Origin of the sequence: Pollutibacter soli (assembly GCA_029269725.1) — a bacterium.
GTDB classification, from domain to species: domain Bacteria; phylum Bacteroidota; class Bacteroidia; order Chitinophagales; family Chitinophagaceae; genus Pollutibacter; species Pollutibacter soli.
The window spans coordinates 115,343-173,013 of the sequence record JARJHS010000006.1 but is presented as its reverse complement, the minus strand read 5'-3'; the positions used below and the strand labels follow the sequence as shown (position 1 = coordinate 173,013).

The following is a 57,671-nucleotide window of genomic DNA, read 5'->3' as shown; positions in this document are numbered from 1 at the left end:
GTACCTACCCAAACTACTTTTTTTGTTGATGCGTCTACGATATCGATGATTAGCGAGCCATCCTGGTAAGTATCGTATTGATAGGTAGTACCTGATGATAGGCCCAATGTTCCGCTCCATGCATAAGGTCGGTACACTCCACCGTATCCGTAATAATCTGTCGCAAATGATACACCCACTTCATTTTTTCTAACAGCAACGGCATTAACCAGCAGATCCGGTTTGGTGGTATTTTCAATGAAACCCTTTTTAACCATTTCTGATTGTATCGCAGATAAAATTCTCTTCTTGTTCAGTTCACTGAGTGCAGGTTTTGAACTGTCTGATGCAAATAGAGCATAGGTCTTAAACTTCGTGAAAGTCTGAGATCTGTCGTAATCGGAATACACCTTTAATGAGGGGCTGCATGAGAGTGCATAAAGTATTATGACAATTACCGGAAATATCCTGATAGCAGACTTCATACAAAATCTTTTCAAAAGATAATGTGGCTTTAACTGCCTGGTAGTGCAGTATAGATGATTTAGTCAGTGTCAGCTGACTTCAACATTTTATTAATAAGGGGTACGTTGATGGTGTACTGCTAATCAGTGTCAAAAGGGAGATGACAATGGATTTTAATAGTAGAATGCCGGTTGAGCATTTGTAAGCGAATTAAGGTGACTTAAATTAGCTCATCTTTTCTTAATTAAGACACTCCTCAGAAACTTATTCGCCAAAATCGTGCAACTTTTTTTAAATATACCCATTAACTTGTAGATACTTGTTTTAAGACTGTATCTCTATACAAATAGTAGCAGAAAAATTGATTTCAACTGCGTCCACGGAATCAATTGTTTCCTTCGCCCGTCATATTGTACGCCTGCATAAGTTTGCTCAGCGAGAGCAGGCTCTGAACATTTAGTTTTTCAAAAATTCTTCTCTTGTAAGTATTGCCCGTCGAATACTGGATGCTGAGTATGGTACATATCTCCGGAAGGGATTTGCCTGCATTCAATAAATTAGCAATTTCCAGTTCGCGGTCAGAGAGACCTGTGAATGGATTTAATGGTGTTTTCCCGACTTTATTCTCCAGCAGGAACTCAGAGAGTTTGGTGCTGATGTATTTTTTGTTTTCTAGCACACGTTTTACAGCATAAATGATTTCTGCATTGTGTGCCGTTTTTTCCAGATAACCCATGGCTCCCATGTTTATACATCGAAGTCCGTACACTTCTTCTTTATGCATGGTGAGCACTAATACTTTTTCATGAGGGTTCCATCGCAGGATCCATTGCATAAACCCACTGAAATCAAAATTGGGAAGATTAATATCGAGCAATACCAGGTCATACCTGTTTTTCTTGAGCAACCTGATGGCTTCGGCTTCATTGTCAGCTTCATCAAATGCACTTACCTCCATGTTTTCACGTAACAGGGATTTAATTCCGGCGCGGACTATGCTGTGGTCATCTATGTGCAGAATCGAAATCAAAACAACCTAATAAGCAACAATTAGGGCACAATTTAAGGCATTAAATTTTAGTAGCTGCACCCCTCTCGTGCCGTTCATCCAACAGGAAGGGACCAAGTACTACATTGCTTCCGTTTTCCGCTGAAGAATCAATATGCACCTGCAACCCCAATAAACTACAGAAAAATAAAATGAACTTATATCCATGTCCTTTTTCCTCCCAGTCAAAATGATATGGGTTTACATCAGAAGCTTGTCTGTCGTTGATGCGTTTAATTACTGAATGCGGCATTCCCTTCCCCTCGTCAGATACAGAAATACTGCACGAATTATTCCTGTAAATAAGTTTGACCCTGATGATGCTATTGGAAGAGTATTTATTTGCATTGTCGATCAGGTTTCTAAGAATGATTTTTAAGAGGTGGCGATCTGTAATTATTTTTTTACCGGGTGCTATTTCTATCTCGAGCCTGTTGGATTTTGACTGCATCAATGAAGCAAAAAAATCGTTAAGCTCCAGTGCAAGCATATTCAGATCTGTAGGACGGACATTTGGTTTAAAGTTCTTACCTATCGCGCCGAGCCATGAACCGAAATCTTCAACAAAACTATACACGTTTTTAGACGTTTTTTTCAGCTCCTGGCTGATCTGATTAATCTGGATATCCTGGCTCTTCCTCGAATATCTCTCCAGTCTTTCAATTTCATCGCCAAAAAATCGCAAAGGGGATTCAAGATCGTGTGCAAGGATCATCGCGAGATTTTCCATGAAACTACTTTGCTGAATTACCTCTTCTTTTGAATCTTCCAGTTCTTTTACCGTTTGTTCAAGACTTTCGATCAGTACTTCCTGTTCTTTTGTTCGTTCTTTTACTTCCTGCTCAAGTTTGTTTTTCTGCCTGACCAGTACATTCAATCTCCACCTGATCACAACGAATGAAGCAAGCAGCAGTAACACTATAGCAATGGAGAAAAACAATCTTGTTTTATACCATGCAGGTTTTACTTCAAATTTGATTGAACTTTCAGAATAAATGTCAGTGTCAAGCCCTGTCTTCTTTCGCAGGTTAAGTTTGTATTTGCCCTGGGGTAATTTTCCCAGCAGGATCATTCCATTCTGACTTAAAGAATGCCATTCTTTATCTAATCCTTCCACCTGGTATTCAATATTGTTGTTGTATCGATCCCCGAAATAAGGTGAGCTGACCTGAAATTGGAGGCTGGTTACATTTTGCGGAATGATGACGTCGTTTTCGGACTGCGGAAGCCGCGCCTCATCAATTAGAATTTCATCAACATAAATTTTCTGATCAGGCTGTAATACCGTGATTTTATCAGGATTGAAAATGCAAACACCCATCATTGTAGGAAATGCAAAATTGCCATTACGTAAACGTACACCTGAGGGATTGCAACCCCCGTTAAATTCATTTGTTTTAAAGCCGGAAGTTTTGTCAAAATAATGATAGTAAACTACCTCCGATTTGCCATCGATATAATCGTTCAGATTTTTTGCATTACATACAAACAAACCACGATTTGAAGTGATCCATATCCGACCTTTGTCGTCTTCAAGCATGCAATGCACCATTGACAAATAACCTTGCTTATCAAGCGGAAGTGGAATGGCTCGTCCCTCCCTGATTGCATAAAACCCAGATCCATAAGTCCCTGCCCAGACAACACCATTTTCATCTTCCCGCAAAAAACGGATATTTTTTAAACCGGGAATTTCTTTTGCCTTACCTGTGCTATCCAACACGATAATTCCGTTGGTACCACCGATCCATATTTCTTTTGTACATGTTTCTATAAAAGTGGCAATATGAAAGTTTTTCGAAATCGATTCGGGTTTGAATTTCCATTCAATTCCCCTGGGAGTTATTTTTCCAAGGCTGGCAAAATCGGAAACCCAGATCGAGCCGTCGAGAAACTCACGCATGCACGAAGTTTTGAAGCGGCGTACAGGTAGAAATGATAATTCCCGGAGATTGCTATCTAGTCTCACAATTCCTGACTCGCCGGAAGTTCTGATCTTGTTCATGTAATAATCCCCATTGGAAGTTCTGAGTAAACTCTCTGAAGTATATCCATAAAGCAACAATGTTTTTTGATCTGTAAATGCTCCTTTTTTTGTCAGCACGCCGTTGTTTCCGTAAGGAGCCAGCGCGTACATCACATTGGACTCAGCATCGTCAAAACTTTTTACAGAGAATTCTTTTTTGCGAATGATGTATAAGCCATTACTCATCGTTCCAACAAAACTGATTCCTGCTGCCGGGATATGCTTCAGGAAACTGATATTCGAAAGCTCGCCGACAGGGATGACAGGTTTTAGCTTTAACTTTTTAATGCCAGGTTGAAAATCGATCGAATAAATAATGCTGTCTATACGTAGGTAATAATGATTGTCGTCTTTAATAAAAGAAAATGCTGATGTCAAACTAATCGGGTTCCGTTTGACTGCATTTACAAATTCGACTTTTAGTTTGGCGAAACTTGTCAATCCGGAATCGGCCATGATCAAATCCCTGGCCGAATTGAAATATATATAACGGTCCCCGATAACCGACATGCAGTTGAATACGGATTTGGCTATGTCCTTGGCTTCCGGAAGGGTCCAGGAGGGTTGAAATCCCCCTGAAATTTTTGCCCGACAGCCATCAAAAATCTGATGAGGAAGCTGGAGTTGTATATCGGCTTTTTTTTCTTCAGCAGCGGAAGAAAAGTGAATAAGCCGGTTGGAGTCCGTCATTTTATAAAAATTCTTGTCCTCCATCCGCACATAGACATTGCCATCCTCCAGGATGCCCATCAAGGTGGATCGTACCGAACTTATTCCCTGTGTGTTGCTGTGATTGTACAATTTGAATTGAGCACCATCAAACCTGGCAATGCCCACCTCCGTGCCGATCCACAAATAACCTTTTCTGTCGAGTTCAAGTCCTTTGATACTATTCTGTGGAAGTCCGTTTTCCGTCGTGATATGTTCAATATAATATTGCTGAGCAATTAAATTAATACAGGAGAGGTTCAAAAAAGCGATAAGTGCGACTCGCAAACATTTAATGCTGATCGGGTTCATTTCAATGTTACCACATATATTTTTTGTAACAGAATCTGCTATAAATATAGTATTAAAACTATGATCAGTCTTTTAGATTGACGCAGATAGTTTTGCTTCATATCATCATCAGGCTCCCTGGATATTAGCATTGCAGTTTCAAGCCCGGAATCCCGGAAAAGATCGACAACATTTAGTAAAGGAAATTGATTCAGAAATGGTACAAAATGACAGTGCAATAAACCCGGTAGAATTCGGTGCAATCGCTGAAAAGAGTTTCGTAGGATACTATAACGATTATCGGGAGCAACTATTATTTATAGCATCCGCCATACTCGGGGATAAAAACTCCGCGGAAGATATTGTGCAGGAATTATTCTTTGATCTGTACAATAGTGATCTCCGGTTGGATGGGATCAGCAATGTAGGTGCGTATCTTCATCGGGCTGTTTCCAACAGGAGTAAAAATTTTATCCGCAACAAGCAGTTGTATCAATCGCATATCGCGAAGAGTGCCCACCTGAAAAGGAGAATATATATCCCTGAAGATGGGGCATCCGAATTGGCTGGCTTTGTAAAAAAATGCCTGGTCCAGATGCCTCCGAAATACAGTACGGTATTCATATTGAAGCGGCTATATCAACTAAGCCTAACCGAAATCGCTGAAAAAGTAAAACGCCCTTACGACACGGTCGACAAACAACTTCGCAAAGCAACAAAAATTCTAAAAGAGAAACTCGAATCAGGAACTAAAGCTGCCGGATAAAGGCAGAAATTGACCGTTGTCTTCTTCTCGATTTTGGCTTTTCATTTGTAAATAATTTTATCCGGCCACGTCAAAATGGAACGTCGGTTAATATACTTGCCCGGCATGTCCGGCCGTTGTATTACGGTGTAAGACCGGCATGGCCCGGCGCACTTCAGTTAAGTAAAAAGGACGACTATCCTTTTATTTCGAATTAAAAAAAGATGGAATAGGTTGATGTGAACATTCAGGCTTTTTGCAAGCTGCAAAGGATTCATTAATAATGAGTTCTGCAAAAATTAATTTTCAATAAAAGGCTATTGCCGGCTTGTAACTGCTTTTTTTATTAGTTATTTTTGAGATCGACCCTATACCCTGAAACCCATCGTAATGAGGAAGTTTGCGATATTGTTCCTGCATATTTTTTTATTGCAAATAATTTGTCACGCTCAGTCGAATGAGAGACTGAAGTCCTGGATGGATAAAACCAAGTCCCAGCATACGATCAAGCTAAACAAATCACCATTCAGGAAACTCAATCCTACAGGAAATATTTCGGGGAAGGTTTTTGGAAGTAGTTCTTTCTTCAGTCTTGATCAGCAGGTGATGATGCAAATGCGTGATGCGAATGGAAAAATTTCCCTGACAGTACCATCAAAAAACGGAAAGCAAGTACAGCTGAGCCTCGTGAAACAGGATATTGCTATGCCCGGCTTTGTAGTTAATACCAGCAGCAAACGACACATCGATGTTGAACCATTTCTTAGAAGTCAATATGCCGGAGTTATCGAAAACGATCCCAATTCATTTACCGCGTTTTCTATCACACCAAAAGGCGTCTATGGTGTTGTACATGGTGGCGGACAATCGGAATTTTACCAAAGTGTCGGATCAAGTCCGGCAGATAGTATTGTACGTTTTGAAGATACTAATCAACCGGATGAAATCGCTCCTGAATGTATCGCTGATGATGAAGCGCTTGCAAAGAATATCGCTTTGCTTAAAAAAAATCCGGCAAACAGAACCGCTGAAGTGTGCAGGATCATCAGGATGCGCATTGAAGTCACTTATAGCATGTTTCAGTACAATGGGCGTGATATAGAAAGAACGATAGCTTACTCGATAGGACTTTTCAACCTGAACGCCGCAGTGCTTCACAACGAAGGTGTCGAGATGCGCTTAAGTGAAATTTTCATCTGGGATCAACCAGATATATTCCAGGGTGCTGCTGATATTTATGCGTATTTCGAAAAATATGACAAGTATGTTCATGCGAATAATTTTGATGTACCAACAGATATTATTCATATCATTTCAAACCTTCATGTCGGTAATTCGGCTGCCCGCGGTTCGATTATGGACACGAGCCTTGTAAGAAAACCTGTTGCAATTTCAACAGCAGCTGAGAGTTATTCGATGTATCCGAAATATTCACAGGCTACGCATAATTTCATGCATGAAACTGGTCACCTCCTGGGTTCACCTCACACGCATAGGTGCGATTGGCCAGGAGGTCCGATTGACAACTGTGCGCCGGTTGAAGGTTTATGTCCACCAGGCCCGGCTCCTGTGAATGGCGGAACTATTATGAGTTATTGTACACAAAAAGCCTATGTTTCGCTGTTCCGGTACATCTATGGACCGTATCCAGGTGCTTTAATACGGCAATGTGTAGCCGCAACCACAAAAGGCGTTCCCTGCGATTCACTTGCCTGTACAGAAAATTATGTAACACAGGTGAGGCACCAGGAGACGGATTCAACAATTACGATGCGTTGGTTGAATACCGGAATTAGATATCGCATCGGTGTAAAGAAAAGTACTACCTACGAATGGACTTACACGGATGTAGAAAATATTGACTCTTTCGTTTACAGGAAGGACAGGTGCGAAACGACATATGAATTTAATATTGCACCGTATTGCGAATTGGTGAACGGCTTTGGCCTCAAACAGGCCTACCAGGTTGGAAGTATTAACGTACCAAGGATGAGATTCTATAGCAGACTCGCTACTGTTTGTCCTGCCGATTCAACGAATATTTTTATTTATCAACCTGTTGCCGGATATTCCTTCACCTGGTATGTTAACGGTGTGGCACAACCGCCGACTTCGCTGGCCAGTTTCCGTGCAAGAGATACTGGTTATTATTACACCATTGCTGAGAAAGAGGGCTGCCTTATTAAAAGCGATACTGCGAGGGTCAGGTATACTAATCTGAATGCGCTCTATTCAGCTACGATTAATAATCTGACAGTAGATTTCAAAGCACTGGCACCATGCCTCACAAGTTATCTCTGGGATTTTGGGGATGGCGGGTCCGATACAGCAAAAAATGCAAAACATGTGTACACTAAAAAAGGCGTATACGTTACGAAACTTACGCGTGTGGACAGTATTGGCAGGGTCGATACTAAAACAGTCGTAATTGACTTGAATGACGTACTGATCGATAGTCTTGATTTTTCTTCTACCGGTTATGTAAGCCGTGTAAAATTTATTGATTCTGCATGCAGGCGTGTGGCACAATTTAGCATAGATAGCACCACTTATCCTTCCTACAATACGGCTCTGAGGTATTCTTCTCAGGATCCGACGGGGCGTGTTTCACGTGTATTTAAGTCTGGTACACTTGAATTGAAAATCTATCCAGGGTTACCTTATAAAATGCAGGGAGGTCCTGCTCAGTTTGCGGATACTGGCTGCATTCTTAATTTTGCAGGTACAGGTGGACGTTATATCCGGATGCTTTACACAAGATGGGGGGGAGTTACCTGGGATGTTAACGGTGTTGTGATTGGAAATATAGCTCCTGGCATCGAAGGTCCGCTGAAGCTGAATCAATGGAACTCGGTTGGAGTCAGCTTTGGCGCTTCAGGAATGAAGATGATGGTAAATGGCGAGGTAGTCGGATTCAACAGTATATTGGTTGCGGATGAATATTTCCAATCAATGTATCTCAGCATCGGAGGTTTCGAAAAAACGGCTACGCAAAACTCTATAACCTATCTTGGTTACACCGGCCTGGTTGATCTTGTTCGCAGATCGATGATAGAAAATGATTTCAGCTTTTCTGCACAGGCCGCATGGCAGGGGAAAGACACTGCGTATTTTTCGACTACCATTTGCAGCGGTGGAAATTATCGCGGATCTACAGTGTCCGGGATCTATAATTTCAATGACAGGTCTGTCAACGGCTGCGATAGTGTAACCCGTGTATCACTCACGATAGCGGAGCCGTTACAGATATCTGCAAATACTAAGCACCCTGTTGATCATGGCAATGGAAAGATCAGCATAAGTGTGTCCGGAGGTGTGGGGCCTTATAAAATTGTATGGACCGATGGAGTTGAAAATATTACGGAACGTTTATTGAAAGAAGGTAAATACAAAGTGACCGTTACCGATAGTTTGGGCTGTACACGCGAACAACAGTTTGCCCTGGTGAACATCGATTCAAAACAGCTGACTGCCAAATTATTTCCAAACCCGGTGAAAACAGGAAGGATATATGGTCTTCGGTTAGGCGTTCCGGAAAGCTCAGAGATTTCCATCCGGATTACTGACACGCAAGGCAAAGTACATTACACTGATAAAAGATCTGTAACTGCAGGCATATACTATTACGACATCAGCCACGCGCTTTTACCAGGTGTTTATTTTATAAGAGTATCGAATAATAAACAAAAACCAGCTACTGTAAGAATGGTTGTGTACTAGAGAGACCTGTTAGGTCTGTATTACCAGGTTTTAAAGAGGGTCTGCCGTTTGCTACGTGAATCCCAATCAAAATCGGGACATAAGGGAATTTCGGAGTCGGAGTCTGCTCAGATTTCACAGTCAAGGCCGGAATTATCCTTGCACTTTTTCGATCTCCATTTTCAGTATACAATTAATAACCTACTATTCTATATATCTGCAAAAATGCAGTCCAACGAACAACGAACAACGAACAACGAACAACGAATAACGAACAACGAACAACATCGCCTGCAACTCACTTAATAGCGGGCCCTTATTAATAATTTCTCCTGCGGAAATCCTGTCGGCGGGAAAGACCTTCGTCAACATATCTTTGACCTCGATCGAAGAGCTTAATCAACAGCATTCCCGCAAGAAATCCTCCGATATGAGCTGCGTAAGCAACACCGCCACCGTCCATTCCAAATGCACCGATACCGCTTATGATCTGAAATAAAATCCAGATGCCTAATGCTGCTATTGCCGGCACTGCTACGATAAATCGCAACAGGAGCACATTGACTTTACGCCTGGGAAACAAGATTAGATATGCGCCCATCACGCCTGAAATCGCTCCGGAGGCTCCGAGGCTTGGCGTCATTCCTGATTGGTTGGCAACAACTGTAAATAAAACATGGCTCAGTGATGCAAGAATTCCGGAGAGCAGATAGAAAGTAAGATAACGGCCATGACCCAGTCGGTTCTCAATATTATCGCCGAATATCCAGAGGAATAACATGTTTCCCAGCAAGTGTCCCCAACCACCATGCATGAACATCGAGGAGATGAGAGTGAAATATACAGATATCGGTGTTGGCTGAAGCCCTGGCACCTGGAATGTTTGTCCGGTGTTCGGATCTCTTACGACTTCTCCCTGGGTAACTATATCTGTTCCTGAAAGTATTTCCGCCGGAACGGTAGAAAATGCATAGGTAAAACTGAGATTGTTTCCCATTCCCTGTAAAAAAATAAAAACGAAAATGTTGATGGCAATAAGGACATAGTTTACGAGGGGAGTTAAATGCCTGTCGGAGTTGTCATCGCTGATAGGAAACATGTATCGGTTATGTATTGGTTAAAGGCAATTGAAAGTTAAGACTTATGACTGAATTGATAACCGAAGTAAATTCTATTCATGATGGCAATAAAAAAAGCTGATCGATGATGATCAGCTTTAAGAAGTTTATCGGAGAATTTCAATCAATATTCGTTGTATCGATCACGGCCTCCGCCGTTGCGACCGCCTTTATTGTAGCCGCCACCGCCGCCACCTTTATTGTAGCCGCCGCCACCGCCGCCGCCAAAGCTTCTCTTTTTAAAACCACCGCCGCCACCGCCGCCGGATTTTTCCTGGGGACGAGCTTCGTTAACGATAAGTTTACGTCCCATAACTTCACTTTCGTTAAGGCTGGCAATAGCCTTTAAAGCATCTTCAGAGTTTTCCATTTCGACAAAGCCGAAACCTTTGCTCCTTCCGGATTCTTTGTCATTGATGATTTTTGCAGAGGTAACCTCGCCGAATTGGGAAAAGAGGTTGAACAGATCCTCGTTTCCGAGATTAAAATTCATGTTGCCAACATAGATGTTCATTGTGAAAATAATTTACTGATAAAACACGTGAAACGATTAGCCGCATGAATGCTCGAAGAGAACTGAAAATTGCGAGGTCACTTCAGGACACCTGAGAACTAACTACGAATTCACCAAATTAAAGATAACAGTTATTTTTTAATGTTATTGCCCGCATATATTACTTTTTTGGGAAAATAGATTCCAGTAAACGGGCATCGCGTTTGTACACATCATCCCTGAAATTCAACTTTCCGTGTTCGTCTACCCAGGCTGTAAAATAAACAATGTTTACGGGAACAGTTTCTTTTAAGGTGACATACTTCTCCTTTGTGCTGTTCATTGCAGCATCAATTTTTGTTTCATTCCAGCTGCTGTCGTTTCGCAAGAGATACACCGCAAGTTTTTTGGGTTCAGAAACCCGGATACAGCCATGACTGAAAGCCCGCTTTTCCTCTTTAAATAAAGGTTTAGATGGAGAATCGTGCAGGTAGATATTATAGGTATTGGGGAACAAAAATTTGACCTTTCCTAAAGCGTTACCAGGTCCGGGCTTCTGACGTACACCGCCATTATTCCATTCCATGTTGTTCCTGGCAAGATAATCGGGGTTTCTTTTGATGGCCGGTAATATTTCATTCTTCAGGATACCTGGTGGAACGTTCCAGTACGGACTAAAGACTACATATTTAAGATCGCCGCGAAAGATAACTGTTTTGTGCATTTCCTTACCAACAACCACATTACACTCCCAGGCGGTTTTGTTGTTTTCAATAACTGTAAGCTTAAACTGAGGAATATTGATGAGCAAAAAGTTGGGTGCCGGTTTAGATGATACCCAACGAGCCCTTTCCATATTGACAATGATCTGGCGAATCCGGGTTTCCAGAGGTGCATTCATTTCTCTCAAAATTGCAGGTCCAACAACTCCATCTTCGTTCAGGCCATACCGTTGTTGAAAGCTTTTTACGCCTGCTTCGAGGCTATCATCAAAGACCGGGGACTGACTGTCAAATGTGAGATCTTTGCTAAGGAAAAGTTGCTTCCTTAGCAATCGTACATCTTCACCCGAATCACCTTTCACGATTTTTTTCCTGCCGGTTTTGATTGCCATCCAATTGCCGTTTTTTTCCGCCTCCCTGAATCTTTTCAGGTACTCACGGAGCATGCTGTATTGCGGATGAACAGGCTCTTCAATCTTCTTACCTTGCTGAATCGAGTTTATAATGGAATCCAGGAACTCTTTATAGTTTAATGTCTTTCTTGGCAGGAACCATTCCAGTTTTTTAGAGGTATTTTCATCGACGCCGGTCCATACGTTGCGCGCATAATTAAAATATTCAGCGGTTATCATAAGTTCAGTGTACGGGTCGGGTTTGGGGTTATCAATCACATCGGTTTCGGCGCTGTCAATCATCGCCCGGAACTCTGTCATATAAATCACTTTCTCAGGAAGACCTTCGTCGTGCACATTGGTCAGGCGATTGAAAATGTCTTCCGTCTGTTCGATCAATCCTTTCTGATCATACCATGCATAAGCGTAATTACGCATCTGGTAGAACTTGCGGAGATCGCTTTCGTACACTTTAAACATAGGGAATTTAGTCAGGAAACTATCGACTCTTGTACTGTCAAATACCAGCTTTGTCTGCGTACTGAAATTACCGGGGATGGAAGGATCGGCTACGACCACACTGTCCTTTGCAGTCGGCTGTACTGCTGCTCGTTTCTTTTCACTTTTACAACTAAATGCCGCCACGACCAGGATCATCAAGTGCAGAATTCGTCTCATGAAAAACTATGTTATTTATGACTAAAATAAAAAAACCTCCCGAGGGGGAGGCTTTTATTTCGTTTATCAACTGCCGGCTTATTCAGCAACGACTTCAATTTCCATTTCGGCTTCGTTACCATTACCGAAATCTACTTTTGCTTTATAAGTACCCAGTTCCTTGATTTCGTCAAGAAGATGGATACGACGGCGGTCGATGGTATATCCTTTTTGTTCGCGGATTTCTCTTGCTACCTGAACATTGGTAATGCTACCAAAGATTTTTCCGGAAGTACCGGTTTTTGCACCGATTTTTACTGGTCCTTCTTTCAACACCTGGATCACGTTGTTGATCTCGGCCAGCATCTTGTCTTCCTTCTTTTTAATCTGTTTTAGTCTTTCTTCCAGTTGTTTGATGTTGGAAGGAGAAGCTTCAACAGCGAATTTTTGCGGAATCAGGTAGTTTCTTGCATAACCATTCTTAACGGAAACTACTTCGTTCGCACCGCCGAGGTTATTTACATCCTGAATTAAAATTACTTGCATGATTTTCCTTTTTTAAGTTTTCCCGGTCCTCCAACCCCGGCTTCATTGCCGGGACTGTCATCATACACAAAAGCGTGTACGAATTAGGTGGGAGGTTCTACTTTAACAGGTCTGTTACATAAGGCAGAATTGCCATCTGGCGGCCACGTTTGATGGCTTCAGATACTTTACGCTGGTATTTCAGGGAGTTCCCTGTAATACGGCGTGGCAACATTTTACCTTGTTCGTTCAAAAATTTCTTAAGAAACTCGGCGTCTTTGTAATCGATATAGCGGATGCCATATTTTTTGAAGCGGCAGAATTTCTTCCTGGGCTTTTCAGTTTTGATAGCCGTCAGGTATTTAATTTCATTTGCTTTTGCCATGATATTAAGCCTCCACTGCTTTATCGACTGCTGTTTTTACACCACTTCTCTTTCTGGCATTGTACTCGACGGCGTATTTATCGAGTTTGATTACCATGTGACGTAGTACCTGTTCGTCACGCAGGAGCTGAATTTTCAGCTTTTCGTTAATGTCGGATGGCGCTAAATACTCCAACACCCAGTAGATACCAGTGGTTTTCTTCTGGATGGGATAGGCCAGTGATTTCAACCCCCAGGGATTTTCGTTAACGATATCTCCGCCATTGGCTTTGATAAAGTCAACATACTTTTTCTGAGCTGCTTTAAAATCCTCTTCGCTCAGAACAGGGGTAAAAATCACCATCATTTCGTAATTCTGCATTTCCCTGAATTTGGTGATTTAATAAATGGGCTGCAAAGTTAAGGGAATGGCCGGAAAAGGGGGCAAAAACCGCCTACTTTATTTGTGTTCTCAAAATTATAGGTAAGCTTTTGAGTCTCAGGGTCTAACGTTCAACGTTTAACGTTCAACGTTCGGCTTCAATTGTCATGATGGCAGCATAGTATGCAGTGGCACTGCTTTTGACTCCTGAAATGACCATATTTAAAACAACGATTTTATGCAAAAAGGTCAGATTCGGGTCCATACCGAGAATATTTTTCCGATCATTAAGAAGTTTCTGTACAGCGATCATGATATTTTTTTAAGGGAACTGATCGCGAACGCAGTGGATGCTACCAGAAAGCTGAAAACATTATCCTCTACAGGCGAAGCAAAAGGCGAGATTGGAGAATTGAGAATTGATATTGCTCTCGATGAACAGGCAAAGACCTTAACAATAACAGACCGTGGTATTGGAATGACCGCGGAAGAGGTAGACAAGTACATCAACCAGGTGGCATTCTCCAGTGCTGAGGAGTTCCTGGAAAAATACAAAGGCAAAGAAGAAGCAAATATCATCGGTCATTTTGGTTTGGGCTTTTACAGTGCATTCATGGTGAGTGAGCGTGTTGAAATATTTACCAAATCTTACAGGGATGGAAGCAAAGGCGTTCGCTGGGAGTGTGACGGAAGTCCGGAATATATTATTGAAGAAACTGAGAAAGAAGCTCGCGGCACGAGCATCGTTCTTCACATCAATAAGGAAAGTGAAGAGTTTCTTGATGCTGATCGCATTTCAGGTATTCTCGAAAAATTTTGCCGCTTTTTACCGGTTCCGATATACTTCAGGGACAAGCAGATTAATAACACCAGTCCCGCATGGATCCGTAAGCCGTCAGAATTAAATAAAGAAGATTACGAAGCTTTTTACAAGGAGTTGTATCCCTATAACGAAACTCCTTTATTCTGGATTCACCTGAATGTTGATTACCCCTTCAATCTAACGGGTATTCTTTACTTCCCGAAAATCAAGCAATCTTATGAGATTCAGAAGGATAAAATTCAGCTTTACTCCAACCAGGTTTTTGTAACCGATGAAGTAAAGGAAATCGTTCCTGAGTTTCTGATGTTGCTGCAGGGTGTGATTGATTCTCCGGACATTCCTTTGAACGTGAGCCGAAGCTATCTGCAGGGTGATCCGAACGTGAAAAAGATCAATAACCACATCACAAAGAAAGTTGCTGATAAGCTGGATGAGATTTTCCGCAACGATCGCAAAGGGTTTGAAGAAAAGTGGGAGAGTCTTGGATTATTTGTGAAGTATGGTATGATGACGGACGACAAATTCCGTGAAAAGGCTGATCATTTCCATATCATGCAGGATGTTTCTGAAGATAAATTTTATACGCTTGAAGAATACCGACTGGCAACTGAGGCACTTCAGAAAAACAAAGATGGCAAACTGGTAATTCTGTATACTACTGATAAAGTTCAGCAGGATAGTTATATCAAAGCAGCCGAGGCAAGAGGGTATAAAATAGTTCGCCTGGATACAATTGTTGATGCTTCTTTTATCAACCAGATGGAAATGAAATGGGAGAATGTACATTTCGCCAGGGTTGATGCTGACATCACCGATAACCTGATCGATAAACACGAAAACAGTGAATGTGTTTTATCCGAAACTGATAAAACAACTTTGAAAGATCTGTTTACCAGCCAGGTTCGTGAACTTCATGTTACTGTGGAAGTAAAGGGGTTGAGTCCGGATTCCGCACCGGTTGTGGCAACCCGCCCGGAATTTATGAGGAGAATGAAAGATATGGCAGCGCTGAGTGGTTCTATGGGAAGCTTTTACGGAAGCATGCCTGATGAAGTAACGTTGACGGTTAATGGAAATCATCCGGTATATAATTCCATTTTACAGGATGGCGATCAGCAGCATAAAGAAAAACAGGTGCATAACCTTGCGGATCTCGCGTTGCTTTCCCAGGGCTTGTTAAAGGGTAATGGAATAACGGCATTTATCAACCGAAGTGTGGAATTGATGCAGGGAAATAAGGTTGTCAGCAATCTTGAAAATGCTTAATAATCTGATGTGATTTTTTGATAGGCCTGGTGTTACTACACCGGGCTTTTTCATTGTAAGTTGTCCGGGTTGGAAATCTTTACATCTGACACTTTGAGTTGCAGGGATTTTATATCACGAAACTCGTTTTCTTCCAGGCAAAAAACGATGTCGAGTGGCATTCCGGATTCTACTATCGGGAATCGCGATGCCATATTAAATCCGATGCCATTGAATTTATAATTGCCCTGACCAAGTTCAAAGCGAATGTGTTTCTCTTTCAAAATTCTTGAACCCTTGTTTATCACATTCCGTGCAACAAAAACAGGATTCATATTTTCAGGGCCGAAAGGTTCCATCTGGTTGAGTATCCTGAAAAATTGTGGTGTGAGGTTTTTAAATTCCACAGCAGCATCAATCACAATTTCCGGAGTGAAAAGATCTTCAGGAACTGTTCTCCGAACGATCTCGTCAAACTTCAAACTGAATGATTGTAACAAGGCCGGATTCATAGTAAGACCTGCAGCAAAATAATGCCCTCCAAACCCCAGCAGCAGATCACTGCAATAATCCAATCCATCGTGAATATTGAAACCGGGAATGCTACGCGCACTTCCTGCGATATAATCTCCGCTTTGTGTCAGAATAATCGTGGGCCGGAAATAATGTTCAATCAGCCTGCTCGCAACAATTCCAACAACACCTTTATGCCAGTGGGGTCTGAATAAAACAGTTGATCTGCGATTGGCGAATTCCGGATCATTTTGAATCAATTCAAGCGCCTCATCAGTAATATTCGAATCTGCTTCTTTACGATCTGTATTGTCGGTGTGAAGTTGTTTCGCAAAAATTTCTGCTCTAACAGGATCTTTTTCGACAAACAACATCACTGCTTTGCGTGCATCATCCATCCTGCCAGCTGCATTTACTCGTGGTGCAATGATGAACACCACATTGCTGATATTGAGTGAAGTTTTTAAGCCGTTTAAAGCAAGTAAGGCTTTAATGCCGGGAGATGGATCTTCATTGATCTTTTTTAAACCAAAATACGTGAGTACTCTGTTTTCGCCGGTGATGGGAACTATATCTGCTGCAATTGCTGTAGCTACAAGATCGAGATAACAATAAATCTCGTCTGTGGGTTTATCGAAGTGTTTTGCTATTGCTGTGATGAGTTTAAAACCTACTCCGCAGCCACAAAGCTCCTTATACGGATAATTGCAGTCGGATTGCTTAGGATTTAGAATAGCAACAGCAGGTGGTATTTCTGAGCCGGGCAAATGGTGATCGCAAATAATAAAATCAATGCTTAATGAATTTCCGTAGCTGATGAGGTCGACAGACTTTATGCCACAGTCAAGGGTAATGATCAGTGAATATCCGCCTTCAATTGCAAACTGGATTCCATTCGCAGAAAGGCCGTATCCTTCCCGGTAACGATGTGGAATGTAAAATTCGATAAGGTCCGGATCAGTAATTCCTCGGAGGAATTGGAACATCATGGCGACAGCCGTAGTACCATCGACATCATAATCGCCAAAGACAAGAATTTTTTCCTTTCTGCTGATGGCCGTCCTGATGCGATTCACTGCCTTATCCATATCCTTCATCAGAAATGGATCATGAAGATCGGTGAGTTGTGGTCTGAAAAAAGATCTCGCTTCTTCGAATTCATAAATGCCTCTGCTGACAAGAATACTGCAAAGGGTTTCGTCGATCTGTAATGCCGATTGCAGGCTGCTGACCCTGGTCCGATCCGGCCTTTTTAGTGTCCACCTCTTTTCCATAAACCCCTATTTGTTTCTGTCTGTCGTATATTTTACAAGATCTGTAAGCGTAGTTTTGACTGCACTGTCTTCAAACTCATTTAAAATCGCTAATGCATTATCCCGATAGTTCAGCATTTTTTCTGAAGCATACTTTATCCCGCCGGAATCTTTTACTGCGTCAATAATAAAGCTGACCTTTTCTTTGATCCGGTTTTGATTTTTGATAATGTAAATTAACTCCCTTTTGAGTTTGCGATCCGCATGCTGCAAGGTGTATATTAACGGTAAAGTGAGTTTTTTTTCTTTTATATCGTTGCCGGTCGGCTTTCCGACATCGGCGTCGCCATAGTCAAACAGATCGTCCTTGATCTGAAAAGCAATTCCAACCGATTCCCCAAACTGCCGCATTTTTTCCGCAATTTGAAGATCATGACTGGATGAGTAGGCTCCTGCCGAACAGGCTCTTGCCAACAACGAAGCTGTTTTATTCCGGATGATATCAAAATAAACATCTTCAGAAATATTCAGGCTCCTTGATTTTTCCATTTGCAGCAATTCGCCCTCACTCATCTGTTTTACTGCCTGCGACAATATCTGCAAAATCGTATATTCATTATGATCCAGCGATAAAAGCAATCCTTTGGCAAGGAGATAGTCGCCAACTAACACGGAGATTTTGGCTTTCCATAACGCATACACTGAAAAAAAGCCCCTGCGTTCCATTGACTCGTCAACAACATCGTCATGAACAAGACTTGCGGTATGTAACAATTCGACGAGAGATGCAGCTCTGTATGTACTTTCGTTGATCGTTCCCGTTAGTTTGGCACTGAGCAGCACAAACATAGGCCTGAGCTGCTTTCCCTTGGTTTTTACAACGTATCTCATGATCCTGTCCAGCAGAGGAACATTGCTCTTTACTGAATCCTTGAATACAGATTCAAACACCTTTAACTCGTCAGCTATAATGTCAGCAGAAAAACTCATGAATGGGCTGCGAACATAAGAATAAATCAGTGCAAGTTTTCGTTTATACGTGCAATTGGTACAAAAAATGCAGTACCTGACGGGGGGAAATTAATCTCTAAAAAATTTGCCATATGCCCCTCGTTTAATACTTTTGTTTCGTGCACTGGGCATTAGCATTGCTTATCTGACCATAAAATAAATAAATTCTAATCAATTCTAACATTATGTCTAGTAAAAAGTACACACTGCTTTTGGGGTTACTGGCCCTGGCTTTTTCCTCTGTGACGGCTCAGGTAACCCCCACCGGTGGATACGATTGGAGAGATTCTTCTCTCATACCCGCTTCGAGAGTTCCTCAGCAGAACGAATTTATGAACAATCAATATTACTATCCTGCTAAACCCCGCAATCAATGGGAGATTGGTGTAAAGGTTGGTAATTTTTTCGTAGCTGGTGACGTGCCTTCTTTGTTCCCGAATATTGGTTTCGGTGCTCACGTTAGAAAATCTTTCGGTTATTTATTTTCACTCAGATTAGAATATATGTTCGGTATTGGTCGTGGCCTTCACTACCAGCCAGCAACCAACTATCGTAAGAATCCAGCCTGGGAAGGAAATGGTTATGCTGGTGACCGAGTAAGCTCTACAGGGGACAGGATTCCAACCACCCAGAAAATTTATTACAACTACAAGTCAAAGGTTCAGGATCTCGGTCTGCAGGGAGTATTTTCTCTGAATAATATTCGCTTCCACAAAGCAAATACAAACGTCCAGTTTTATCTTTTCGCTGGTGCCGGTTTAACCTGGTATGATACGAAGATCAACGCACTGAATGCAAGTGGTCAGGCTTATGTGTTCCCGGCACTTTCTGATGCTTACAAAGACAAGAGAGATACAAGGAAAGCTCTTAAGGATCTGATGGATGACACTTACGAAACAGATGCTGAAAACTACGGTAACACCCGCGCGAAACTGTTCGGTAATACTGTAAAAGGATCAGGAACTGTTGGTGTTGGAGTTGCCTTCAAAGTGAACAAACGCATTAATATCGCGATCGAAGATCGCCACACATTTATTTCTGATGACCTTTTGGACGGTCAGCGCTGGCAGGAACAACCGCTGGGTGATGCGACTCTTACCCGCAGTTTTGACAGCTATAATTTCATGAGTGTTGGTATCAACTTCAATATTGGTGCAAAAGCTGTTGAACCACTCTACTGGCTGAATCCATTGGAATTTGCTTACAGCGAGTTGAATGCTCCAAAACGCATGAAAATGCCAAAACCAGTATTGGACGATGCTGATGGTGATGGTATCACAGACCAGTTCGACAATGAACCCAATACCCCTGCAGGTGCGCCGGTTGATTCGCATGGTGTGAGCAAGGATACAGACGGTGATGGTGTTCCTGATTACAAAGACAAACAGCTGATCACTCCAACAGAATGTCAGCCAGTAGATGCTGACGGTGTCGGTAAATGCCCGGATCCTGCATGCTGTACTGATCTGATGGGTAAACTCGATAAACTGAATGAATGTAATATAGGCGATCTTCCAAGCCTTTCTTTCAAAGGAAATTCTTCTAAAATCAGCAAAGATGCTGAAGCAGTTCTGGCAACAGTTGCTGAAAGAATGAGGAATAATCCTAAATGTAAAGTGGTGGTTAGTGGTTATGGTGAACCTAGCAAATCAAGCCAGCAGCTGAGCTGGGATCGCGTTAACTCAATCATCAATTTCATGGTTGACAAACAGGGTATCAGCTCTGACAGGTTTGTATTCAAATACGGTCTGACTGAAGGTGATCCTAACACAGTTGACCTGAGAGCAGCCGGCGAAGGTGATGAAGGTCCGAACACAGTTCCGGCTCCGCACCCGAACCTCAGAAGAAGATAATCTTATCAAATAGAATTTATTTAAAAACAGGCCCTCGTTTTGAGGGTCTGTTTTTTTATAAGATCATTAACGTGCAGACCGCTTTTGAGCCCTTATTTTTAGTTTTCGGAATACTTAAAAACACTATTTTTGCCCGCCTTTATGAAGAATAGCTATATTATTTTATTCATATCCACCTTTCTTTTTGCTTCCTGTTCCAAGTACAATAAAGTATTGAAGAGCAAGGATTACGATTATAAACTCCGGATGGCGGAGCAGTACTACGTGAAAAAAAGCTATAAGAAAGCGCTTACCCTTTATGAGGAATTGTTCCCGATTTATAAAGGCACCCCCCAATTTGAGGACCTCTATTACAAATACGCTTATTGTAATTATTATCTGAAGGACTATGAAGTGGCAGAAAACCTCTTCAAAAGCTTCCTGGAGACCTTCTCCAATAGTCCTAAAGCTGAGGAAGTTGAGTATATGCAGGCATACAGCTACTTTAAACAATCTCCAAAACCCGATTTGGACCAGACCAATACCATCAGGGCGATAGGTATGATGCAGATATTTATTAATGGTCATCCGGGCTCTCCTAAAAATAAAGAAGCGGAAGAGATTATTGCTACCAGCGTAAAAAAGCTGGAAGCAAAAGAACAATCAAGTGCTCAGCTCTATTATAACCTCGGGCACTTTCGAGCCGCTGCGCTGGCTTACACGACTTTAAGTAATAATTACCCGGATTCTCCAAAGTCGGAAGATTATAAACTCATGATTATCAAATCATATTACAAGTTTGCCAGCATGAGTTATGATGAAAAAAAGCCGGCCCGTTATGAAAAGGTAATTCAGGAAGTGCAGGATTTTCAGGATCGTTACCCTGAAAGTAAATTATTGAAGGATGCCGAACGTTACTTAACTTTGTCGCAAAATAATATAAAAGCTTTAACCAAATGAGCAGATTACGCAGGCAGGTAGGCAATAGTCTTAGCAATGTGGTGGATACAAAAAATGTGAACCAGATCAGGAGTAAAACCGGAAATCTGTATGAATCCATTGCTATTATCTCCAAAAGGGCTAACCAGATCAATATCGCTCTGAAGGAAGAATTGCATAACAAACTGGAGGAATTCGCAAGCCATACCGATAGTCTCGAAGAGATCCATGAAAATAAAGAGCAGATCGAGATTTCAAAAGCTTATGAAAAGATGCCCAATCCGGCACTTCTTTCAACGGCTGAATTCCTGGAGGATAAAGTGTACTACCGTAAAAATGAAGAAGACCTTTTCAGTTAATAAACAGTTTTCTGATAATGTATTGAAGGCGACAATCTAAAAATTGTCGCTTTTTTAATATTTGCCTGTGTAAATTCGTAAGCTCAACTTTCCCTCAAAAAAATCCATGCTTAACGGAAAAAAGATAGTCGTTGGAGTGACTGGCAGTATTGCTGCCTATAAAACCGCTACCCTTGTGAGATTACTAGTGAAGGATGGGGCTGAGGTGAAAGTAGTGATGACGAAATCAGCTGCCGATTTCATTACCCCGCTGACGCTTGGAACGCTTTCAAAGAACGAAGTAAGCATTGAGCTTTTCGATGAATCGGCCTGGGCAAACCATGTGATGCTGGGTCGATGGGCTGACCTGATGGTGATTGCACCGTTAAGTTGTAATACGCTGGCAAAAATGGCTGCGGGAGCCTGTGACAATCTTTTGCTGGCCGTATATCTTTCAGCCACGTGCCCTGTGTACGTCGCTCCCGCGATGGATGAAGATATGTGGAAACATCCCGCAGTTAAATCGAATCTGACAAAGTTGGAGAGCTACGGTAATAAAGTTATTCCCGTTACAAATGGAGAACTGGCCAGTGGTTTGTTTGGCGAAGGCAGGATGGCCGAGCCGGAGCAAATCCTTGACATTATCAGGACCGCTCTTGCTAAGAAAGGATCTCTCTCAGGTAAAAAAGCCCTGGTAACTGCTGGACCCACCTATGAGGCGATTGATCCGGTTCGATTTGTTGGCAACCATTCAAGCGGCAAAATGGGCATTGAAATTGCGAAGTCACTTCATGAAAAAGGAGCTGACGTAATACTTGTACTGGGGCCGGTGAGCGGGGATATTCAATTGAATGGAATAAAGGTAAACCGGGTTGAATCTGCACAGGAAATGTATAATGCATGCACTACAATATTCCCCGCAATGGATATAGGTGTGATGGCTGCCGCTGTTGCTGATTACACACCTGTCGAAAAAGCAGATATTAAAATTAAAAAAGCGGACTCAACCTGGAGTCTCAATTTTAAAAAGACCCAGGATATCTTAAAAAATCTCGGAGGTCTTAAAAAGGACAACCAGGTGCTGGTAGGTTTTGCTTTGGAGACAAACAACGAAGAAGTAAATGCAAAAAACAAACTGCAGGACAAGAATGCAGATCTCATTGTACTGAATTCCTTAAATGATGCTGGTGCAGGGTTTGGTCACGATACCAATAAAATCACCATATTCGACAGGAAAGGAAACGAGTCCAGGTTTGATATGAAATCCAAAAAAGCAGTGGCCGAAGATATTGTCCAGGCAATTATAAAAATTATCCATGCCTAAAAAAACCTTTCTTGCCATCATTATTTTGATGGCATCAACCATTTGCGGAGAAGCCCAGGAACTGAATGCAAAGGTTACTGTACTGGCTAATCAGATACCAACAACGATTCCACGCAAGACATTTCAGACCCTACAAACGGGGCTCAACAATTTCATCAACAAAAGGAAATGGTCTTCTGATGTATTTGAGCCCAATGAAAGAATTCAATGCAATTTCCTGATCAATTTGCAGTCTGTTGTTGAAACAGATGTCTACAAAGGAACGTTGACGGTACAGTCCGGTCGTCCAGTGTACAATACCTCTTACCTGGCACCTGTTTTCAATTTCCAGGATGTTGACATCACATTCCGGTACCAGGAGTTTCAACCGTTAGAATTTAACGAAAACAGGGTCGCAGGTACCGAGCCACTGGCGGCTAATCTCACAGCGATACTAGCTTATTATGTTAATTTAATTCTTGCACTCGACTATGATAGTTTTTCTCCACGCGGTGGTGATCCTTATTTTCAAAAAGCAATCAACATTGTAAACAGCGCACCGGATGGTCGTGGTATTGGTGGATGGAAACCTTTTGACGGTCAACGTAATCGTTACTGGCTGGCAGAGAATTTCATGAACAGCAGGTATACGGTGGTGCACGATGCATACTACACATATTACCGGATGGGATTGGATAAAATGTATGAAAATGAAGCGGAGAGCAGAGAACAGTTGATCAACTGCTTCAGCATGCTTAGTACGCTCAATACAGAGAGTCCGAACCTGATGGTGATGAGTTTCTTTTTCCAGGGCAAAAGTGAAGAGATCATCAGGATATTTAAAAAGGCAGGGCCGCAGGATAAGATGCGTGCAGCAGAATTACTGCAACGGATAGACGTAACGAATGCGGCCAAGTATAAGGAGGAGTTAAAATGATGAGATTGTTCATTTCTTTAATTATAATTTTTTCTTTAGCCGCCAGTTGCAGAAGAGAAGAGCGCGTTCCGGACGATGTTATTTCCCAGGAAAAAATGGGACAAATATTTATTGATCTGGCGATGGCCGAAGCATTCGTAGAGAATTTTTCACCTAAGGATAGTACTGTAGCAAAAGATTCTCTTATCCAGATTGAGATGGATAAGATACTGGCAATTCATAAAGTCGACCAAACGCAGTTCGAAGCCAGTTATAATTTTTACAAACTGCATCCTACACTTTTTAAACAGCTGGCAGATTCCGCTTATTCAAAAACACAGAAATCACGGGATACTTCATTGCTCAGAAGAATCCCGGTAAAGCTTTAATTTCAACGCATGTTTTTAAGCAACGATGATCTGAAACTGGCCTATGGCGTAGATCTGCAGATCGGAAAATATTTTGTAGACCGTGAGGTTCCGAAACAAAATTCCTACTGGGAGAAAAGGCACTTATATATTGTACCGCAACCTGGTTATATTTTTGTCCCGATCTATGTAGATCTTGTATTTCGCATTGGGATAAGGAAAGAATTATTACTGAGTGATGATTATGTGCTGCTGATGGAAAGGATTATGGACAGTGCAGCGCGGCAGGAGAAGGAAAAAATTCCGATGCATATCCATATTGAAGAGTGCATTTCGTATGCCAGTAAAGTCAGTGTAAACACCATGTTTCTTGACGAACTCAACAAATACTTCAACAACACCAAAGGCATAAACAGATTGGGTTTCGGTTCACCTTTCCCTGCATTGACAAGAGCAGATGCATTTTTATTTTCATTGTGTGTACTGAATTTTGATGAGGCTACAGCGTTCAAATTAGTCGAAGCATGGAATGCGCTCATGACATTTTTCCTGGTGAAAGATGACCTGCTCGATATCAAAGAAGACCTTCAGAATAATGAAGCCAATGCTGTACTGGAAGCCGGGTTGAATGATCATGGTGCGAAACAGATCGCAGATCTCCTCGACCAGAGTTATGAAAGTATGATGAAGTATAACCCCGTTTTAGCGAACAGGATAGATCATACCAGGGCAACAACAGATATTCCTAAATTGATTGCAGCGATTTTATCAGATCAACAGGTGAAAACTAATTGACAGCTCAAGTCCATTAGCTAACACCTCCATTCCCGTTTTTCCTTGGAATCAGCAGTAATCCGATAGAAAAGAAAATAAACCGGAAAAAATTGATAATGGTAAACATCAGTCCGAAACCATTTTCATCTGTTGACTGATCGCTACGCAAATTTTCATTGAGAAAAAACAAAAGTGTCAGAAGTCCGAACTGAAAAAATATACCGGCAGCAATCCAGAAAGAAGGTGATGAAGTCAGATGTCTCGAGATATCCTGGAATTGTGCAATAATCACCATCAGGGACAATACAAACAACAATGCATAACCGATATTGATAAGGATGGGCTGAAACTGCATACTGTCTTTCGCAAACATCAGGCTCAGAAAAAATCCGCAGAATGCAAGTCCTGATGCAAGAATCACCGTCTGGATCATTTTGTTTGTAGTGCAGGCCTGTAATACCATCAGGTTAAATAGAAAATCCAGGAATATAGAAAAATGATGAAATCCTTTCTCGTGCTGATTGTCCTGTGGAGATACAAGCAGGAATGCTCCGCTCAGAAGACTTACCACACAAAGTAAAATAACGGAAATAGAAAGTGTATTGAATTGAGGTTTACGTACGAGAAGTATGCATAAAGGGATAGCAGGTGCAATCAACACCCACGATACCAGTGCACCAGAAAGTACTCCTCCAGGGATTAACATAAGGGTAAAGCTTTGAGCTTAACAAAGGGTCAGAGGTTCTGGCACAGGATGGTTGAAAAAAAGTAGATCTAGTCGATCAAGTTGTTTTTCACCGCAAAGAAAACAAGTCCGGCTGTATTTTTTGTACCGAATCTTTCCATCAGGCGGTCCTTGATGGCTTCAACTGTTCTGGGGCTGATTTCCATTTTCTGAGCAATTTCTGCAGCTGTGAATTCCATGCAAAGTAACCTGATAACTTCGCGTTCTTTTTCATTCAGCTGAATTTCTGTACTCAGAGTAGGAATGGATTTACTTCTTGTATGTGATTTCTTGAGGAGTACACGGTTGACAAAATTATTCAGGTAATAGCCGCGGGCCATTACTTCCATAATCGCTTTCCTGATTTCTGCGGGATCTGCACTTTTAAGAAGATATCCGTTGGCGCCATTTTCCATCAGGTGCGCAACAAATCTTTCATCTTCATACATCGTCAAAATCAGTACTCGGATATCGGGATATTTTTTACTGATCTCTTTTGTTGTTTCTATTCCATCTTTCATCGGCATCCGCAGGTCCATCAAAATCACATCCGGTTGTGCATCTGCTATTCCTGATATAAGTTCATCTCCATTCTCTGCTTCCTGCACAAATGAAATATTTGTATAGGAGCGCAGGGAAAGAATTACACCCTTCCTGAAAATCTTGTGATCATCGGCAATAGCCACTTTAATCTGGCTGTTCATTTCTTCCTATGGTTTTGTCAGGTATTCCGGTACTTCAGTTATAAAGCCACCATTTCACTTATCACAGGTACTTCCAGCGTCACTTTATAATAGGTTTGTGAGAGGTCCTTCTCGAAATTAATACTACCATGCAAAACTTTCATCCGGCTTTGAATATTTTTCAATCCAAGACCCAATGAACTTTTATTCATCTTATCGAAATCCTGTTGGGTGATACCCCGCCCGTCGTGATGCAGGCGAAGATAAAACCTGTCCTCACTATAATTCTGAGTTAAGTGAATAAAACTTGAATTACTATGTTTAAGTATATTATTTACAAGCTCCTGAATTACGCGGAAGATCATTAACTCCTGGTCAGGGGCCAGCCGTTGACGATAGTCATGAAACCTGCAACTCGCATTCATTGAACCTGAGCCCGATATTTTCTGGAAAAGATCGTTCACCGCAGACTCCAGACCGAAATTGCGGAGGGTGGGGGGCATAAGGCTATGAGAGATATTGCGGATCAGCTGAATCGTATCATCAATGATCTGTTTGGCGTTGTAAATACTTTGCAGCTGGATATTAAGTTCCTGTTTAAGCAGGTTTTCGTTCAGGTACAGGCGTGCGGTTGCCAGCAGCGGGCCGGCGTCATCGTGCAGATCCGCTGCAATTCGCTGACGTTCTTCCTCCTGCCATCGGATAGAGGCGTTAAGCAGGATCTTTTGCTGCTCCTCTTCCATGCGTTGTAATTGGTTCTGGTACCTGATTACCCGGCGTTGGTGAAAAACAATGAAAACGACGAGACCAATGGCAAGGACGAGCATACCAAGTGTGCCAAAAAAGAGGACGGTGGAAGGCCCAGGACTATTTGCCTGTAGTGGTAATGCTTGTAACCATATCATTGACTATCAACTATATTTAGGTTGAAAGGAAGACTTTATTTTGGAAAAGCTGGATTTCTCCTTCTTATTGAATTCTCTCCGCTCTGACCAGGCTTCATAATAAACGCTATACTGAAAATTAAATTTTTTAGAAGAACAAATGACGAATTAATAATATTGAAAGAGGACTCGAATCCAGGATCTGACAACCCTTTTTGGGAGTAAATAAAAAGGAAAAAAGTGCCTGCAAAAAAGATTATCAAACCAACAACAATCCAAAAATATCTTTTTGCATACAGAAACAAATTGTCAGGATCCTTCATTTGTTCAAACAAATAATAAACACACAAAAGAAGAATCACAATACAGCTGATAGCCGTTGGGTTAGAATCAAATGAGTCAGATCCTAAAAAGATTACATCAACGGCAGCAAAAAGTATGAAACCGATAATTGAAAAAGGAATCGCTTTTTTTATCTTGGAATTTTGTATAGCTTTTCTTAAAAAAAGACAGATAAGAACAAATTCAACAACAGTATAAATTCTCAGAGATAGGTATTCTTGCTTTGAAATCTTACTTATAAGAATCGCAAGTAAGAAGTCATTCAAAAAGGCATAAAGAAGGCAGTAAAAAATAAAAATTAAGCCTGCATCTTTTACTTTTTTAAAAAGATACAGGCTTAACGGTATTAAAGCGGAGTAACTCGCTAAGTATGGTAAAACTTTTTCTATTCGGATGGGATTTACCCGCCAAATATAAAAACTATTATTTAACTACTAATTAAAGATTTATAATTGACGTCCAACCAGTACCATCTTTATTTCTATCTGAGATTAATCCTTCAATTCTATTTAAAGTCCCATCCTCATTTACTCCTGTATATTCTAGGATCGGTTGGCTGTTTGAATCAATTCCTACAAAGACATATTTCATTTTGCCATTTTCATCTAGACCTTGGTAGATACTTATGCCTACACAATCAGGTTGAGAAAGGATTTTTTCAATCATGTTACGACCAACAAATTGAAAACCTGAAACGCCGGTTTTCGTATAATAATCTTTTACCATTTTGGCTCCTAATTCGTAGCCAATGTGCTCGCCGATACCGGCATGCAAATCTGTTTTTGCATCAATCAGAACTTCATTTTTCGACATAGTTGTAGATTTAGTGGTTTGTTCGAACGGTTGGTTATAAGTCCAAATATGACCTTGAAGCGGTCAACCACCAAGGGGTTTGGGTAATCTGGGGAATTTACGACACAGGGCATTTTTCTTAAAGCGTTGATAGTCAGCAGACGTACAAGTTTTATGCCGTAATAAAACGTGGATAAATTGCGGATTAGTACGCTTAACTTTGCGTAAATTTACGATCGTGCTAATCGTAGTTTAGCTAATAAATATCTGGGGGTTTCACTAGATATTTAAAAGGAAATTGATCTGATTCTGGAGAAAGGGTAAGGCGGTACGGATTAATTGAAATGGTTTCTGAGGAGCTGAGAAGTGGATTTAATAACGGGACCTTGGGATAAAAAAGTGAAAGTTGATTGACACTGGATTTGGCTGTCAGGTTTCTCAATTGGATTTGGAAATACATTAACGGACGGTTTCAGGATATTGGAGTTTTGCTGAATCCTCGTCAATCAACTTCGAATCAAAAGTAGGGTAGCCGATTTTCAATTACAAGAGCAGAATTGCCCGATTTTTGTGTTGTTATTTTTACCCCCTCAAGCCTTTGTTTGAGTGTTTTTTTACTCGTATTTTTTCGGACGCCAACGTAGATTAACGAAGAAATTTTACTATGGGTTTTTAATGTTGAACTCCGATGTTTGTAAATAATTTGATGATTGACTGTACGTTATTGATTGCGCTTAAACCAACCACCGCTTATGTCCGTTAATGACCCCATTAAAGTGGCGATCGCTGATGACCATAAAATATTCAGGGATGGCATCAAAATGGCTTTGACAAACAGGGAGTACCTGAAAATCATCTGGGAAGCTGAGGATGGAAAAGACCTGATGCATAAGATCCGTATCAAACGTCCGAACGTATTATTAATGGATATCCGCATGCCTGAAATGGACGGTGTGAATGCCATTACTCTCCTGCGCAAGGAATTTGATGATGTAAAGATCATTGTACTGACCATGTATGATGACCAGGAAATGATCTCCAAAATGATGGAAAGGGGTGCCAATGCCTATTTAACTAAAACAACCGATCCTGAAGAGATCTATAATGCCATACTGGCCTGCATGAACGAGGACTTTTATTTCAATGACCTCGTGAATAAGGCGGTAATGCTGAAGCTTCAGAACAAAAAAACAGTCCGCCAGTTTTACCCGAATCCGATAAAGCTCAGTGAAAAAGAGTTAAAAATTCTGAAACTGATTGCAGAGGATAAAACGACAGAAGAAATTTCCAAAGAAGTATATCTTTCGCCGCGAACGATTGAAACCATTCGGCAGAACATGAAAACTAAAGTGGGGGCCAAAACGATCGCTGGGCTTGTGATGTACGGAATGAGAAATAAGTTGATTGACTGACCTTTTCAATTTACCCATTTAAAAATTTACCAGTCCCTGTTTAATGGCGTACATCGTGAGACCGATGCGGCTTTTTACATCGAGCCTGGTGAACAAACCATCCCTGATACCATCAATCGCCCTTGGATTCATTCTCATTTTTTGAGCAATTTCCTTATAGGTTAATTCAGTGCTCGCATATTTCAGAAATTCAAGTTCCTGGTCTGACAACATCACTTTCTGAAACAAGGGAACTTTATCTTCATTTTCTAAAAATAAACCGGCGAGTTTGCTGCTGGTATGTGCCGAATAATAATAACCTTGTTCAACGACTGATTGTAATGCAAAAAGCAGTTCAGTTGGATGAATATCTTTTTTCATAAACCCTTTCACCCCGGTTTTGAGCAACCGGATTAGTATAAGTTCCGAATCATACATAGTCAACATAAGTACATGAATTGTTGGATGATTTTGCTGCAGCCATGCAGCGGTATCATGACCATCCATGACCGGCATATTTAAATCGAGAATTGCAATATCCGGTGCAGCATCCTTATTTAGTTTCGCAATAAGCTCCTTCCCGTTTGAAGCTTCAATGGTTACAGTATATTCATCTGAACTGTTGATCAGATTGGCAAGGGCGTGACGTAGTAAAACATGGTCATCAACTAATGCAACTTTAATTTTCTGTTCCATCGGGTTAATTTTCGTTGTTAAGAGGCAGGGTTAGAAATATAGAGGTTCCGATTTTTGGTACGCTTTCGATTTTTATGTCCGCGTTAATCATCTTAGCGCGATTTCGAATGTTATTAAGACCGAGTCCGGATCTCTTTTTCTTGTTTAATTCATTTTCATCAAATCCCACTCCATCGTCCATGATGGTTAAACAAATTTGCTGGGTGCAGTATTTTAATTCAAGATCAATTTTCCTGGCATAACTGTGTTTTAAAATATTATTACATGCCTCCTGGACAATACGATAAAGAATCAGTTCTTTATCTGCATCTATAAATACAACATCTCCGCTAACATTGAATTCAGTTTCAAACTGCTTGGTTCGTTTGATAATGGCCAGCTCCGTTTCTAAAGCATGAATTAATCCGTGAGCCTTTATGAGTTCTGAGTCCAGAGATTTAGAAATATCATTCAGATCATTCAGTGATTTTGAGATAAGATCTATGGATTCATCGATTGATTGGGCCGCGGTTAACGGATCAACATTTTCGAGCGTGTTGAGATTAAGTTTCGCTAGCGTTAGCGTCAGGCTGATATTATCATGAATCTCCTGGCTGATTTTCTTAAATGTTGATTCTTGGATTTCTAACTGTACCGAGAGCAGAGCTTTTTCATGTTGGAGTTTAATGAACTCAAAATCCTTTTTTGTTTTTGATTGCTTTCTTTTATAAAGCAGAAGGATTAAAAAAATGAATGTAATAAAAAGAAAAATAATCACGGTAGTGACTATTAGCATTTTTACTAATTGAATTTCTTGGTTGACCATTTGAATGAGAATGTAACTAATACAACATAAAATATATATCCAACAGCAGTGATAAAGTCAAATAAAATCTCTTCAGGAAAAGTCTTATTAAGTTCATCATATAAGAAATAAGTCGGTGCAGATACTCCAAATAGTATGAAAATTCCTGATGTGACTAGAAAGAGAGGATGCTTAAGTAAATTATCGGTTTCATCACTTTGCAAAAATTGTACAAATAAAAAAATACATAGAACTAGAAAAATTAAACATTCGGTAACTGAAAAAAGAGAGTAATTGATTAAAATCGATTTGGTAATAAATACGTAAGTCAGTAAATAAATTGCGCTGATAACCTGAGTAAGATTTATAAATCGCTTAACCTTTGAATTGTTAATTACTTTTCTAAAAAAATTTAGCAGTACAAAAAATTCGACAATAACATAAATGTTCCTAGATTCGAAATAATATGAAGGAATATTTAACCATGAGTCATGAGCAGAAAACAATTCCTGAAGTATGCTAATTATAGATAAAAAATAGAGTGACTTTAAGTTTCCTAGGTGAGAAAAGTTTTTGCTGCCAATAACTATACAAACAAAAGTTGTAATTAAGTATAATATATATATGTATCCAATATTCATTCTAAGACAATACATACAAGTTCACGACTTTTTTCGATTGGGTAATATTTTACATTACAGAAAAACACCCAATTTTCGGGGAAAAAAACATTAGACAATTTGCGATTTCATTGCTTATTTCGCGCGTAATCAGCCGGCTGAATGCTGAATCACCGTATTTCTCCCCGCGTGAAAACACGTAGATTTACCATTTCATGATTGCCTGATTTACAGTATACTTGCAGGAGGAATACCAGATATCCTTACCCAGAAAAAAACCATGTCAATGTATAATCCAATGAGAAAAGACGAACCCGCAGAACTGATAAAAGTTGCGATCGCAGACGATCATATCCTCTTCCGCGCCGGGGTAAAAACCGCTCTCTCTATGCAGAAAGACATCCGCATGGTGGGCGAAGCCGACAACGGGATGCAGCTGCTTAACCTGCTGAAACACATTACTCCAGACGTTATCCTGCTCGATATACAGATGCCGATCATGGATGGGATTACCACCCTGCCCGAGATCAAAAAACTTTACCCGGATATCCGCGTGATCATGCTCACTATGCACAATGATCATTCGATGATATCCAAATTAATGGAGCTGGGCGCCAACGCCTATCTGACCAAGAACTCGGACTCCGAGGTGATCTACGAAGCAGTAAAAACCGTTTACGAGCAGGAGTATTTCTTTAACCAGCTCACCAATAAGGCCCTGATTGATGGTCTCCGTGTGAAACGCCAGGCAGAATCTGCTATGCCCGTCGATGCAAAACTGACTGAAAAAGAGATCACGATACTCAAAATGATGTGTGAGGAGAAAAGTACAAAGGAGATCGCTGACCTGGTGGATCTGAGTCCGCGTACGGTAGAAGCCATTCGAGATAAACTCAAAAACAAAACCGGCGCCAAGTCTATGGCGGGCCTGGTGATGTACGCTGTGAAATCAGGCATCATCGAAAACAAATAAGTAATTAACGCAATGGAAAGTCATGAGTACTTAATTTAGGCTCATGGCTTTTTTTTATAACCTGAACGGTAATATCCTTCCTTATCTACCGGGCCAATTCCCACTGTTGAATGGCTCAACGATCCATTTTGGTGAAGGTGTTTTTGAAACCATCCGTTTCGCTGAGAATGGTCGCATTCCTTTATTCGATTATCATTGGTCCAGGCTGGATCGATCCATTCAATATATCACTTTCAACAGACCGCCATCGTTTAACAAAGAATATTTACTGAGCCAGATTCAAGACACTGTTTCTGCGAATAAAATACCAGGTTCATCACGGGCCCGTGTCACTGTATTTTATGATCAGAATCATGAGTTTACAAGTCTGCCCATGCATTTTATAGTTGAAGCTCAGCCTCTTGCAGAAACATATCTATATTGGAATAAAGGCGGTATCAGCCTGGTTCATTTTCGGCAAATTCAGAAACAGCTGACAAATTCGTCATCGCTGAAACTCAATAACAGGATACCTTACAATGAGGCGTTGAACTTTGCGAAATCCGAAGGTGCTGACGATGCCGTGGTATTTAATTCGTCGGGAGCAATTTGCGATACATCGATTGCAAATATTTTCTGGATAAAGAATGATGTCATTTATACTCCACCGTTGTCGGATGGACCTGTCGCTGGTGTCATGCGCAACTGGTTACTGGAGCATTTACCGCGATATCGTTACAAAGTAAACGAAGTCAGCGGCCGTGAGCAGGATATCCGCGAGGCAGATGAAATTTTCCTTACTAACGCTCTGTACGGCATCAGGCAGGTCAGCCATTTTTCCGGTAAGCATTTGAACTTCCGAAAAACAAAAGAGATTTACTACAAACTTATCCTCCCGTTATTTAGTACAGATAAAAAACAGGGATAAGAGAACATTTCTTTCCCGCAAATTGTTGGTATCTGCATGAAAGAAAAAGAGCTGGCTATTTTCTGGTTTCGCAGGGATCTTCGTTTGCATGACAATGCCGCTTTATATCATGCTCTTCGTTCAGGCCTTCCAGTTATACCGGTTTTTATTTTTGATACTAATATTCTGGATGAGCTGGAAGACAGGGATGATGCCCGTGTTGATTTTATTCATCGCGTAGTGAACGCAATTTTTGATGCACTAAAAAAATACGGCGTCGGTATGGAAGTCTTGATCGGTAAACCCGATGCGATCTTTAAAAAATTGATTGGGAAATATCCCATTAAAAAAGTCTATACCAATCACGATTATGAACCCTATGCAATCGACAGGGATTCAAAAATCGAAAAGCTTCTTATCGAAAATGGGATCAGCTTTCACACTGCAAAGGACCAGGTAATTTTTGAAAAAGATGAGATTCTGAAGGATAACGGCCAGCCCTACACTGTTTTCACACCATACAGCAGAAAGTGGCTGGCAAAACTCAATGCCTTTTATCTGAAACCTTATCCGACAGAAAAATACTGGGATGGATGGTTTAAACAGGATGGTCCGGCAATGCCAACATTGGAAAAGGTTGGTTTTACAGCCTCATCAATTCCTATTCCATCAGTATCTGTTAATAAGAATATCATAGCTGATTATGATAAGACGAGAAATTTTCCCGGCATCGAAGGCACTACACGAATGGGGATCCATCTCCGGTTTGGAACTGTGAGCGTGCGCGAACTGGCAAGAATTGCCAATGGAGTAAATGCTACTTATCTCAATGAACTGATATGGCGGGATTTTTTCCAGATGATTCTCTGGCATTTTCCTCATGTCGGACAGGGAAAAGCTTTCAAGCCGGCATATGATCATATCAAATGGCGATACAATGAAATAGAGTTTAAGCAATGGTGCAATGGAATGACCGGGTATCCCATGGTAGATGCAGGTATGCGCGAACTAAATGCGACAGGCTTTATGCACAACCGTGTACGAATGGTTACGGCAAGTTTTCTATCCAAACATTTGTTAATCGACTGGCGCTGGGGAGAGGCCTATTTTGCCAGGAAGCTGCTCGATTACGAATTATCATCCAACAACGGCAACTGGCAATGGGCAGCGGGTTGTGGTTGCGATGCTGCTCCGTATTTCAGGATATTTAATCCAACCACCCAGGCACAGAAATTTGACAAGGATCACAACTATATCAATACCTGGATACCCGAATTAAATGATTTCGCCTATCCGACCCCGATAGTCGAGCATGAAGCTGCAAGAAAACGTTGCCTTGAAGCCTATAGCAAAGCAGTAAAAGAGTTCTCCTGAATTCTATATAAATACCTCGTACGATCCGGCCTGTGGTTCGGGGAAAAAACTCATGCCGGTTTCGAGCAAAGTCCAGATAGCAGATCGTCCATCCGGTCCCAGTGAACTGCTGTATTTATTTACGTAAAGGTCTATATGACTACGCATGATTGATTCGTCCATTTCCTGTGCATGCTCTTTGACGTAGGCTGAAAGAATCGGATAAGTTGACCAGGAATATTCAATGCTTTTCCGGATAAGCCGATCTACTTTTTTCATCAGGTCATGATCAAGGGTGCGCCGCATCACAATTCCTCCGAGAGGTATCGGGTTGCCGGTTTGGTTTTCCCAGAATGCGCCAAGGTCCATCAATTTTTTAAGTCCTTTCTTCTCATAGGTGAAGCGACCTTCATGAATCAAAACTCCCGCATCTGCAGCGCCATCGAGAACGGCATTTTCAATCTGGTCAAATGGCATGAATATCTTTTTACCTGTTTCCGGGTAAGCCAGTGTATACAAAAGATTAGCCGTTGTATTTCTTCCGGGAAGAGCAACAATGCCTGATTTAACCAATTCATTGGCATCCTCGGGTTCATTCGCCGCTACGAGCAATGGACCAACGCCACGACCTAAGGCACTACCAGCTTCGAGTACACGATAATTGGGGACAATCAGCGGTAGTACGCCATAGCTGATTTTTGAAACATCCGGGGTGTCGTTGAGTACGAGACGGTTCAATGTCTCTACATCTTCAAGACGAACATCAAATTCCAGACCTTCGGTATCAATTTTTTTATTGACCAGTGCATCGAAAATAAAAGTGTCGTTAGGGCAGGGAGAGAAACAGAGTGATAATTTCATATCTGGTGTAGTTCCGCAATTTTATTAATCATTAGAATAATATTTTCATTCAGTCTTGCAATTGACTCAGCCATTTTCCAGGTCGACTTATCTCTTTCACCTATAAAATTTGAAATGGCGCGGATTTGTACAAATGGCACCTGTTCTTCTAAACAAACCTTATGAAACGCAGCACCTTCCATCGATTCAACAACAGGACAATATTTCTGAATATAAATATGTGTCCGGTCAGCCGAAGTCGTTATCTCATTTACAGAAACCGCTTTCACCTGGCGTAGCGGCAATTTTTCCATCAACGAAAAATGAGGATTTACAAACTTTTTGTTGTTGACAGGCGGAAGGTGAGGATCCGCAAGTGATAAATCATATATGTCCTTCCATTCTTCATTTTCCATCACCCCCAGATCGGCAACAAGATCTTCTTTTACAACTACCACTGTAGATGGAGGAAATAATGGACTAAAACTACCGGCAATTCCCGCCTGGATAGCCAGGTCCGGTTTTTCAGTAATAATATGTTTAGTGATTGCCCAGGCCGTATTTACAAGTCCCACTCCGGTAACAAGACAAGTGATTTTGTGATGGTTTTTCAGGTATATGCGCTCGGTGAGGTATTCCCGTAGGGGTTCGAGCTCGAAACCGGTTGCAGCTGCCACCACAATTTTCATTCGGTGAAATTACGAAAACAGTTCACAGTTCAGTAGCCGGTTGTTGGTTGTCAGCCAGCCTGCCGGCAAGCAGGTTGCCAGAACAGGTGCAGTTGCGCCGATTAAAAACAAAAGCGATTTTTCGTTAAAAGCCCGGCTTATGACCTAAGGCTTTTTGCTGCCGGCAATAGGTTCCCGACTATCGCCGTTCCGACGTACCTTTGCCCTCCCGATAAAGAAATGAGGTCGAATTTATGGTTTATCTGACACGTGTCGAGCATTTCAACGCAGCTCATAAGCTTTTCAATCCGAAATGGTCGGTGGAAAAGAATAAGGAGGTTTTTGGCAAATGCGCGAACGAAAACTGGCATGGCCACAATTTTGAATTGTATGTCACGGTGAAGGGACGACCCGATCCGGACACCGGCTTTGTGGTAGATGCGAAGAAATTAAGCGTAGTGATTAAAGAAGAAGTTATTGATAAGCTGGACCACCGGAACCTTAATATGGACGTAGATTTTATGAAGGATAAAATCTGTTCTATAGAAAACCTGGTGGAAGGAATCTGGAATCAGTTAAAGCCAGGAATTCCTGCAGGCGTTGAGCTGCATTGTATAAAACTAGTGGAGACACCGAAAATTTTTGTGGAATATTACGGTGAATAGGTTGACGATTATTTCGGGGATCAGGTATCAAAAAAGATTACCAGTGAAATCAATGTTTTTATGCAACAAAAAGTAGCTGTTTTCAGGAAGGAAAATTTCAATGCGGCGCACCGGTTGAATAACGACCATTGGACGCCGGAAAAAAACCAGGCAGTGTTTGGAAAATGTAATCTTCCGCACTATCATGGTCATAATTATGAATTGATCGTGCAGGTGAATGGATATCCTGATCCTGAAACAGGTTTTGTACTTGATCTTAAAGTGTTATCAGATATTGTCAAAGCGAAAGTGCTTGACAGGTTTGATCACAAAAATCTCAATCTCGATACTGAAGAATTTAAAAACCTTAATCCTACAGCAGAGAATATCGCTATTGTCATTTATAATTTGCTCAGGCCAGAGGTTGCTGCAGAGAAGGAGTTGTTTATTACGTTATACGAGACGCCAAGGAATTTTGTAAAGTACCCGATTTAGAATAGATTGTTACACCGATCGCGCAAAATTAAATTCAGGAAATGGCTTATAAAAAGATTGAGCAGTACGACGATAAAGTGACGCATGGATTGATCGAGAATTATAAATCCGTATTGAGTTTGCTGGGAGAAGACCCGCAAAGAGAAGGCCTGTTAAAAACTCCTGAACGTGTTGGCAAGGCAATGCAATTTCTCACACAGGGATATACACAGGATGCTGAGGCTATTCTGAATTCAGCAAAATTTCACGAAGAGGTCAGCGAAATGATAATAGTAAAAGACATTGAGCTGTACAGCCTTTGCGAACATCACATGTTACCCTTTTATGGAAAAGCGCATGTTGCGTATATACCCAATGGCTGGATCACAGGGTTGAGTAAAATTGCACGCGTTGTTGATGTCTTCAGCAGAAGGTTACAGGTTCAGGAAAGATTGACAACCGAAATACTCGGTGCCATCAGAGAATCTCTTCAACCGCTGGGCGTTGCCGTTGTAATAGAGGCGAACCATTTATGCATGATGATGCGCGGTGTTCAGAAGCAAAATTCTACTACAACCACCAGTGCTTTCTGGGGTGAGTTCGAAAAAAATGAAACACGCAGTGAGTTTATTCGACTGATCGGGTCAAAACTTCATTAGGGCATTCCTGATTCTATTTTTATTTTTGCGCCAATTAATATCAACTTATGATTCACGCATACGTTTTCCCCGGGCAGGGTGCTCAACATCCGGGCATGGGAAAATCTCACTACGATAATGCATTTGCAAAAAGAATGTTCAACCAGGCCGATGATATTCTGGGATTTAAAATATCTGATATCATGTTCAATGGCACGGAAGATGAACTAAAACAAACAAAAGTTACACAGCCCGCTATATTTCTACATTCCGTAATCGCGTTCAAAAGTATTGAAGGCGCAGAACCACATATGGTTGCTGGTCATTCGCTGGGAGAGTTTTCCGCATTGGTAGTGAATGGTACATTGAGTTTTGAAGATGGATTGAAGCTGGTAAGTATACGTGCACAGGCTATGCAGAAAGCCTGCGAACTCATTCCTTCAACTATGGCCGCAGTGCTTGGTCTCGAAGATGAGAAAGTAGAAGAAGTGTGTGCAACAGTATCAAAAGAATCAGGGGAAGTAGTTGTGCCTGCAAATTATAACTGTCCCGGTCAATTGGTAATCAGCGGAAGTGTTAAAGGAATTGAGATTGCCTGCGAAGCAATGAAAGCTGCCGGCGCTAAACGCGCATTGGTACTCCCGGTAGGGGGCGCTTTTCATTCTCCTCTTATGGAGCCGGCAAAAGCAGAGCTTGCAGCAGCAATAAAAACTACTTCATTTCATAAAGGCCTGTGTCCCGTTTACCAGAACGTTGTCGCAAAAGCAGTAACCGATACGGAGCAGATTCGCCAGAATTTGATAGATCAGTTAACCGGCGCCGTTAGATGGACGCAAAGCGTCCGGGCAATGATCAACGATGGTGCAACTGATTTCACCGAAGCCGGTCCCGGTAAAGTATTGCAAGGGCTTATTCAGAAGATTGATAAGACTGTTAAGGTGAGTGGCTTCAATTAGGGATTGTAAGTGTTATGTTATGGGTTTTAAGTAAGCTTAAGAAGGTGTCGAGATCATTTCTTATGCCAATCATTTTGATGGAATTAAATAAAACAAGAAATCCATGTAGCGTAATATCATCTGTACTTTACAGAATTGAATCTGGGCATACAAATAAATTTCTGAATTCGCAGTCTTTAACTTAAAACCTATAACCTATAACCTTAAACATAAATTGAGCAATTGATCCACTCCGGGTCAAAGCTTGCATCAAATTTTTTATAGAAATTAATCGCGGGCTCGTTCCATTCCAAAACCTGCCAGATAATACGATTGAATTTTTTCTCGCGGGCTTCTTCGATCAGCGCATCAAAAAGTAATTTACCAACGCCTTTGCCACGCATAGATTCGGATACAAGGATATCTTCCAGGTACATACCCTGGCCTTTCCATGTGCTATAGCGAATATAATATAATGCGAAACCGATGATCAGCTCTCCGCCGGGTTGTGTATCATCTTTTATTACCGCCGAAAAGGCCCACCAGACGGGATTTTTTCCGAAGCCGCTTTCTATAAAATGTTCAAGACTTACCGTCACTTCATTGGGGGCCTTTTCGTACACTGCGAGTTCGTTGACCAGTTCCATCAATCGTGGACAGTCTTCCTGTACTGCTTTCCTTATTTTTATTTCCATGCTTATTTATTAAATGTTTTTATTTCTTCCAACCAGGTCCTTTTACAAAACGGCCGGGTTTTACACCCGTATGATTTCCATTCTTTATTACCTGCCTGCCATTCACCCACACATCTGTAACTCCGGTAGCCAGCTGATGCGGTTTTTCAAAACTTGCATGATCTGTTATGGTTTCAGGATCAAAGATCACTATGTCTGCGTATTGACCTGATTCAATTGTTCCGCGTTTGGAAAGCTTCAGGTTTCTTGCAGGGAATCCGCTTAGCCGATGAATTGCATCTTTCAATGGGATGAGTTTCTTTTCTCTCACGTATGTACCCAATAATCTCGCAACGTTTCCATACGCGCGTGGATGAACATTGGATTTCAGAAAAACACCTTCCGGCGCAAATGATCCTTCATCAGAACCAAAACTGATCCAGGAAAGTTTTACTTCTTTTTCAATATTGGCCTCATCGATCATAAAATAGATGGCCTCAACGCGTGTGCTGTCCTGGACTATCAGGTCCATTGCTGTTTCTTCGGGACCAGTATTTCTGATCGCTGCAATTTCTGCAAGCGATTTTCCAGTAAATTTTTTCAGGCTGTCCTGTTTGAAACCCGTCAGCAAAATATTTTCCGGTTTGCCTACGGCGAGATAAAAATTTTCCCATTTATCCGTGGGCTGATTCATTTCTTTTTTAACGGATTTCCTGATTGAAGGATCCATCAACCTTTTTCGCAACAGATCAAAACCGCCATCCTGCAAAGTTGGAGGCATCGTTGCCGTAAGACCTGTTCCGCCCGCCGGATATACATACATATCTGCACGGATATCCATACCCGAAGATCTTGCCTTTTCAATTCTTTTGATGACACTGTCAATTTTGTACCAGTTCGATTTTCCTGCCGCTTTCAAATGATAAATTTCTGCCGGGATTTTAGCTTTTTCCGCAATTGTCATCAGCTCTTCAACGGCTTCGTATAGCCGAGAGCCTTCGCTTCTGATATGGCTGATATATGAACCGCCGTATTTTGAAGCTTCTGCGCATAGAGCAATCAATTCTTCAGTAGAAGCAAAAAACGCGGGAGGATAAATCAATGAACTTCCTACACCCATTGCGCCTTCTTCCATCGCCTGTCTCACTAACATGCGCATACTATCGAGTTGTGCTGGTGTTGCCTGTACATTATTTTCACCGAGAACGTATTGGCGTATTGTTGTAGCCCCTACAAAAGAAGCGACATTACACGAAATGCCACTGTCCTCCAGCGTTTGCAAATAGCCGCCAAGTGTTTTCCATGTTACCGGGTAAGTAAAATCTGCCTGGTCCGCCTCCTCCATTTTTTGCATGCTTTCAGTAAGCGGACCCATACTCCAGCCTTCACCCATTACTTCCAGTGTTACACCCTGGCTCAGATCACCAAGAGATCGTCCATCATGAATAAGACTTGCCGTTGCCCAACTCAGCATATTGATGAACCCAGGTGTAACCGCTTTCCCTCCCGCATCGACTATACTGTCTGCTGAAGCAGAAGACAGATCGCCGATGAAGGCAATGGTATCACTGCGAATGCCAACATCAGCTTTTATCGGTTCATTTCCTTTGCCATCGAACACTAATCCGTTTCTTATAATGGTATCATACTTTTCGGACTGCTTACATGCAAAAAGAAAAATGCAAATCAGAATAAAAAAAGATATTTTTTTCATGGCGATGATTTCTTCGAACCTGGAAATTATTTTTTCCGGGTGGCTTTGAAATTTCCGTTGGGCTGTTGAAAGGTCAACGACAATGGTGATTGTTTATCGTCCATTTCAAATTTTACTGAATATCCTTTTGCGACCTTCAGATTGAAGAGATTTTCTCCGGCAGGAACAAGCTCATAATCCGGTTGCCCTGGAACATTGACCATCAAAGTAGATCCGTCTTTTATATAAACGCGAAGGGTCGCTCCATTTAAAAGATAATCGCCGGTATACTTCTGTAATTGAGCATTGTCTATTACGATGGCCGGAGGAAGTTTCACGAAAACAATATCGTTATCTATTGCCTGTTCGAGATGAGACTGAACGCTAACGATATCACCATCCTCATCTGTATTGAATACAAGTTTCGGGGCGAATTTTGGGGATTTCATCTCATCTGATCGTCGCAATCTGAATACATCATAATGATAATGTTCCAGCCATGATTTTGTTTTTCTTCCACCTTCATTGTAATCGACCCAGAGCGTATCTCTTTCGGTAAATGTCTTTAATATGCCATATCCTTTATTCTCAAAACGACCGGTATAGTCTTCGATTTTGTGAGAGGGCTTTGTACCTGATTTTTTGTTGACACTATCAGTATTTGGTGAAGCTGCCGCCTGAAATTTTGCTTTGACATTATTGGCAAGAAGTTGTTGATTCCAATTGCGATAGGGCAATCCAAGCATTTTATCAACGATATAGTTTCTGATACTGTTGCTTACGCCACCCTGGTTTGAAACTACAAAAACGCCGATGCTATCAGAAGGAAAAAAAGATGTGGTAGTGATAAATCCATCAATGCCGCCACTGTGTTCCACACGATAGTGTCCGCGGTAACTGCTCATCGACCATGCGAGTCCGTAAGTGCCGAAAAACAGATCGGGATTTTCACTTCCCGGCGCACCTCCTCCCATCGCTACCTGGGCAGAAATTGCCTGGTCACGGTAAGTGGCAGGAAAAATTTCTTTCCCTTTAAATTTTCCGCTGTTGATCCACGTGATTAACCAGTTCGCCATATCAGATGCACAACTATTGATTGAACCGGCAGGTCCTATAGCATCGATATTCCGGTAAGGAATTTTTTTAATTTGATTATTTTCATCAACCTCATAAGCCCATGATTTATCCTCTGCTTTTTCAAGCGCAGGAACAGACATATTGGTATGCGTCATCCCCAGGGGATTGAGAAGTTTTTCCTGGAGATTCTGTTCCCAGCTCTTGCCGGTAAGTTTTTCAATTACCACACCCTGCGCCATGAACATAAAATTGTTGTACTGGTATCGTTCGCGAAAACCGAAAGACGGTTCCTGGTATTGAATGCGCTCAAGTAGTTCCATGCGTGAAGCAGTCGATCCGTACCAGGAATAATCATGTCGAGGTAAGCCAGAGCGATGACACATCATATCTCTTAATGTGATCTGGTCATTCGTCACCGCATCTTTGAATTTCAATTCGGGAAGATAAATTCGTACAGGTTTATCCAGACTCAGTTTTCCTTCCTGCTGTAGCATACCGATCATTGTCGCCGTAAATGCTTTTGTACATGAGCCAATGGCAAAAAGTGTATGTTCCGTTACTGGCAATTGTTTTTCATAATCCCTGTATCCGAAGCCACCGGTGTATACGATACGATTTTTTTCAACAACCGCGATTGTAACGCCCGGCGCGTGCCAGTCTTTAAGAACGCGCGCCACGAAAGTATCGAGCCCGGCCAATCTTTTATCGGTTGGCTTTTGTGCATGCGCGCCTGTTATCGTCGTCAGTATCAAAATGCCTGTCAACAGTCTCTTTCGGATCATAGCATTTATTTTGGTTGATGGTTAAATGTAAGTAATCATTCGCTGCCGGTTGCCCGGGTTTTATCCAGATTTTCGCGAACCCAGTTTTTGAAAAAACGATGTCCGCGGCTGCCTACAATCATGTCGAGGACTTTATGTTCCCGATCCAGCAGAATAGACACTGGCCGCTGACCAATCGAATCGAGGAGACTATTGCTTCGGTTGATCTTTGCAGTTATAAAATGAAAATTTTTATTGTTGACATAATTCTTTATCACAGATTTATCTTCATCTGAAATTGCTATAATTTCCAATTCATTCCTTTCAAACTCAGAATATATTTCATTTAGCGATGGCATTTCTCTTCTGCAGGGTCCGCACCAGGTTGCCCAGTAATTGATGAGCGTCAGTTCCGAATGGTAATTATTAAGATTTTTACTGCTGTCGGTCGAAATTTCCGTGAAGCTAAAATCGGGGAATGCTTTCAGGGGTGTGGCTAATACTGAATTAAAAGTTCTTTGGTAATTGGTCTGAATAAAATAAAGAATGAACCCGGCAAATGTGACAAATATGATGTCACTGATGACATCCGATTTTTTCAACACAGGCTTTAATCCTTTTTTCGTGTTCTTCACCCAACTGCGGATATATTTTGCAAACGTCCATACAATAACGGCACTTATGATAATTTTAATCCAGAAAAGAATGGTTGTGGTCATGTTGAAATGGAATTCAAATACGGCTCATTTCTGCGCCATTTTCAATCGATAAAAACATTAAAAATATCTACATTCACCATCATCAAAAATAATTTAAAAGATGCAGGCGATCATAAACTTGTATGCTTCCTTTAACCTGTGGGCAGATAAGAGAATTACAGACGCTGTTGCGTTGATGAGTGAAGAGAAAACTAAACAGGAACTGAAGAGCAGTTTCACCAGTATACATTCTACTTTGATTCATTTGGGTAATGCACAGATTGCCTGGACGAACCGGATACATAAAGTTTCGGTACCTGATATTGCAGTTACAGATATGAGTCATTCAACAGACTTTATCGTCAAACGGCTGCTGAATCTTTCAACCGAATGGGAAAAGTTTATGCTGAGTACAACCGAAGTAGATCTGTTGAAGCCGGTCTCTTACAAAACCATCCGTGGTGAAGATTTTACAGAGCAACTATTTGAAATCGCCATGCATGTCATGAATCACGCAACCTATCATCGCGGCCAGATGATAACAATGATGCGTGAGCTTGGCGAAACAGTTTTACCAAGGACCGATTTAATTGAATATGTAAGAAGGCGAAAAGATTAATAGGCCCACTTCACCAGGGTTGCGCCCCAGGTGAAGCCTCCACCAAAAGCAGCAAGTACGAGGTTGTCGCCTTTATTGATTTTTTTTCTGAAATCCCAAAGACAAAGTGGAATAGTGCCTGCGGTTGTATTTCCGTAATTGACAATATTGATCATCACTTTTTCTTCGGGAAGACCCATTCTTGATGCAGTTGCGTCGATGATTCGCTTGTTGGCCTGGTGAGGAACCAGCCATGCAATATCATCCGGTTCGAGATTATTGCGCTGCATCAATTCGTACGAAACATCAGCCATGCCCGTAACAGCAAATTTGAATACAGCCTGCCCTTCCTGGTAGATATAATGATCTTTATTGGTAACAGTTTCGATTGATGCCGGCCGGAGAGATCCGCCACCTTTCATATGCAGGTGTTTTCCACCGGCACCATCACTTTTCAAAATACTATCCATCACACCGTAACCTTCAATATTTGGTTCTAGCAGAACACCGCCGGCGCCATCGCCAAAAATGATACAGGTAGTGCGGTCGCTATAATCGACGATTGAACTCATTTTATCAGCGCCAACTACAACAACTCGTTTGTATCGGCCACTTTCAACTAATGCGGCACCAGTTGTTAGAGCATATAGAAAACCTGAACAAGCAGCGAGGATATCAAAACCCCAGGCGTTTTTTATTCCGAGTTTATCGCAAACAATATTGGCGGTGGAGGGGAACATCATATCCGGGGTGACCGTCGCTACGATCAGGCAATCGATTTCTGAAGGACTGATTCCTCTTTTCTCGCAGATGAGTTGAACTACGGGTACAACCAGGTCTGAAGTTCCTTTCCCTGCACCTCTTAAAATCCTCCTTTCTTTAATCCCGGTGCGGGTTAATATCCACTCATCGTTCGTGTCGACTAATTTTTCCAGATCGGCGTTGGTGATTTTATCTTCCGGTACAAATCCTCCTAGTGCTGTGATGGCTGCCGTGATCTTGGTTCGCATATGATATTCTGGTAATTTTTGAGCCGCTAAATTACTAATTGGAAGCAAATGAGGCATAAAAGGTTCGCGCCTGCGGGCAGTTTATAAACCAAAGAGGCTATTTTTGCCGCCTTAAATGGTACGATGATTGCATACCTGACCGGAAATTTTAGCTACAAATCACCAGCACTCGTGCATGTGGAAGTGAACGGCGTGGGTTATGAAGTGCAAATTTCTCTGAACACATATTCTAAAATCCAGGATCTATCCAAAGGAACTCTTTTTACGTATCTCCAGATAAAGGAAGATGCGCATACGTTATATGGTTTCTTTGACCAGGCAGAAAAAGCAATGTTTGTACAGTTAATCAGTATCAGTGGGGTCGGTGCAGCAACAGCACGGATGATGTTATCTTCTCTTCAACCTAAAGAGATCGTTCTGGCCATCAGTTCCGGTAATTCGAGGCAGCTGGAAGCAATAAAAGGCATCGGAAAAAAGACTGCAGAAAGGATTGTACTTGAATTAAAAGATAAGGTTACCGGAAAACAGGTAGAAAACAGCAATTCTCCATTAATAAACAATACTTTAGAACAGGATGCGTTAAATGCACTTATAGCGTTGGGTATACCCCGCAATGCTGCGGACAATGCAATCAGGAAAGCCCAGGCATCCGTTCCTTCATCAGCCAGTTTAGAAATTTTAATCAAAAAAGCTTTACAGTCTATTTGACCGAACTCTACTCAACAACAAGCAGGAGAAATTGGCGAGAATTGCAATCACCATTTTTATTGGGGTGATTTTTTGGACTGCAGGTATTTCCAGCCGGGCCATCGGAGGAGAGCGCCTACATGCCAGATTCTTGCAGGAAACACAGACGGATACTATTCCCAAAGTGGATTCTGCAAGCAAGCCCGTATTGACTAACCAGCCCGATACTTTTCCGGGCCGGGATTCCCTGCGTTATCCACTTTCTGACAGAAGAGGAGACAAACTGACTTATCCAAACAGAAATCCCTTTGACTTGAAGGATCCTGCAAATATTTCGGATTCAATCGCTTACGATCCAAAAACGAACTCATATTTCATTTACGAAAAGATCGGCGATAAATATTTCAGAAAACCTGTAGCGCTGACGTTTGACGAGTATATGAAGATCATGTCCCGGAAAATGGAAAATGAATATTTCCGCGACCGGGCAAACACGATCAGCGTGGTAAACAGGAAACTGCAGAAACCAAAACTGACGATGGGCAATGATCTTTTTAACCGTTTATTCGGTAATGGAAAGATCGATATCAAACCCCAGGGCGAGGTCAACATCATCGCCGGGTATCAGGGACAGAATATTAAAAACCCGACGTTGCCGGAAAGGGCCAGGAAAAATGGCGGTCTTGATTTCGACCTGAATGCCAATCTGAACGTGGTTGGGCAGATCGGCGATAAACTCAAGATGCCGATCACCTATAACACCCTGGCCAATTTCGACTTTGATAACCAATTGAAACTGGATTATACCGGCGGAAGTGAAGAGATTTTTAAAAAGATTGAAGTCGGTAACACCTCATTTGCAACCAAGGGTTCGCTGATCCCGGGTGCGCAACAGTTATTCGGTATCAAAACACAGATGCAGTTTGGTAAACTCTGGGTCAATACCGTTTTTGCGATCCAGCGTTCTCAAAGACAGTCGGCGGCGATCAGGAACGGATCAAATACACAACCTTTTGAACTGAAGGGTGATGAGTATGAAGAGAACAGACACTTCCTGCTCGCACAGTATTTCCGCAATGAGTTCAACAATGGGATGAAGAATCTGCCAATTGTAAACAGCCAGACACAGTTGCTCAGGCTGGAAGTATGGGTAACCAACAGGACCGGTGCAACCACTGAAACCCGTGATGTGGTGGGTCTGATGGACCTGGCAGAACAGAATCCCTTTCAGCAGCCGCCAATAATCAATCCGTTACCCGGTCCGGTTTACCCTTCAAACTCTTCAAATGACTTGTACACTAAAATTGTCAGCAATCCAAACAGTCGTAACCCGGCGCTGATTGCGAATTTTCTGAATGGTCTTGGGTTGAAACAGGTACAGGATTTTGAAAAGACTTTTGCCAGAAAACTGGATTCAACCCAGTACTTTTTTAACCGACAGCTCGGGTTTATCTCATTGAACGTTACGCTTCAACCGGATGAGGTACTGGCTGTGGCTTATCAATATACGGTCAATGGTAAAGTTTTCCAGGTGGGTGAATTTTCCCAGGATGTTCCGGTGGATTCATCCAGCGGTGTTCAGAAGATTCTATTCCTGAAATTATTGAAAGCCACATCTCAGCGTACCAATCTTCCGATCTGGGACCTGATGATGAAAAACATTTATCCGGTGGGTTATGGTCAGCTGGAGCGCCAGGATTTTCAATTGAATGTGTTGTACCAGGAGCCAGGTGGAGGGGAGAAAAGATATTTCCCTGAAGGTGACCAGGCAGGTGTGCCGTTGATTACTTTGTTGAACCTGGACAGGTTGAATAATCAGAATGATCCTCAACCGGATGGTGTATTCGATTATGTTGAAGGATATACGGTGAATTCATCGCAGAGTCGGGTAATTTTTCCTGTACTTGAACCTTTCGGTCATGACCTTGATTATGCATTTACTTCCGATCCATCGTTGCGGGAGAAATATTTGTTCTATCCTTTGTATGATACGATCAAAGCAATTGCGCAAACATTCACGCAGCTCAACCGATTTGTGATGCGCGGTACTTCGCGCTCTGGTGGTGGAACAGGAGACATACCATTGAATGCATTTAATATTCCGCAGGGATCGGTAACAGTTACTGCGGGTGGTCAGGTGCTTGTTGAAAACGTGGATTATATCATCGATTATGTTGGAGGGAGTATTCGTGTAATCAATGAGTCCATCCGGCAATCGGGAGTGCCAATTAATGTGCAGTATGAAAACAACGCCACCTTCGGTACGCAGCAGCGGAATTATATGGGTCTGCGATTCGACTACCTGGTGAATAAAAAACTAACTGTTGGAGGTACCATCGTTCGATTGAGTGAAAGGCCATTCTTTACAAAAATGGAAATTGGTTCTGATCCCATCCGCAACACGATGTTCGGAATGGACGTAGGGTATAATTCTGAGTTACCCCGACTTACAAAATGGCTTGGAAAATTACCATTCTATAAACCGAATGGTGTTTCTGCTATTTCCAGTTTTGTTGAAGTGGCAAGAATGCAGCCTGGTCACGCACCGCAAATTGGTAAGGGCAATGAGGGTTTAATTTATATAGATGACTTTGAAGGTTCCAAAGCAAGTATCGATCTGCGATTTCCCTTGATCAGCTGGACGCTCGCATCAACTCCACGAGGTGCGAAAGGACCCGGCGGAAATATTCTTTTTCCTGAAGCAGATCTGTTTGATAATCTTGATTATGGAAAGAACCGTTCAAAACTCGGATGGTATAATATCGAACCGATTCTCCAGGAAAAAGGGAATCCGAATAATCCCTTGCGCAACGACCTGACGGAGCTTTCGGATCCGCGCGTGCGTAGTGTTTCGAATGAAGAAATTTTCCCGAGAAGAACGCCTGATTTTGGTCAGAACAGGTTGGTCACTTTTGATCTTGCTTATTACCCGAAAGATAAAGGACCTTATAATTACGATGCAGTTGGCATCAATGCTTCCGGTAAACTTCTTGATCCGAAAAAGAGATGGGGGGGGATCATGCGCAGCATTGATCAGACAGATTTTGAAACGGCGAATATTGAATTCATTGAAGCATGGGTGCTTGATCCGTTTATAAAGAATACCAATCCTGCGGGTGGTTCATTGTATTTCAACCTTGGAAATATTTCCGAGGATGTATTGAAAGACTCAAGACGATTTTATGAAAATGGTTTGGCGACACCAACAATCCCTGCAGCCATGCAAACATCTATCTGGGGGCGCGAACCATTGAACCCGATCCAGGTGACGCAGGCGTTCAGCAACGATCCTGCAGATCGTCCATACCAGGACGTTGGATTTGATGGGTTGCAGGATACTGCCGAGGTTCGTATTCGCCAGGCTTACCTTAACCAGATCGCGGCAACATTTGGTGCAGGTTCTGTTGCATATCAGCAGGCTGTGCTGGATCCTTCAGTCGACAACTTCAAATATTACCGCGACGCCGAATACGATCAGAATAATACCGGTATCCTTGGTCGTTATAAAGCGTTTAATAATCCACAGGGTAACTCGCCGATAGCAACAACTGGTTCTGATTTTGCGTCTGCATTCACCCTGTATCCCGATGGTGAAGATCTGAACCGTGATAATACTCTGAATGAGGCAGAAGAATATTTTCAGTACAGAATTGATTTCAGGCCTCCTGGAGATCCGCTCATGCAAGTCGGTCAGAATTTTATCGTTGATAAGAAAACAGTAAACGTTCAGCTTGCTGATGGTTCACGCCAGGATCAGATCTGGTACCAGTTCCGTATCCCGATTTCAAAGTACAACAACCGCGTAGGGGAGATTCCGGATTTCAAATCGATCAGGTTCATGCGTATGTTCCTTACTGATTTTGAAGATTCCACTGTTATGCGTTTTGCAAAACTGGAGCTCGTGCGCAACAACTGGCGCAGGTTTACATATGACCTTGATACCAGCGGACAATATAAACCCATTGATCTGAATGGTGCTACAACTTTCAATGTATCCGCAGTAAATATCGAAGAGAACGATAAACGTGAACCGATCCCTTATCGCATTCCACCCGGCATTGAAAGGGTTCAGTCGTTGAGTAATGGTGGTATCAACATTTTGCAGAATGAGCAGGCATTGAGCATGGCACTTTGCGATTTAAAAGAAGGGGAGGCGCGTGCAGTATTTAAGAATACAACGCTTGACCTGCGTCAGTATAAAAAAATGCTGATGTTTGTTCACGCTGAAAGTAAGATTGGTCAGCCCGCTGTTCGTGATGATGAATTGTATGTTGTTATCAGGATTGGTAACGACTTCATCAATAACTTTTATGAGATCAGGTATCCATTGATCATGACTCCTTTTGGTACAACTGATCCTGAAATCATCTGGCCGGACATCAATAGTCTCAACCTGGATATCGGCGACCTGATCCGGTTGAAAACAGAACGCGATGTTGCTATCGGAAACCCGACAGAGTTTTATCGCAAAACAGTTGATGGAAAAGAATTTGCAATCATTGGAAACCCGAATATGGGTGAGGTGAAAGGTATACTGGTGGGTATTGAAAATCCGGTGGATCCTGGCGGTGGCGGACGTTCCGTTTGTACTGAGGTCTGGATAAACGAGCTGCGTCTTTCGGGTATTGATGAACGTGGTGGCTGGGCGGCTGTCGGCCAGATGAATCTTCAGCTGTCAGACCTGGGTACGATTTCTGTTTCTGCAAATATGCATACACAGGGATATGGCCAACTGGAACAACGCGTACAGGAAAGGTATCGGGATAACCTTACACAATTCGATATCGCTGCAAACCTGCAATTAGGAAAAATACTTCCGAAAAATTGGGGAATTGAAATTCCATTCTTTGCAAACTTTTCACAAGTGATCAGTTCGCCTCAGTATGATCCGTTTGATAAAGACGTTGAGCTGAATTATAAACTCAAACAGTTTGGTGGATCGCAAAAAGATTCGATAAAAAATCAGGCGATCGATTATACCAGTATTAAGACAATCAATTTTACAAACGTCCGCAAAACGCCGCATCCAACGAAGAAAATCAGGTTGTGGAGCGTATCGAATTTTGATTTCAGTTATTCATTCACGGAAACGATTCAGCACAATCCATTAATAGAACGCAACCAGGTGAAAAAATACCAGGGCGGTATCGGATACACATATATCTCACAACCAAAATACTGGGAGCCATTGAAAAACAAGATCAAGGCAAAAACAAAAATGCTTGATTTTATACGCGGCTTCAATTTCAATCCGAATCCAAACCTTATTGGCATTCGTTGGGATGCGCGTAGACAGTTTGGTGCAATACGGCCCAGAAATATTGGCGGTGGTCCTTATAAAATTCCGGAGACTTATGATAAGTATTTCGTGATGGATCGCATATACAATATGCGTTGGGATCTTACTAAGTCATTTAATATTGATTTCAAAGCGACAAATAATTCCAGGGTCGATGAACCTTATGGAAGAATCGATAATGAACAGAAGAAGGATTCTCTCTGGAAGAATTTCTGGAAAGGTGGAAGAAATACTTTGTATGTGCAGAGTATGGATTTCACTTACAATATTCCAACAACATTGTTTCCATTCTTAGACTGGACAACGATGAGTCTTGGTTATCGAACTACTTACAGTTGGATCGGTGCATCCAGGCTTGCAGTAAACCTGGGTAATACAATTCAGAATACGCAGCAGAAAAGCGCAACGGTTGAACTGAATTTCACACAGCTGTATTCGAAGTTTAAAATCTTCAGATCACTGGACGAACAGCAGCCGCAGGCGCCGCCACCAACACCGGGGCAGCCGAATGATACAACGGCAAAAAACAAACAGGATCAGAATCAACCGAGGCAGATGGGCTTTGCAGTAAAGACGTTGCTGCGATTACTCACTTCTGTTAAAAGAATTGGACTTACCTACAATTCAGGTGGTAGCACATTTGTTCCTGGATATATGGATAGTACAAAATTCCTGGGACAGAACTGGAAGAGCATGGAACCTGGTTTTGACTTCATTTTTGGTAAACAGATTGATAGTAACTGGTTGAAGCGTGCAGGTGAAAAAGGATTAATCACAAAAGATCCGTTCCTTAATAATCTGTTCAGGCAAACTTATGATCAGAAGTTTGCATTGAATGCGCAGGTGGAACCATTCCGTGATTTTGTGATTGATCTCAACATGGAAAAAACACTGAACAAAACCTATACTTCTTTATTTAAAGACACCGTTGGTACTGGTCAGTTCAACGAGCTGAATCCATATTCCGGAGGCGGATTCAGTGTAACTTATATTTCATTCCAGACACTGTTCGAAAAGTTTGATCCTAACAATATCAGTAAAACATTCCAGCAGTTTGAGGCTAATCGACTGGTGTTATCCAAACGACTTGGTGAGGCAAATGATTACAGTAAGGTGCAGGGGCCTGATGGATATTACCTGGGGTATGGAAGATACGCGCAGGATGTTTTGATTCCCTCTTTCATTGCCGCATACACGAAAAAGGATCCGAACTCGATTGCCCTGTTGAAAAATGGCACTGGTAATTACGTAAAATCAAATCCATTCTCGGGATATCTGCCAAAACCAAACTGGCGCATTACTTATAATGGATTGAGCAGGATCAGTGGTCTTGATAAAATATTTACCAACTTCAGTCTGACGCATGCATACCAGAGTTCGTTAAGCATGAATAGTTTCAATTCGGCATTGTTATACCAGGATGAATTTGGGCTCGGATATCCTTCATTCATTGATACAATCTCAGGTAACTTTGTACCTTATTTCCTTATTCCAAATATTACTATCCAGGAAAGCTTCGGACCACTCGCCGGTATTGATTTTTCCACTACGGGACAATTTTCAGGTAAGCTTGAATTCAGGAAAGGCAGAACAATCAGTTTAAGTCTTATCGACTATCAGCTGAGTGAAGTAAGAAGTACGGAAACAACCGTTCAGTTGCGTTGGAGAAAAAGAGGCTGGTCGCTACCATTCAGCATCAGGTTGTTCAAGCCAAAAAATGAAGCCAAAAAAGTTGACAACGATATTACATTCACTCTTGACTTCAGCATACGGGATGATATCAATTCCAACAGTCGTCTTGACCAGGCAAATGCTTTTGCTACGGGTGGGCAGAAAGTAATCACCATCAGGCCAACGATCGATTATGTTCTCAGTAATCGTGTAAACATACAGTTGTATTTTGATCAGCGAAGAGTGAATCCGTATATCTCCAGTTCAGCTCCGCTTGTCAATACAAAGGCGGGAGTGCAGGTGAGGATTTCGTTGGCCCAGTAGAAGTTTAAGGTAGAACGTCAAACGTAAAACGCTGACCTATGCGTAAAATATCCTTTGAAGTATTCATAAAATAGCTTTTTCGAAAAAGTTATTTTAGAAAACGTTAGAATGAGTTAAGCCCGATCTTAATAAAAGTCTTAGAGTGAATACAAAACTAATGGTGTTTGCAGGACCTGCTGCACCGCGAAAGGACACGTTTAACGTTTAACGTTTTACGTTCCACGTTCAACCTTAGTCACTTGCTTCTGCAGTAACATCACGCACCCGCAGAGATTCTTTTTCTGTTTCTTATTCACCTGCAATGGTTTGATCATGTGGTGCTGGGAAGATACCGGAAGGTATGAGTAGTGAATTATATTCTCCCCGCTTTGATTCTTTTTGTATACGACCTGCTTCTCTCCATAGTCGTACATTCTCACTTCGTATAATTTCGATGTCAGATTGCCGATGAAAACGATCTGGTACCATTCTCCGCCTGTAAGCGGTACAATGATTGGCAATTCGTATTCGCTTTCCATGCCGACCATGGCCTCTCGAACCATCTTAAATCCACCAGCAAGTAATTCTGTTCGAATACTGTCGGCTTGTCTTGTGATTGCACTGTCGGAGCAATTGCGAATACGTATTACGTCGTCCTGTGCAGTAAGTGAACTGCCTATAAAGACCATGAGTGTTAATAATTGCAGTTTTTTCATAGCAGGTTCTTTTCTCCACATTTGTCCTTGCCATCGCGGAGCTATTCCTGAGAAACGAATCTGTGACTACTAAAATTATTCCCTGTGGATATATATTGCATCCGCCTGGGCGGTTGGAGTAATCACCAGGTCATTTATACACACATGTTCCGGCAGGTTACAGCAATATAATACGGTATCGGCAACGTCTTCCGCGGAAAGTGGTTTGAAGCCTGTGTATACAGCATCTGCCTTTTCCTGGTCGCCTTTGAATCTAATCATCGAAAATTCCGTTACTGCGGCACCCGGATGAATAGCAGTAACTTTTATGTGGTGCGGTAGTAATTCGATGCGCATCGAATGACTGATAGATTCCACTGCATTTTTTGTTGCGCAGTACACATTGCCTTTGTCATAAACTTCTTTAGCTGCAACAGAACCCATATTGATGATATGGCCCTTGTTTCTCCTGACGAAAAACGGCATTATGGCTTTTGAGACATACAGTAACCCTTTCACATTGGTATCGATCATCGTTTCCCAGTCATCAAGCGATGCGCTGTCAAAGCTATCTCTCCCCAATGCAAGACCTGCATTGTTGATCAATATGTCGATCTCTTTCCACTCGTCAGGAAGATTTTCAATCGTTTTAAATACAACTTCTTTATCACGAACATCAAATTCAAGAGATAATACTTTGATCCCGAATCTGGTTTCAAGATCTTTTTTCAGTGACTGCAATGCATCTCCTCTTCTTGCTGTAATGATCAGGTGGTCGCCAATGGCCGCAAATTTTTCGGCGATTGCTTTTCCAAAACCAGAGCTGGCTCCTGTTACAAAAACTATTCTGTTCATTCCGCTAAATTAAGCGGAATCAATTAACCCGTAAAACCAATTGAATTGGAGTGCTAACGGATAAGTGTAGTCGATCCTTTCTTGAAAATTTTCTTGCCGAGATAATCTATTCCCTGTACGTACCAGACATAGGTATCTGATCCCTGGTCTTTGCCGGAGATTTTTCCATCCCAGCCCTGGCCCACGGAAGTGGTGCTAAATACCAGTTGCCCCCATCGGTTATAGACCCTGAAATAGTCGTAGCGTGCAATACCTACCGGAATAGGAACGAGGATATCATTCAGACGGTCGTTATTAGGTGTGAATGCTGTCGGTACAAATATATCCGGTGGTGTTTTAAATACTTTGACATTTATGGTGTCAAATGCAAAACAGCCCTCCGGCGAACTTACGCGAACAGTATAGGTAATGTCGTCGTTTAAATTTGCAATCGGGTTTGCGATTGAAGTACTGGTTAAACCTGTAGGTGGTACCCACTGGTAGAATTCACTTCCGGTAGCGTTGAGCTGAAGCGGCTGACCAACCACGATGGCGGTATCATTTCCTGCATTTGCAGGTATCGGTGGAATAACTACAACGATTACAGTATCGAATGCCGGTTTCGGACAACCGTTATCCTCATAACCACCCACCGCATACAAGGTGGAAGTTAGCGGTGACGCAACTGGATTATGAATATTTGTGCGATTCAGACCTGTTGACGGTATCCACTGATAACGGATTCCACCAGTTACATTCAATTGAGCGGAAGTTCCATAACAGATTGAAGTATCACCACTGGCAACGATGGTTGGGTAAGGAACAGTGCGGACATTTACTTCGTCTGTGGCTTTACACTTTCCGATGTTCGCAGTGACGATATATGTTGTGTTTCCTGTTGGTTTGGTTGTAGGAAATTTAATGTTCGGATTGTTCATGGTAGCTGCCGGCGTCCATACATAACCGAGCCCGTCACTTACTGGTCTTAATGTTACTGAATCAGTCAGACAGATGGTAGTATCCGGTCCGGCATTCAATGTTACAAAACTCCGGACATCAACAAATACGGAATCTGTACCAACACATCCCGGGGCGGCTGTAAGTGTCACATAATATTTTGTAGGTACATCCGGACTGACGAGCGGGTTAGGAATTGTTGTATTGCTGATTGCGGTGTTAGGACTCCATTGCCAGGTACCGATGCCGACTGCCTGCAATTGTAATGTATCGATAGTACAAATCAACGTGTCATTGGTTAATTCAAAGACGGGGCGGTCCAGCACATTGATGGCCCGGTCTATAGTATCCCTGCAACCCTTGTTCGTTCCCACAATGAACTGCACCTGGTAAGTGCCGGTGTTTGGATAAACAAAGGTCGGATTTGCGCTGTCCGATGTTCCGGGATTTATATTCGGATATCCGAACGACCATTGCCAGAAATTTACCTGTCCATATGTTGCTGTCGATTTATCATAAAACTGCATCGGAACGTTCTTGCAGCCACCGGCCAATGTAAACTCCGGCGCGAAGCCAGGAAATATTCTTGCTTCGGAAAATGCAGTATCAGAACAATCCTGTCCTCTGTTGGTAATCAGTCTTACCCGATATACACCCGTATCGGGATAAGTAAAAGTAGGGATAGCTGCTGTTGATGTATCGTCTGCGCGACCGGCAATGCCAAAATCCCAGTGATAGGTTTTAATCAGCGGACTATTGCTTCTGTTCTGAAAAGTAAGGTCGAAGCCATTGCAATTCACATATTGCGGCAGAAGATCTGCAGCTGCAATTGTACAAGGAGCAACCTTGATGTGCAGATCTTTACGATGCACATTAACGATTCGTCCATCTCTTCTTTCTACCACTGCCACCGTGAGTACATATATCCCTGCGTTTGGAGCAATACCGGATACAATACCCGTCTGTGAGTTTATCGAAACATTCTGACCCATGGGTTGGGAAGAAGAAAAACCGAAGGAATAACTAAGAGATTGATACGGCGGTGGAGTAGCAACTGTAGGCTGAGGAACGTTTTGTGTACCACCATCATAAGCAGGAGCGAACTGATAAGTCAGCATGTCTTTATCCTCATCCTTTGCGCTGAAATTGTAGTAGAAAGGATTGTTTTCACAGATAACAACGGTATCACTTGTGTTGAAAACAGGAGTGCTGTTTTTATATCCGTCAGATGCTACTATGGTGCCAGGAATTGTGGCAGTGTAAGTGGCACCAGCATTGGAAGAATTGATCACGTTGGTAATGTTGTCGATCCTGCAACAGCGTTGATATGATACTGTATACCCCCTTAAACTGATAGGTAATTCAACATCCTTATAGTAAAAGCCCACCTGGTAACAAACGATGGGTGCATTATCAATGCATGGACCCGGACTTAAAAGCTGTACCAGGTTAGTATTT

At 41.9% G+C, this 57,671-nt stretch carries 49 protein-coding genes (2 of these 49 running past the window's edge); 21 read left to right on the top strand and 28 right to left on the bottom strand.

Features of this window, described 5'->3' with window-relative positions:
- The 3 genes from P2W82_RS15920 to P2W82_RS15910 form a co-directional block, all read right to left on the bottom strand.
- On the bottom strand, nucleotides 1–464 hold the 5' portion of the coding sequence (locus P2W82_RS15920) for a DUF4136 domain-containing protein (RefSeq protein ID WP_336516905.1). It extends 115 nt beyond the left edge of the window; 464 of the gene's 579 nt are visible here — the first part of the coding sequence; its start codon is at nucleotides 462–464; its stop codon lies beyond the left edge, outside the window.
- Between the two features lie 365 nt (nucleotides 465–829).
- On the bottom strand, nucleotides 830–1,474 hold the full coding sequence (locus P2W82_RS15915) for a response regulator transcription factor (RefSeq protein ID WP_336516904.1): 645 nt from the start codon (nucleotides 1,472–1,474) through the stop codon (nucleotides 830–832).
- A 40-nt stretch (nucleotides 1,475–1,514) separates the two neighbouring features.
- Nucleotides 1,515–4,514, bottom strand: a complete 3,000-nt coding sequence (locus P2W82_RS15910) for a two-component regulator propeller domain-containing protein (protein ID WP_336516903.1) — start codon at nucleotides 4,512–4,514, stop codon at nucleotides 1,515–1,517.
- A gap of 220 nt (nucleotides 4,515–4,734) precedes the next feature.
- Between P2W82_RS15910 and P2W82_RS15905 the strand changes: the two genes are divergently transcribed.
- Both P2W82_RS15905 and P2W82_RS15900 read left to right on the top strand, forming a co-directional pair.
- A complete protein-coding gene (locus P2W82_RS15905) occupies nucleotides 4,735–5,283 on the top strand; it encodes an RNA polymerase sigma factor (protein ID WP_336516902.1) in 549 nt (182 codons plus the stop codon).
- A gap of 369 nt (nucleotides 5,284–5,652) precedes the next feature.
- Nucleotides 5,653–8,982: a PKD domain-containing protein gene (locus P2W82_RS15900; RefSeq protein ID WP_336516901.1), complete on the top strand. Its 3,330-nt coding sequence runs from the start codon at nucleotides 5,653–5,655 to the stop codon at nucleotides 8,980–8,982.
- A gap of 298 nt (nucleotides 8,983–9,280) precedes the next feature.
- Here the strand turns inward: P2W82_RS15900 and P2W82_RS15895 are convergent, their stop codons facing one another.
- The 6 genes from P2W82_RS15895 to rpsF all read right to left on the bottom strand — a co-directional run bounded on the left by P2W82_RS15895 (nucleotide 9,281) and on the right by rpsF (nucleotide 13,614).
- Nucleotides 9,281–10,060 (bottom strand): rhomboid family intramembrane serine protease, encoded by a 780-nt coding sequence (locus P2W82_RS15895; protein WP_336516900.1) that lies wholly within the window; start codon nucleotides 10,058–10,060, stop codon nucleotides 9,281–9,283.
- A 143-nt stretch (nucleotides 10,061–10,203) separates the two neighbouring features.
- Nucleotides 10,204–10,593 carry an RNA recognition motif domain-containing protein gene (locus P2W82_RS15890; protein ID WP_336516899.1) on the bottom strand — a complete coding sequence of 130 codons (390 nt, stop codon included), beginning with the start codon at nucleotides 10,591–10,593 and terminating at the stop codon, nucleotides 10,204–10,206.
- Nucleotides 10,594–10,753: 160 nt separating this feature from the next.
- The gene (locus P2W82_RS15885) at nucleotides 10,754–12,364 is read right to left on the bottom strand and encodes a L,D-transpeptidase family protein (RefSeq protein ID WP_336516898.1); all 1,611 of its coding nucleotides are present in this window, start codon (nucleotides 12,362–12,364) and stop codon (nucleotides 10,754–10,756) included.
- 78 nt (nucleotides 12,365–12,442) lie between these two features.
- Complete coding sequence (gene rplI, locus P2W82_RS15880) at nucleotides 12,443–12,889, bottom strand: 50S ribosomal protein L9 (RefSeq protein ID WP_336516897.1); 447 nt, start codon at nucleotides 12,887–12,889, stop codon at nucleotides 12,443–12,445.
- A 97-nt stretch (nucleotides 12,890–12,986) separates the two neighbouring features.
- Nucleotides 12,987–13,253: a 30S ribosomal protein S18 gene (gene rpsR / locus P2W82_RS15875; protein ID WP_336516896.1), complete on the bottom strand. Its 267-nt coding sequence runs from the start codon at nucleotides 13,251–13,253 to the stop codon at nucleotides 12,987–12,989.
- Nucleotides 13,254–13,257: 4 nt separating this feature from the next.
- Entirely contained in the window at nucleotides 13,258–13,614 is a 357-nt protein-coding gene (gene rpsF, locus P2W82_RS15870; protein ID WP_336516895.1) for a 30S ribosomal protein S6, read from the bottom strand.
- A 238-nt stretch (nucleotides 13,615–13,852) separates the two neighbouring features.
- Between rpsF and htpG the strand changes: the two genes are divergently transcribed.
- Complete coding sequence (gene htpG / locus P2W82_RS15865; RefSeq protein ID WP_336516894.1) at nucleotides 13,853–15,703, top strand: molecular chaperone HtpG; 1,851 nt, start codon at nucleotides 13,853–13,855, stop codon at nucleotides 15,701–15,703.
- A 50-nt stretch (nucleotides 15,704–15,753) separates the two neighbouring features.
- Here htpG and recJ read toward each other — a convergent pair whose 3' ends face one another.
- Nucleotides 15,754–17,469 (bottom strand): single-stranded-DNA-specific exonuclease RecJ, encoded by a 1,716-nt coding sequence (gene recJ / locus P2W82_RS15860; RefSeq protein ID WP_336516893.1) that lies wholly within the window; start codon nucleotides 17,467–17,469, stop codon nucleotides 15,754–15,756.
- A gap of 6 nt (nucleotides 17,470–17,475) precedes the next feature.
- Nucleotides 17,476–18,438, bottom strand: coding sequence for a polyprenyl synthetase family protein (locus P2W82_RS15855; protein WP_336516892.1), 963 nt, complete (start codon nucleotides 18,436–18,438; stop codon nucleotides 17,476–17,478).
- A 206-nt stretch (nucleotides 18,439–18,644) separates the two neighbouring features.
- Between P2W82_RS15855 and P2W82_RS15850 the strand changes: the two genes are divergently transcribed.
- From P2W82_RS15850 to P2W82_RS15820, 7 genes are all read left to right on the top strand, one after another.
- Complete coding sequence (locus P2W82_RS15850) at nucleotides 18,645–20,312, top strand: OmpA family protein (RefSeq protein WP_336516891.1); 1,668 nt, start codon at nucleotides 18,645–18,647, stop codon at nucleotides 20,310–20,312.
- Nucleotides 20,313–20,453: 141 nt separating this feature from the next.
- On the top strand, nucleotides 20,454–21,251 hold the full coding sequence (locus tag P2W82_RS15845; RefSeq protein WP_336516890.1) for an outer membrane protein assembly factor BamD: 798 nt from the start codon (nucleotides 20,454–20,456) through the stop codon (nucleotides 21,249–21,251).
- Nucleotides 21,248–21,589 carry a DNA-directed RNA polymerase subunit omega gene (locus tag P2W82_RS15840; protein ID WP_336516889.1) on the top strand — a complete coding sequence of 114 codons (342 nt, stop codon included), beginning with the start codon at nucleotides 21,248–21,250 and terminating at the stop codon, nucleotides 21,587–21,589. The genes P2W82_RS15845 and P2W82_RS15840 overlap by 4 nt, the downstream gene beginning before the upstream one ends.
- A gap of 106 nt (nucleotides 21,590–21,695) precedes the next feature.
- On the top strand, nucleotides 21,696–22,892 hold the full coding sequence (gene coaBC, locus P2W82_RS15835) for a bifunctional phosphopantothenoylcysteine decarboxylase/phosphopantothenate--cysteine ligase CoaBC (protein ID WP_336516888.1): 1,197 nt from the start codon (nucleotides 21,696–21,698) through the stop codon (nucleotides 22,890–22,892).
- Nucleotides 22,885–23,808 (top strand): type IX secretion system protein PorD, encoded by a 924-nt coding sequence (porD, locus tag P2W82_RS15830; RefSeq protein ID WP_336516887.1) that lies wholly within the window; start codon nucleotides 22,885–22,887, stop codon nucleotides 23,806–23,808. Before coaBC ends, porD begins: the two co-directional genes overlap by 8 nt.
- A gap of 5 nt (nucleotides 23,809–23,813) precedes the next feature.
- Entirely contained in the window at nucleotides 23,814–24,176 is a 363-nt protein-coding gene (locus tag P2W82_RS15825) for a DUF4296 domain-containing protein (protein WP_336516886.1), read from the top strand.
- Between the two features lie 9 nt (nucleotides 24,177–24,185).
- The gene (locus P2W82_RS15820) at nucleotides 24,186–24,950 is read left to right on the top strand and encodes a hypothetical protein (RefSeq protein WP_336516885.1); all 765 of its coding nucleotides are present in this window, start codon (nucleotides 24,186–24,188) and stop codon (nucleotides 24,948–24,950) included.
- Nucleotides 24,951–24,963: 13 nt separating this feature from the next.
- Here the strand turns inward: P2W82_RS15820 and P2W82_RS15815 are convergent, their stop codons facing one another.
- The 5 genes from P2W82_RS15815 to P2W82_RS15795 form a co-directional block, all read right to left on the bottom strand.
- Complete coding sequence (locus P2W82_RS15815; protein WP_336516884.1) at nucleotides 24,964–25,635, bottom strand: hypothetical protein; 672 nt, start codon at nucleotides 25,633–25,635, stop codon at nucleotides 24,964–24,966.
- Nucleotides 25,636–25,703: 68 nt separating this feature from the next.
- Nucleotides 25,704–26,357, bottom strand: coding sequence for a response regulator transcription factor (locus P2W82_RS15810; RefSeq protein ID WP_336516883.1), 654 nt, complete (start codon nucleotides 26,355–26,357; stop codon nucleotides 25,704–25,706).
- A gap of 38 nt (nucleotides 26,358–26,395) precedes the next feature.
- Nucleotides 26,396–27,241, bottom strand: coding sequence for a sensor histidine kinase (locus P2W82_RS15805; protein WP_336516882.1), 846 nt, complete (start codon nucleotides 27,239–27,241; stop codon nucleotides 26,396–26,398).
- A gap of 35 nt (nucleotides 27,242–27,276) precedes the next feature.
- Nucleotides 27,277–27,828: a hypothetical protein gene (locus P2W82_RS15800; protein ID WP_336516881.1), complete on the bottom strand. Its 552-nt coding sequence runs from the start codon at nucleotides 27,826–27,828 to the stop codon at nucleotides 27,277–27,279.
- Nucleotides 27,829–28,000: 172 nt separating this feature from the next.
- On the bottom strand, nucleotides 28,001–28,375 hold the full coding sequence (locus P2W82_RS15795; protein ID WP_336516880.1) for a hypothetical protein: 375 nt from the start codon (nucleotides 28,373–28,375) through the stop codon (nucleotides 28,001–28,003).
- Between the two features lie 731 nt (nucleotides 28,376–29,106).
- Here P2W82_RS15795 and P2W82_RS15790 point away from each other — a divergent pair.
- The gene (locus P2W82_RS15790; RefSeq protein WP_336516879.1) at nucleotides 29,107–29,766 is read left to right on the top strand and encodes a response regulator transcription factor; all 660 of its coding nucleotides are present in this window, start codon (nucleotides 29,107–29,109) and stop codon (nucleotides 29,764–29,766) included.
- 18 nt (nucleotides 29,767–29,784) lie between these two features.
- Here P2W82_RS15790 and P2W82_RS15785 read toward each other — a convergent pair whose 3' ends face one another.
- Together P2W82_RS15785 and P2W82_RS15780 are read right to left on the bottom strand one after the other, a co-directional pair.
- Nucleotides 29,785–30,441, bottom strand: a complete 657-nt coding sequence (locus P2W82_RS15785) for a response regulator transcription factor (protein WP_336516878.1) — start codon at nucleotides 30,439–30,441, stop codon at nucleotides 29,785–29,787.
- A gap of 4 nt (nucleotides 30,442–30,445) precedes the next feature.
- Nucleotides 30,446–31,246 carry a sensor histidine kinase gene (locus P2W82_RS15780; RefSeq protein WP_336516877.1) on the bottom strand — a complete coding sequence of 267 codons (801 nt, stop codon included), beginning with the start codon at nucleotides 31,244–31,246 and terminating at the stop codon, nucleotides 30,446–30,448.
- 885 nt (nucleotides 31,247–32,131) lie between these two features.
- Between P2W82_RS15780 and P2W82_RS15775 the strand changes: the two genes are divergently transcribed.
- Genes P2W82_RS15775 through P2W82_RS15765 form a run of 3 tightly spaced genes read left to right on the top strand, consistent with a single transcriptional unit; the run spans nucleotide 32,132 to nucleotide 35,078 of the window.
- Nucleotides 32,132–32,818, top strand: coding sequence for a response regulator transcription factor (locus tag P2W82_RS15775; protein WP_336516876.1), 687 nt, complete (start codon nucleotides 32,132–32,134; stop codon nucleotides 32,816–32,818).
- 43 nt (nucleotides 32,819–32,861) lie between these two features.
- On the top strand, nucleotides 32,862–33,725 hold the full coding sequence (locus P2W82_RS15770; RefSeq protein ID WP_336516875.1) for an aminotransferase class IV: 864 nt from the start codon (nucleotides 32,862–32,864) through the stop codon (nucleotides 33,723–33,725).
- A gap of 36 nt (nucleotides 33,726–33,761) precedes the next feature.
- Entirely contained in the window at nucleotides 33,762–35,078 is a 1,317-nt protein-coding gene (locus P2W82_RS15765; protein WP_336516874.1) for a cryptochrome/photolyase family protein, read from the top strand.
- Nucleotides 35,079–35,081: 3 nt separating this feature from the next.
- Here P2W82_RS15765 and P2W82_RS15760 read toward each other — a convergent pair whose 3' ends face one another.
- Together P2W82_RS15760 and mqnB are read right to left on the bottom strand one after the other, a co-directional pair.
- The gene (locus P2W82_RS15760; protein ID WP_336516873.1) at nucleotides 35,082–35,918 is read right to left on the bottom strand and encodes a 1,4-dihydroxy-6-naphtoate synthase; all 837 of its coding nucleotides are present in this window, start codon (nucleotides 35,916–35,918) and stop codon (nucleotides 35,082–35,084) included.
- Complete coding sequence (mqnB, locus tag P2W82_RS15755) at nucleotides 35,915–36,586, bottom strand: futalosine hydrolase (protein WP_336516872.1); 672 nt, start codon at nucleotides 36,584–36,586, stop codon at nucleotides 35,915–35,917. The genes P2W82_RS15760 and mqnB overlap by 4 nt, the downstream gene beginning before the upstream one ends.
- 233 nt (nucleotides 36,587–36,819) lie before the next feature.
- Between mqnB and P2W82_RS15750 the strand changes: the two genes are divergently transcribed.
- Genes P2W82_RS15750 through fabD form a run of 4 tightly spaced genes read left to right on the top strand, consistent with a single transcriptional unit; the run spans nucleotide 36,820 to nucleotide 39,277 of the window.
- Nucleotides 36,820–37,230, top strand: coding sequence for a 6-pyruvoyl trahydropterin synthase family protein (locus tag P2W82_RS15750; RefSeq protein WP_336516871.1), 411 nt, complete (start codon nucleotides 36,820–36,822; stop codon nucleotides 37,228–37,230).
- Nucleotides 37,231–37,290: 60 nt separating this feature from the next.
- Nucleotides 37,291–37,704 carry a 6-pyruvoyl trahydropterin synthase family protein gene (locus P2W82_RS15745; RefSeq protein ID WP_336516870.1) on the top strand — a complete coding sequence of 138 codons (414 nt, stop codon included), beginning with the start codon at nucleotides 37,291–37,293 and terminating at the stop codon, nucleotides 37,702–37,704.
- A gap of 41 nt (nucleotides 37,705–37,745) precedes the next feature.
- A complete protein-coding gene (folE, locus tag P2W82_RS15740; RefSeq protein ID WP_336516869.1) occupies nucleotides 37,746–38,342 on the top strand; it encodes a GTP cyclohydrolase I FolE in 597 nt (198 codons plus the stop codon).
- 47 nt (nucleotides 38,343–38,389) lie between these two features.
- Nucleotides 38,390–39,277, top strand: coding sequence for an ACP S-malonyltransferase (gene fabD / locus P2W82_RS15735; RefSeq protein WP_336516868.1), 888 nt, complete (start codon nucleotides 38,390–38,392; stop codon nucleotides 39,275–39,277).
- 203 nt (nucleotides 39,278–39,480) lie between these two features.
- On the opposite strand, the gene P2W82_RS15730 is transcribed toward fabD, so the two are convergent.
- Genes P2W82_RS15730 through P2W82_RS15715 form a run of 4 tightly spaced genes read right to left on the bottom strand, consistent with a single transcriptional unit; the run spans nucleotide 39,481 to nucleotide 44,180 of the window.
- Nucleotides 39,481–39,951, bottom strand: a complete 471-nt coding sequence (locus P2W82_RS15730) for a GNAT family N-acetyltransferase (RefSeq protein ID WP_336516867.1) — start codon at nucleotides 39,949–39,951, stop codon at nucleotides 39,481–39,483.
- Between the two features lie 19 nt (nucleotides 39,952–39,970).
- Complete coding sequence (locus tag P2W82_RS15725; RefSeq protein ID WP_336516866.1) at nucleotides 39,971–41,644, bottom strand: N-acyl-D-amino-acid deacylase family protein; 1,674 nt, start codon at nucleotides 41,642–41,644, stop codon at nucleotides 39,971–39,973.
- 26 nt (nucleotides 41,645–41,670) lie between these two features.
- Nucleotides 41,671–43,482: a serine hydrolase gene (locus tag P2W82_RS15720; RefSeq protein WP_336516865.1), complete on the bottom strand. Its 1,812-nt coding sequence runs from the start codon at nucleotides 43,480–43,482 to the stop codon at nucleotides 41,671–41,673.
- Nucleotides 43,483–43,517: 35 nt separating this feature from the next.
- Nucleotides 43,518–44,180, bottom strand: coding sequence for a TlpA family protein disulfide reductase (locus tag P2W82_RS15715; RefSeq protein WP_336516864.1), 663 nt, complete (start codon nucleotides 44,178–44,180; stop codon nucleotides 43,518–43,520).
- Nucleotides 44,181–44,280: 100 nt separating this feature from the next.
- On the opposite strand from P2W82_RS15715, the gene P2W82_RS15710 reads away from it, so the two are divergent.
- Nucleotides 44,281–44,778: a DinB family protein gene (locus tag P2W82_RS15710; RefSeq protein WP_336516863.1), complete on the top strand. Its 498-nt coding sequence runs from the start codon at nucleotides 44,281–44,283 to the stop codon at nucleotides 44,776–44,778.
- On the opposite strand, the gene P2W82_RS15705 is transcribed toward P2W82_RS15710, so the two are convergent.
- The gene (locus tag P2W82_RS15705; RefSeq protein WP_336516862.1) at nucleotides 44,775–45,767 is read right to left on the bottom strand and encodes a beta-ketoacyl-ACP synthase III; all 993 of its coding nucleotides are present in this window, start codon (nucleotides 45,765–45,767) and stop codon (nucleotides 44,775–44,777) included. The two genes, P2W82_RS15710 and P2W82_RS15705, sit on opposite strands and share 4 nt — an antisense overlap.
- 123 nt (nucleotides 45,768–45,890) lie before the next feature.
- On the opposite strand from P2W82_RS15705, the gene ruvA reads away from it, so the two are divergent.
- Together ruvA and sov are read left to right on the top strand one after the other, a co-directional pair.
- Nucleotides 45,891–46,475, top strand: a complete 585-nt coding sequence (gene ruvA / locus P2W82_RS15700) for a Holliday junction branch migration protein RuvA (protein WP_336516861.1) — start codon at nucleotides 45,891–45,893, stop codon at nucleotides 46,473–46,475.
- Nucleotides 46,476–46,506: 31 nt separating this feature from the next.
- Complete coding sequence (gene sov, locus P2W82_RS15695; RefSeq protein ID WP_336516860.1) at nucleotides 46,507–53,748, top strand: T9SS outer membrane translocon Sov/SprA; 7,242 nt, start codon at nucleotides 46,507–46,509, stop codon at nucleotides 53,746–53,748.
- A 212-nt stretch (nucleotides 53,749–53,960) separates the two neighbouring features.
- On the opposite strand, the gene P2W82_RS15690 is transcribed toward sov, so the two are convergent.
- The 3 genes from P2W82_RS15690 to P2W82_RS15680 all read right to left on the bottom strand — a co-directional run.
- A complete protein-coding gene (locus tag P2W82_RS15690) occupies nucleotides 53,961–54,443 on the bottom strand; it encodes a tudor domain-containing protein (RefSeq protein WP_336516859.1) in 483 nt (160 codons plus the stop codon).
- Nucleotides 54,444–54,518: 75 nt separating this feature from the next.
- Nucleotides 54,519–55,277: an SDR family NAD(P)-dependent oxidoreductase gene (locus P2W82_RS15685; protein ID WP_336516858.1), complete on the bottom strand. Its 759-nt coding sequence runs from the start codon at nucleotides 55,275–55,277 to the stop codon at nucleotides 54,519–54,521.
- Between the two features lie 53 nt (nucleotides 55,278–55,330).
- Nucleotides 55,331–57,671: the 3' portion of a T9SS type B sorting domain-containing protein gene (locus P2W82_RS15680; RefSeq protein ID WP_336516857.1), read on the bottom strand. Its footprint extends 182 nt past the window's final position; 2,341 of the gene's 2,523 nt are visible here — the last part of the coding sequence; the start codon falls outside the window, past its right edge; the stop codon is at nucleotides 55,331–55,333.

What these genes read in the sequence shown, in the direction of transcription:
- P2W82_RS15690 (WP_336516859.1), bottom strand. Translation starts at nt 54,443, where the DNA reads ATGAAAAAACTGCAATTATTAACACTCATGGTCTTTATAGGCAGTTCA.
- rplI (WP_336516897.1), bottom strand. Translation starts at nt 12,889, where the DNA reads ATGCAAGTAATTTTAATTCAGGATGTAAATAACCTCGGCGGTGCGAAC.
- P2W82_RS15770 (WP_336516875.1), top strand. Translation starts at nt 32,862, where the DNA reads ATGGCTTTTTTTTATAACCTGAACGGTAATATCCTTCCTTATCTACCG.
- P2W82_RS15685 (WP_336516858.1), bottom strand. Translation starts at nt 55,277, where the DNA reads ATGAACAGAATAGTTTTTGTAACAGGAGCCAGCTCTGGTTTTGGAAAA.
- P2W82_RS15890 (WP_336516899.1), bottom strand. Translation starts at nt 10,593, where the DNA reads ATGAACATCTATGTTGGCAACATGAATTTTAATCTCGGAAACGAGGAT.
- P2W82_RS15810 (WP_336516883.1), bottom strand. Translation starts at nt 26,357, where the DNA reads ATGAACAGCCAGATTAAAGTGGCTATTGCCGATGATCACAAGATTTTC.
- P2W82_RS15760 (WP_336516873.1), bottom strand. Translation starts at nt 35,918, where the DNA reads ATGAAATTATCACTCTGTTTCTCTCCCTGCCCTAACGACACTTTTATT.
- ruvA (WP_336516861.1), top strand. Translation starts at nt 45,891, where the DNA reads ATGATTGCATACCTGACCGGAAATTTTAGCTACAAATCACCAGCACTC.
- P2W82_RS15855 (WP_336516892.1), bottom strand. Translation starts at nt 18,438, where the DNA reads ATGAGTTTTTCTGCTGACATTATAGCTGACGAGTTAAAGGTGTTTGAA.
- P2W82_RS15885 (WP_336516898.1), bottom strand. Translation starts at nt 12,364, where the DNA reads ATGAGACGAATTCTGCACTTGATGATCCTGGTCGTGGCGGCATTTAGT.
- rpsF (WP_336516895.1), bottom strand. Translation starts at nt 13,614, where the DNA reads ATGCAGAATTACGAAATGATGGTGATTTTTACCCCTGTTCTGAGCGAA.
- porD (WP_336516887.1), top strand. Translation starts at nt 22,885, where the DNA reads ATGCCTAAAAAAACCTTTCTTGCCATCATTATTTTGATGGCATCAACC.
- P2W82_RS15780 (WP_336516877.1), bottom strand. Translation starts at nt 31,246, where the DNA reads ATGGTCAACCAAGAAATTCAATTAGTAAAAATGCTAATAGTCACTACC.
- P2W82_RS15705 (WP_336516862.1), bottom strand. Translation starts at nt 45,767, where the DNA reads ATGCGAACCAAGATCACGGCAGCCATCACAGCACTAGGAGGATTTGTA.
- P2W82_RS15730 (WP_336516867.1), bottom strand. Translation starts at nt 39,951, where the DNA reads ATGGAAATAAAAATAAGGAAAGCAGTACAGGAAGACTGTCCACGATTG.
- P2W82_RS15720 (WP_336516865.1), bottom strand. Translation starts at nt 43,482, where the DNA reads ATGATCCGAAAGAGACTGTTGACAGGCATTTTGATACTGACGACGATA.
- coaBC (WP_336516888.1), top strand. Translation starts at nt 21,696, where the DNA reads ATGCTTAACGGAAAAAAGATAGTCGTTGGAGTGACTGGCAGTATTGCT.
- P2W82_RS15775 (WP_336516876.1), top strand. Translation starts at nt 32,132, where the DNA reads ATGTATAATCCAATGAGAAAAGACGAACCCGCAGAACTGATAAAAGTT.
- P2W82_RS15845 (WP_336516890.1), top strand. Translation starts at nt 20,454, where the DNA reads ATGAAGAATAGCTATATTATTTTATTCATATCCACCTTTCTTTTTGCT.
- P2W82_RS15715 (WP_336516864.1), bottom strand. Translation starts at nt 44,180, where the DNA reads ATGACCACAACCATTCTTTTCTGGATTAAAATTATCATAAGTGCCGTT.
- P2W82_RS15820 (WP_336516885.1), top strand. Translation starts at nt 24,186, where the DNA reads ATGTTTTTAAGCAACGATGATCTGAAACTGGCCTATGGCGTAGATCTG.
- P2W82_RS15790 (WP_336516879.1), top strand. Translation starts at nt 29,107, where the DNA reads ATGTCCGTTAATGACCCCATTAAAGTGGCGATCGCTGATGACCATAAA.
- rpsR (WP_336516896.1), bottom strand. Translation starts at nt 13,253, where the DNA reads ATGGCAAAAGCAAATGAAATTAAATACCTGACGGCTATCAAAACTGAA.
- P2W82_RS15785 (WP_336516878.1), bottom strand. Translation starts at nt 30,441, where the DNA reads ATGGAACAGAAAATTAAAGTTGCATTAGTTGATGACCATGTTTTACTA.
- P2W82_RS15795 (WP_336516880.1), bottom strand. Translation starts at nt 28,375, where the DNA reads ATGTCGAAAAATGAAGTTCTGATTGATGCAAAAACAGATTTGCATGCC.
- P2W82_RS15840 (WP_336516889.1), top strand. Translation starts at nt 21,248, where the DNA reads ATGAGCAGATTACGCAGGCAGGTAGGCAATAGTCTTAGCAATGTGGTG.
- folE (WP_336516869.1), top strand. Translation starts at nt 37,746, where the DNA reads ATGGCTTATAAAAAGATTGAGCAGTACGACGATAAAGTGACGCATGGA.
- mqnB (WP_336516872.1), bottom strand. Translation starts at nt 36,586, where the DNA reads ATGAAAATTGTGGTGGCAGCTGCAACCGGTTTCGAGCTCGAACCCCTA.
- P2W82_RS15745 (WP_336516870.1), top strand. Translation starts at nt 37,291, where the DNA reads ATGCAACAAAAAGTAGCTGTTTTCAGGAAGGAAAATTTCAATGCGGCG.
- P2W82_RS15805 (WP_336516882.1), bottom strand. Translation starts at nt 27,241, where the DNA reads ATGATATGGTTACAAGCATTACCACTACAGGCAAATAGTCCTGGGCCT.
- P2W82_RS15900 (WP_336516901.1), top strand. Translation starts at nt 5,653, where the DNA reads ATGAGGAAGTTTGCGATATTGTTCCTGCATATTTTTTTATTGCAAATA.
- P2W82_RS15710 (WP_336516863.1), top strand. Translation starts at nt 44,281, where the DNA reads ATGCAGGCGATCATAAACTTGTATGCTTCCTTTAACCTGTGGGCAGAT.
- fabD (WP_336516868.1), top strand. Translation starts at nt 38,390, where the DNA reads ATGATTCACGCATACGTTTTCCCCGGGCAGGGTGCTCAACATCCGGGC.
- P2W82_RS15905 (WP_336516902.1), top strand. Translation starts at nt 4,735, where the DNA reads ATGGTACAAAATGACAGTGCAATAAACCCGGTAGAATTCGGTGCAATC.
- P2W82_RS15725 (WP_336516866.1), bottom strand. Translation starts at nt 41,644, where the DNA reads ATGAAAAAAATATCTTTTTTTATTCTGATTTGCATTTTTCTTTTTGCA.
- htpG (WP_336516894.1), top strand. Translation starts at nt 13,853, where the DNA reads ATGCAAAAAGGTCAGATTCGGGTCCATACCGAGAATATTTTTCCGATC.
- P2W82_RS15895 (WP_336516900.1), bottom strand. Translation starts at nt 10,060, where the DNA reads ATGTTTCCTATCAGCGATGACAACTCCGACAGGCATTTAACTCCCCTC.
- recJ (WP_336516893.1), bottom strand. Translation starts at nt 17,469, where the DNA reads ATGGAAAAGAGGTGGACACTAAAAAGGCCGGATCGGACCAGGGTCAGC.
- P2W82_RS15750 (WP_336516871.1), top strand. Translation starts at nt 36,820, where the DNA reads ATGGTTTATCTGACACGTGTCGAGCATTTCAACGCAGCTCATAAGCTT.
- P2W82_RS15815 (WP_336516884.1), bottom strand. Translation starts at nt 25,635, where the DNA reads ATGTTAATCCCTGGAGGAGTACTTTCTGGTGCACTGGTATCGTGGGTG.
- P2W82_RS15765 (WP_336516874.1), top strand. Translation starts at nt 33,762, where the DNA reads ATGAAAGAAAAAGAGCTGGCTATTTTCTGGTTTCGCAGGGATCTTCGT.
- P2W82_RS15850 (WP_336516891.1), top strand. Translation starts at nt 18,645, where the DNA reads ATGTCTAGTAAAAAGTACACACTGCTTTTGGGGTTACTGGCCCTGGCT.